The sequence below is a fragment of the Streptomyces sp. HB132 genome (assembly GCF_016909575.1).
In the GTDB taxonomy this organism is placed as follows: domain Bacteria; phylum Actinomycetota; class Actinomycetes; order Streptomycetales; family Streptomycetaceae; genus Streptomyces.
In genome coordinates this window covers 114531-169262 of sequence record NZ_JAFBGA010000016.1, presented here as the reverse complement: position 1 = coordinate 169262, position 54732 = coordinate 114531, and the positions used below count along the sequence as shown (strand labels likewise).

At 71.5% G+C, this 54732-nt stretch carries 55 protein-coding genes and 1 tRNA gene (2 of these 56 running past the window's edge); 25 read left to right on the top strand and 31 right to left on the bottom strand.

Translation table 11 applies throughout. The features are described 5' to 3' along the window. Positions 1-265 carry the start of a methionine synthase gene (gene metH, locus JOC24_RS27805; protein ID WP_205023152.1) on the bottom strand. It extends 3248 nt beyond the left edge of the window, so the window shows 265 of its 3513 coding nt (coding positions 1-265); the start codon lies at positions 263-265; the stop codon falls past the left edge of the window. Between the two features lie 251 nt (positions 266-516). Here metH and JOC24_RS27800 point away from each other — a divergent pair, with 251 nt between their 5' ends. The 4 genes from JOC24_RS27800 (at position 517) to JOC24_RS27785 (ending at position 5530) form a co-directional block, all read left to right on the top strand. Next, the gene (locus JOC24_RS27800) at positions 517-1281 is read left to right on the top strand and encodes an IclR family transcriptional regulator (protein WP_205023151.1); all 765 of its coding nucleotides are present in this window, start codon (positions 517-519) and stop codon (positions 1279-1281) included. A 264-nt stretch (positions 1282-1545) separates the two neighbouring features. Next, positions 1546-2337 (top strand): MIP/aquaporin family protein, encoded by a 792-nt coding sequence (locus JOC24_RS27795; protein WP_205023150.1) that lies wholly within the window; start codon positions 1546-1548, stop codon positions 2335-2337. 40 nt (positions 2338-2377) lie between these two features. Next, positions 2378-3907 carry a glycerol kinase GlpK gene (gene glpK, locus JOC24_RS27790; RefSeq protein ID WP_205023149.1) on the top strand — a complete coding sequence of 510 codons (1530 nt, stop codon included), beginning with the start codon at positions 2378-2380 and terminating at the stop codon, positions 3905-3907. A gap of 12 nt (positions 3908-3919) precedes the next feature. Beyond that, positions 3920-5530, top strand: a complete 1611-nt coding sequence (locus JOC24_RS27785) for a glycerol-3-phosphate dehydrogenase/oxidase (RefSeq protein ID WP_205023148.1) — start codon at positions 3920-3922, stop codon at positions 5528-5530. Positions 5531-5653: 123 nt separating this feature from the next. Here JOC24_RS27785 and JOC24_RS34065 read toward each other — a convergent pair whose 3' ends face one another. Continuing rightward, on the bottom strand, positions 5654-5857 hold the full coding sequence (locus JOC24_RS34065; protein WP_205023147.1) for a hypothetical protein: 204 nt from the start codon (positions 5855-5857) through the stop codon (positions 5654-5656). A 50-nt stretch (positions 5858-5907) separates the two neighbouring features. Here JOC24_RS34065 and JOC24_RS27775 point away from each other — a divergent pair, with 50 nt between their 5' ends. Then, on the top strand, positions 5908-6579 hold the full coding sequence (locus JOC24_RS27775; protein ID WP_205023146.1) for a FadR/GntR family transcriptional regulator: 672 nt from the start codon (positions 5908-5910) through the stop codon (positions 6577-6579). Here the strand turns inward: JOC24_RS27775 and JOC24_RS27770 are convergent. Beyond that, entirely contained in the window at positions 6568-7356 is a 789-nt protein-coding gene (locus tag JOC24_RS27770) for an SDR family NAD(P)-dependent oxidoreductase (protein ID WP_205023145.1), read from the bottom strand. The two genes, JOC24_RS27775 and JOC24_RS27770, sit on opposite strands and share 12 nt — an antisense overlap. Further along, positions 7356-8702, bottom strand: coding sequence for an enolase C-terminal domain-like protein (locus tag JOC24_RS27765; RefSeq protein ID WP_205023144.1), 1347 nt, complete (start codon positions 8700-8702; stop codon positions 7356-7358). The genes JOC24_RS27770 and JOC24_RS27765 overlap by 1 nt, the downstream gene beginning before the upstream one ends. 229 nt (positions 8703-8931) lie before the next feature. Between JOC24_RS27765 and JOC24_RS27760 the strand changes: the two genes are divergently transcribed. Beyond that, entirely contained in the window at positions 8932-9966 is a 1035-nt protein-coding gene (locus JOC24_RS27760) for a PAC2 family protein (RefSeq protein ID WP_205023143.1), read from the top strand. 88 nt (positions 9967-10054) lie between these two features. On the opposite strand, the gene mshC is transcribed toward JOC24_RS27760, so the two are convergent. The 4 genes from mshC to JOC24_RS27740 form a co-directional block, all read right to left on the bottom strand. Beyond that, entirely contained in the window at positions 10055-11284 is a 1230-nt protein-coding gene (gene mshC, locus JOC24_RS27755) for a cysteine--1-D-myo-inosityl 2-amino-2-deoxy-alpha-D-glucopyranoside ligase (protein WP_205023142.1), read from the bottom strand. A 372-nt stretch (positions 11285-11656) separates the two neighbouring features. Beyond that, positions 11657-12517, bottom strand: coding sequence for an SCO1664 family protein (locus tag JOC24_RS27750; RefSeq protein ID WP_205023141.1), 861 nt, complete (start codon positions 12515-12517; stop codon positions 11657-11659). Continuing rightward, positions 12481-13071 (bottom strand): DUF3090 domain-containing protein, encoded by a 591-nt coding sequence (locus tag JOC24_RS27745; protein WP_205023140.1) that lies wholly within the window; start codon positions 13069-13071, stop codon positions 12481-12483. The genes JOC24_RS27750 and JOC24_RS27745 overlap by 37 nt, the downstream gene beginning before the upstream one ends. A 106-nt stretch (positions 13072-13177) precedes the next feature. Then, positions 13178-13888: a histidine phosphatase family protein gene (locus JOC24_RS27740; RefSeq protein WP_205023139.1), complete on the bottom strand. Its 711-nt coding sequence runs from the start codon at positions 13886-13888 to the stop codon at positions 13178-13180. 54 nt (positions 13889-13942) lie between these two features. Here JOC24_RS27740 and corA point away from each other — a divergent pair, with 54 nt between their 5' ends. After that, positions 13943-14929, top strand: a complete 987-nt coding sequence (corA, locus tag JOC24_RS27735; RefSeq protein WP_205023163.1) for a magnesium/cobalt transporter CorA — start codon at positions 13943-13945, stop codon at positions 14927-14929. A gap of 15 nt (positions 14930-14944) precedes the next feature. Here the strand turns inward: corA and JOC24_RS27730 are convergent, their stop codons facing one another. Both JOC24_RS27730 and JOC24_RS27725 read right to left on the bottom strand, forming a co-directional pair. Further along, positions 14945-15733, bottom strand: a complete 789-nt coding sequence (locus tag JOC24_RS27730) for a ferritin-like domain-containing protein (protein WP_205023138.1) — start codon at positions 15731-15733, stop codon at positions 14945-14947. 211 nt (positions 15734-15944) lie between these two features. Then, positions 15945-16997 (bottom strand): LLM class F420-dependent oxidoreductase, encoded by a 1053-nt coding sequence (locus JOC24_RS27725; RefSeq protein ID WP_205023137.1) that lies wholly within the window; start codon positions 16995-16997, stop codon positions 15945-15947. A gap of 142 nt (positions 16998-17139) precedes the next feature. Between JOC24_RS27725 and JOC24_RS27720 the strand changes: the two genes are divergently transcribed. Both JOC24_RS27720 and JOC24_RS27715 read left to right on the top strand, forming a co-directional pair. Next, on the top strand, positions 17140-18123 hold the full coding sequence (locus JOC24_RS27720) for an aldo/keto reductase (RefSeq protein WP_205023136.1): 984 nt from the start codon (positions 17140-17142) through the stop codon (positions 18121-18123). Then, positions 18120-20348, top strand: a complete 2229-nt coding sequence (locus JOC24_RS27715) for a helix-hairpin-helix domain-containing protein (protein ID WP_205023135.1) — start codon at positions 18120-18122, stop codon at positions 20346-20348. Before JOC24_RS27720 ends, JOC24_RS27715 begins: the two co-directional genes overlap by 4 nt. Positions 20349-20424: 76 nt before the next feature. Here the strand turns inward: JOC24_RS27715 and JOC24_RS27710 are convergent, their stop codons facing one another. Next, on the bottom strand, positions 20425-21072 hold the full coding sequence (locus JOC24_RS27710; RefSeq protein WP_205023134.1) for a hypothetical protein: 648 nt from the start codon (positions 21070-21072) through the stop codon (positions 20425-20427). Between the two features lie 47 nt (positions 21073-21119). Here JOC24_RS27710 and JOC24_RS27705 point away from each other — a divergent pair, with 47 nt between their 5' ends. Further along, positions 21120-21308, top strand: a complete 189-nt coding sequence (locus tag JOC24_RS27705; RefSeq protein WP_053930948.1) for a DUF5703 family protein — start codon at positions 21120-21122, stop codon at positions 21306-21308. A gap of 58 nt (positions 21309-21366) precedes the next feature. Here JOC24_RS27705 and JOC24_RS27700 read toward each other — a convergent pair whose 3' ends face one another. From JOC24_RS27700 to JOC24_RS27690, 3 genes are all read right to left on the bottom strand, one after another. After that, a complete protein-coding gene (locus JOC24_RS27700; RefSeq protein ID WP_205023133.1) occupies positions 21367-22155 on the bottom strand; it encodes a chaplin in 789 nt (262 codons plus the stop codon). A gap of 138 nt (positions 22156-22293) precedes the next feature. Continuing rightward, positions 22294-22527 carry a chaplin ChpH gene (chpH, locus tag JOC24_RS27695; protein WP_031099530.1) on the bottom strand — a complete coding sequence of 78 codons (234 nt, stop codon included), beginning with the start codon at positions 22525-22527 and terminating at the stop codon, positions 22294-22296. A 144-nt stretch (positions 22528-22671) separates the two neighbouring features. Next, positions 22672-24006 (bottom strand): M20/M25/M40 family metallo-hydrolase, encoded by a 1335-nt coding sequence (locus tag JOC24_RS27690; protein WP_205023132.1) that lies wholly within the window; start codon positions 24004-24006, stop codon positions 22672-22674. A 181-nt stretch (positions 24007-24187) separates the two neighbouring features. On the opposite strand from JOC24_RS27690, the gene JOC24_RS27685 reads away from it, so the two are divergent. Together JOC24_RS27685 and JOC24_RS27680 are read left to right on the top strand one after the other, a co-directional pair. Continuing rightward, positions 24188-24275: transfer RNA gene (locus tag JOC24_RS27685), tRNA-Leu, on the top strand. Between the two features lie 709 nt (positions 24276-24984). Beyond that, positions 24985-25923 (top strand): pseudouridine synthase, encoded by a 939-nt coding sequence (locus JOC24_RS27680; RefSeq protein WP_205023162.1) that lies wholly within the window; start codon positions 24985-24987, stop codon positions 25921-25923. Positions 25924-25935: 12 nt separating this feature from the next. On the opposite strand, the gene JOC24_RS27675 is transcribed toward JOC24_RS27680, so the two are convergent. The 3 genes from JOC24_RS27675 to JOC24_RS27665 form a co-directional block, all read right to left on the bottom strand. Then, the gene (locus JOC24_RS27675; protein ID WP_205023131.1) at positions 25936-26565 is read right to left on the bottom strand and encodes an MBL fold metallo-hydrolase; all 630 of its coding nucleotides are present in this window, start codon (positions 26563-26565) and stop codon (positions 25936-25938) included. After that, the gene (locus JOC24_RS27670) at positions 26565-27650 is read right to left on the bottom strand and encodes an S-(hydroxymethyl)mycothiol dehydrogenase (RefSeq protein ID WP_205023130.1); all 1086 of its coding nucleotides are present in this window, start codon (positions 27648-27650) and stop codon (positions 26565-26567) included. Before JOC24_RS27670 ends, JOC24_RS27675 begins: the two co-directional genes overlap by 1 nt. A 75-nt stretch (positions 27651-27725) precedes the next feature. Next, positions 27726-28427, bottom strand: coding sequence for a FadR/GntR family transcriptional regulator (locus JOC24_RS27665; protein WP_205023129.1), 702 nt, complete (start codon positions 28425-28427; stop codon positions 27726-27728). Between the two features lie 145 nt (positions 28428-28572). On the opposite strand from JOC24_RS27665, the gene JOC24_RS27660 reads away from it, so the two are divergent. Both JOC24_RS27660 and JOC24_RS27655 read left to right on the top strand, forming a co-directional pair. Then, positions 28573-29082: a gluconokinase gene (locus tag JOC24_RS27660; protein WP_205023128.1), complete on the top strand. Its 510-nt coding sequence runs from the start codon at positions 28573-28575 to the stop codon at positions 29080-29082. An 11-nt stretch (positions 29083-29093) separates the two neighbouring features. Then, on the top strand, positions 29094-30491 hold the full coding sequence (locus JOC24_RS27655) for a GntP family permease (protein WP_205023127.1): 1398 nt from the start codon (positions 29094-29096) through the stop codon (positions 30489-30491). Between the two features lie 6 nt (positions 30492-30497). Here the strand turns inward: JOC24_RS27655 and JOC24_RS27650 are convergent, their stop codons facing one another. Together JOC24_RS27650 and JOC24_RS27645 are read right to left on the bottom strand one after the other, a co-directional pair. Further along, positions 30498-31163 carry a cytochrome b/b6 domain-containing protein gene (locus tag JOC24_RS27650; RefSeq protein WP_205023126.1) on the bottom strand — a complete coding sequence of 222 codons (666 nt, stop codon included), beginning with the start codon at positions 31161-31163 and terminating at the stop codon, positions 30498-30500. Next, the gene (locus JOC24_RS27645; RefSeq protein WP_374104531.1) at positions 31105-31770 is read right to left on the bottom strand and encodes a molybdopterin-dependent oxidoreductase; all 666 of its coding nucleotides are present in this window, start codon (positions 31768-31770) and stop codon (positions 31105-31107) included. The genes JOC24_RS27650 and JOC24_RS27645 overlap by 59 nt, the downstream gene beginning before the upstream one ends. A gap of 329 nt (positions 31771-32099) precedes the next feature. Here JOC24_RS27645 and JOC24_RS27640 point away from each other — a divergent pair, with 329 nt between their 5' ends. After that, entirely contained in the window at positions 32100-32525 is a 426-nt protein-coding gene (locus JOC24_RS27640) for an ASCH domain-containing protein (protein ID WP_205023124.1), read from the top strand. A 7-nt stretch (positions 32526-32532) separates the two neighbouring features. Here JOC24_RS27640 and JOC24_RS27635 read toward each other — a convergent pair whose 3' ends face one another. Together JOC24_RS27635 and JOC24_RS27630 are read right to left on the bottom strand one after the other, a co-directional pair. Next, positions 32533-32970 (bottom strand): glutaredoxin domain-containing protein, encoded by a 438-nt coding sequence (locus JOC24_RS27635; RefSeq protein ID WP_205023123.1) that lies wholly within the window; start codon positions 32968-32970, stop codon positions 32533-32535. Positions 32971-33028: 58 nt separating this feature from the next. After that, positions 33029-34684 (bottom strand): FAD-binding dehydrogenase, encoded by a 1656-nt coding sequence (locus JOC24_RS27630; RefSeq protein ID WP_205023122.1) that lies wholly within the window; start codon positions 34682-34684, stop codon positions 33029-33031. Between the two features lie 145 nt (positions 34685-34829). Here JOC24_RS27630 and JOC24_RS27625 point away from each other — a divergent pair, with 145 nt between their 5' ends. The 4 genes from JOC24_RS27625 to JOC24_RS27610 are packed head-to-tail and all read left to right on the top strand — an operon-like array spanning position 34830 to position 36964. Continuing rightward, positions 34830-35747, top strand: a complete 918-nt coding sequence (locus JOC24_RS27625; protein ID WP_205023161.1) for a DMT family transporter — start codon at positions 34830-34832, stop codon at positions 35745-35747. Continuing rightward, the gene (locus JOC24_RS27620) at positions 35734-36264 is read left to right on the top strand and encodes an NUDIX hydrolase (protein WP_205023121.1); all 531 of its coding nucleotides are present in this window, start codon (positions 35734-35736) and stop codon (positions 36262-36264) included. The genes JOC24_RS27625 and JOC24_RS27620 overlap by 14 nt, the downstream gene beginning before the upstream one ends. Next, positions 36261-36656 carry a YidH family protein gene (locus JOC24_RS27615; RefSeq protein ID WP_205023120.1) on the top strand — a complete coding sequence of 132 codons (396 nt, stop codon included), beginning with the start codon at positions 36261-36263 and terminating at the stop codon, positions 36654-36656. Before JOC24_RS27620 ends, JOC24_RS27615 begins: the two co-directional genes overlap by 4 nt. Beyond that, positions 36653-36964 carry a DUF202 domain-containing protein gene (locus JOC24_RS27610; RefSeq protein ID WP_205023119.1) on the top strand — a complete coding sequence of 104 codons (312 nt, stop codon included), beginning with the start codon at positions 36653-36655 and terminating at the stop codon, positions 36962-36964. Before JOC24_RS27615 ends, JOC24_RS27610 begins: the two co-directional genes overlap by 4 nt. Before the next feature lie 14 nt (positions 36965-36978). On the opposite strand, the gene JOC24_RS27605 is transcribed toward JOC24_RS27610, so the two are convergent. Next, positions 36979-37914 (bottom strand): NADP-dependent oxidoreductase, encoded by a 936-nt coding sequence (locus JOC24_RS27605; RefSeq protein WP_205023118.1) that lies wholly within the window; start codon positions 37912-37914, stop codon positions 36979-36981. 166 nt (positions 37915-38080) lie between these two features. On the opposite strand from JOC24_RS27605, the gene JOC24_RS27600 reads away from it, so the two are divergent. Both JOC24_RS27600 and JOC24_RS27595 read left to right on the top strand, forming a co-directional pair. Next, positions 38081-39103 (top strand): phosphotransferase family protein, encoded by a 1023-nt coding sequence (locus JOC24_RS27600; RefSeq protein WP_205023117.1) that lies wholly within the window; start codon positions 38081-38083, stop codon positions 39101-39103. 7 nt (positions 39104-39110) lie between these two features. Continuing rightward, positions 39111-40325: an acyl-CoA dehydrogenase family protein gene (locus tag JOC24_RS27595; protein WP_205023116.1), complete on the top strand. Its 1215-nt coding sequence runs from the start codon at positions 39111-39113 to the stop codon at positions 40323-40325. 55 nt (positions 40326-40380) lie between these two features. On the opposite strand, the gene JOC24_RS27590 is transcribed toward JOC24_RS27595, so the two are convergent. Next, on the bottom strand, positions 40381-41688 hold the full coding sequence (locus tag JOC24_RS27590; protein ID WP_205023115.1) for a M28 family metallopeptidase: 1308 nt from the start codon (positions 41686-41688) through the stop codon (positions 40381-40383). A gap of 417 nt (positions 41689-42105) precedes the next feature. Between JOC24_RS27590 and JOC24_RS27585 the strand changes: the two genes are divergently transcribed. Continuing rightward, the gene (locus JOC24_RS27585) at positions 42106-43044 is read left to right on the top strand and encodes a LysR family transcriptional regulator (RefSeq protein WP_205023114.1); all 939 of its coding nucleotides are present in this window, start codon (positions 42106-42108) and stop codon (positions 43042-43044) included. Here the strand turns inward: JOC24_RS27585 and JOC24_RS27580 are convergent. Genes JOC24_RS27580 through JOC24_RS27570 form a run of 3 tightly spaced genes read right to left on the bottom strand, consistent with a single transcriptional unit; the run spans position 42983 to position 46044 of the window. Next, positions 42983-43576 (bottom strand): TetR/AcrR family transcriptional regulator, encoded by a 594-nt coding sequence (locus JOC24_RS27580; RefSeq protein WP_205023113.1) that lies wholly within the window; start codon positions 43574-43576, stop codon positions 42983-42985. The genes JOC24_RS27585 and JOC24_RS27580 overlap by 62 nt on opposite strands. Before the next feature lie 39 nt (positions 43577-43615). Further along, positions 43616-45283: an AMP-binding protein gene (locus JOC24_RS27575; protein ID WP_205023112.1), complete on the bottom strand. Its 1668-nt coding sequence runs from the start codon at positions 45281-45283 to the stop codon at positions 43616-43618. Continuing rightward, a complete protein-coding gene (locus JOC24_RS27570) occupies positions 45280-46044 on the bottom strand; it encodes an SDR family oxidoreductase (protein WP_205023111.1) in 765 nt (254 codons plus the stop codon). The genes JOC24_RS27575 and JOC24_RS27570 overlap by 4 nt, the downstream gene beginning before the upstream one ends. Positions 46045-46217: 173 nt before the next feature. Between JOC24_RS27570 and JOC24_RS27565 the strand changes: the two genes are divergently transcribed. Beyond that, positions 46218-47486, top strand: coding sequence for an exo-beta-N-acetylmuramidase NamZ family protein (locus tag JOC24_RS27565; protein WP_205023110.1), 1269 nt, complete (start codon positions 46218-46220; stop codon positions 47484-47486). Between the two features lie 78 nt (positions 47487-47564). Here JOC24_RS27565 and JOC24_RS27560 read toward each other — a convergent pair whose 3' ends face one another. Then, positions 47565-50393, bottom strand: coding sequence for a penicillin acylase family protein (locus JOC24_RS27560; RefSeq protein WP_205023109.1), 2829 nt, complete (start codon positions 50391-50393; stop codon positions 47565-47567). 221 nt (positions 50394-50614) lie between these two features. Between JOC24_RS27560 and JOC24_RS27555 the strand changes: the two genes are divergently transcribed. Further along, positions 50615-51229, top strand: a complete 615-nt coding sequence (locus tag JOC24_RS27555; protein WP_205023108.1) for a hypothetical protein — start codon at positions 50615-50617, stop codon at positions 51227-51229. A gap of 42 nt (positions 51230-51271) precedes the next feature. Here the strand turns inward: JOC24_RS27555 and soxR are convergent, their stop codons facing one another. After that, positions 51272-51745 (bottom strand): redox-sensitive transcriptional activator SoxR, encoded by a 474-nt coding sequence (gene soxR / locus JOC24_RS27550; RefSeq protein ID WP_205023107.1) that lies wholly within the window; start codon positions 51743-51745, stop codon positions 51272-51274. Between the two features lie 158 nt (positions 51746-51903). Here soxR and JOC24_RS27545 point away from each other — a divergent pair, with 158 nt between their 5' ends. Further along, positions 51904-52365, top strand: coding sequence for a MaoC family dehydratase (locus JOC24_RS27545; RefSeq protein ID WP_205023106.1), 462 nt, complete (start codon positions 51904-51906; stop codon positions 52363-52365). A gap of 58 nt (positions 52366-52423) precedes the next feature. On the opposite strand, the gene JOC24_RS27540 is transcribed toward JOC24_RS27545, so the two are convergent. The 3 genes from JOC24_RS27540 to JOC24_RS27530 form a co-directional block, all read right to left on the bottom strand. Further along, on the bottom strand, positions 52424-53047 hold the full coding sequence (locus tag JOC24_RS27540; RefSeq protein WP_205023105.1) for a TetR/AcrR family transcriptional regulator: 624 nt from the start codon (positions 53045-53047) through the stop codon (positions 52424-52426). Between the two features lie 84 nt (positions 53048-53131). Continuing rightward, on the bottom strand, positions 53132-53422 hold the full coding sequence (locus JOC24_RS27535; RefSeq protein ID WP_031099588.1) for a YiaA/YiaB family inner membrane protein: 291 nt from the start codon (positions 53420-53422) through the stop codon (positions 53132-53134). Between the two features lie 451 nt (positions 53423-53873). After that, a protein-coding gene (locus JOC24_RS27530; protein ID WP_205023104.1) for an acyl-CoA dehydrogenase family protein crosses the window boundary here: on the bottom strand, positions 53874-54732 show its 3' portion. 329 nt of this gene lie beyond the right edge of the window; 859 of the gene's 1188 nt are visible here — the last part of the coding sequence; its start codon lies beyond the right edge, outside the window; it ends in the stop codon at positions 53874-53876.

The window sequence follows — 54732 nt, the reverse complement described above, 5'->3', positions numbered from 1 at the left end:
GATTCGCGCCGAAGGTGTTCGTCTCGACGCAGTCCACGCCGACCGCGAAGTACTCCTCGTGCACCGAACGGACGATGTCGGGCCGGGTCACGTTCAGGATCTCGTTGCAGCCTTCGAGGTTCTCGAAGTCCTCGAGGGTGGGGTCCTGGGCCTGGAGCATGGTGCCCATGGCACCGTCGGCCACCACGACCCGGGTGGCGAGCGCCTCTCGGAGCGCTGCGGCTCGGGTCCGGCTGTCAGCTGAGGGGGTCGGCGACGAGGCCATGGATGTTCTCCCTGGGATGCGACGGCTGTCGGCTTTGCGCCCTTCTGCGGAGGAGGGCACGCGGCCAGCGTAGCCGGGAGGCGCCCGGGGCGGTCATCGCGTCCCACGGGGCGGACTGCATGCTGTGCGGGGAACGGGCCTTCTGACGGGTGACGCACGGGGTGACGCATAATTTTCGCGCCGCCGGACACAGGTCGGCATGGACCGATAGTGTTCAGCATTGTCGAACCGAGGTGGAGGAGTACGGCGCGATGGCGAAGAACATCCAGTCGCTCGAGCGGGCAGCGGCGATGCTGCGTCTGCTGGCGGGCGGCGAGCGCCGGCTGGGCCTGTCCGACATCTCGTCGTCACTGGGGCTGGCCAAGGGGACGGCGCACGGCATCCTGCGCACCCTCCAGCACGAGGGCTTCGTCGAGCAGGACGCCGCGTCCGGCCGCTACCAGCTCGGCGCCGAGCTGCTGCGTCTGGGCAACAGCTATCTCGACGTGCACGAGCTGCGCGCCCGCGCCCTGGTGTGGACCGACGACCTGGCCCGCTCCAGCGGCGAGAGCGTCCACCTGGGCGTGCTGCACCAGCACGGGGTGCTGATCGTCCACCACGTCTTCCGGCCCGACGACAGCCGCCAGGTGCTCGAGGTCGGCGCCATGCAGCCGCTGCACTCCACCGCCCTGGGCAAGGTGATCGCCGCCTACGACCCGGTCGCGCACAGCGAGGCCACGGAGGTGGAGCGGCGGCCCTTCACGCCGCGCACCGTCACGGGCGACGCGGAGTTCGAGTCACTGCTCGACCTGATCCGGGCGCAGGGCTGGGCCTCCGACGTCGAGGAGACCTGGGAGGGCGTGGCGGCGGCCGCCGCCCCCATCCACGACCGGCGCAGGATGCCGGTGGGCGCCGTGGCCGTGACCGGCGCCGTGGAACGCGTCTGCGCGGGCGGCGAACTGCGGCCCGAGCTCGTCGCGGCCGTGCGGGACTGCGCCCGCGCCGTCTCCCGGGACCTGGGCGCCGGACGCTTCTGAAACACCCCTCGGGGTCGGTAACGATCGAGTCGCGCACGTCACACACCTCTTGACGCACCCACCATCGGGGAGAAACATTGCCGTTCACCGGTCGGCATTGTCGAACACTTGACGGCAATACGCGTTAGAGTGTGACAGTGCCGAGGGCCGGTCAAGCCCTGAAGGTGACGTATCCGTTCTCGATCGGGTACCCACTTTGGGCGCGATCCACCGGAGGGACCCGGTGTTTCGCCTTCCCCTGGACGAAGGACAAAGGAGTCACGGGTGTCCAGCTCCGACATCTTCATCGGCGAGACCATCGGTACCGCCGTACTCATCCTGCTCGGCGGCGGTGTCTGTGCCGCCGTCACTCTCAAGCGCTCCAAGGCGCACAACGCCGGCTGGCTGGCCATCACCTTCGGGTGGGGCTTCGCCGTACTGACCGGCGCCTACATAGCCTCCGGCGTGTCCGGCGCCCATCTCAATCCGGCGGTCACGATCGGACTGGCGATCCAGGGCGGCACCGCGTGGAGCGACGTGCCTCTTTACCTCGTGTCCGAACTGTTCGGCGCGATGATCGGCGCCGTGCTCGTCTGGGCCGTCTACTACGGGCAGTTCCACGCGCACCTCACCGACCCCGAGATCGTGAAGGACCAGCCGGCCGAAGAGGGCATGGTCGACCAGTCGGCGGCGCCGAAGGCGGGCCCCGTGCTCGGCGTCTTCACCACGGGTCCGGAGATCCGGAACGGGGTGCAGAACGTCCTCACGGAGATCATCGCGACGTTCGTGCTCGTCCTGGCGATCCTCACGCAGGGCCTCAACGACGAGGGCAACGGCCTCGGCGTGCTCGGTGCCCTGATCACCGCGCTGGTGGTCGTCGGTATCGGTCTGTCCCTCGGCGGCCCGACCGGCTACGCGATCAACCCGGTGCGTGACCTCGGCCCGCGGATCGTGCACGCGCTGCTGCCACTGCCGAACAAGGGCGGGTCGGACTGGGGCTACGCCTGGGTTCCGGTGGTAGGACCGCTCATCGGGGGCGCACTCGCCGCCGGGCTCTACAACCTCGCCTTCGCCTGAGCCGCACTCTCCACACCACACAGACTTCCGGGAGCCAACCGTGACCGACGCACACACCACCGGCCCGTTCATCGCGGCCATCGACCAGGGCACCACGTCCAGCCGCTGCATCGTCTTCGACAAGGACGGCCGGATCGTCTCGGTCGACCAGAAGGAGCACGAGCAGATCTTCCCCAAGCCGGGCTGGGTCGAGCACGACGCGAAAGAGATCTGGGAGAACGTCCAGGAGGTCGTGGCCGGGGCGATCGTCAAGGCAGGCATCACCGCCGCCGACGTCAAGGCGATCGGCATCACCAACCAGCGGGAAACCACCCTGCTCTGGGACAGGAACACCGGTGAGCCGGTGTACAACGCCCTCGTCTGGCAGGACACCCGCACGGACGCGCTCTGCCGGGAACTCGGCCGCAACGTGGGCCAGGACCGTTTCCGCCGCGAGACGGGGCTGCCCCTCGCGTCGTACTTCGCCGGCCCCAAGGTCCGCTGGCTGCTCGACAACGTCGAGGGGCTCCGCGAGCGCGCCGAGCGCGGCGACATCCTCTTCGGCACCATGGACTCCTGGGTCATCTGGAACCTGACCGGCGGCACCGACGGCGGCGTCCACGTCACCGACGTCACCAACGCCTCGCGCACCCTCCTGATGAACCTGCACAAGATGCAGTGGGACGACAAGATCGTCCGTTCGATGGAGATCCCGCCCGCGGTCCTGCCGGAGATCCGGTCCTCCGCCGAGGTGTACGGCACCGCCAAGGGCGGCGTCCTCGACGGCGTCCCGGTGGCCTCCGCGCTCGGCGACCAGCAGGCCGCGCTGTTCGGCCAGACGTGTTTCGCCGAGGGCGAGGCCAAGTCCACCTACGGCACCGGCACCTTCATGCTGATGAACACCGGCCACACCCCGGTGAACTCGTACAACGGGCTGCTGACGACCGTGGGCTACCAGATCGGCGACCAGAAGCCGGTGTACGCCCTCGAGGGGTCCATCGCCGTCACCGGTTCGCTGGTCCAGTGGATGCGCGACCAGATGGGCCTGATCAAGTCCGCGGCCGAGATCGAGACGCTCGCCTCCTCCGTCGAGGACAACGGCGGCGCCTACTTCGTGCCCGCGTTCTCCGGCCTGTTCGCCCCGTACTGGCGCCCCGACGCCCGCGGCGTCATCGCGGGTCTCACGCGCTACGTCACCAAGGCGCACATCGCCCGGGCCGTACTCGAGGCCACCGCCTGGCAGACCCGCGAGATCAGTGACGCCATGACCAAGGACTCCGGCGTCGAGCTGACCGCGCTCAAGGTCGACGGCGGCATGACCTCCAACAACCTGCTGATGCAGACCCTCTCCGACTTCCTGGACGCACCCGTGGTGCGCCCCATGGTCGCCGAGACCACCTGCCTCGGCGCCGCCTACGCCGCCGGCCTCGCCGTCGGCTTCTGGCCGGACACCGACGCACTGCGCGCCAACTGGCGCCGTGCCGCCGAGTGGACACCCCGCATGGACGCGGACGCACGTGACCGCGAGTACAAGAGCTGGCTCAAGGCCGTCGAACGGACCATGGGCTGGATCGAGGACGAAGAGAGCTGAGGAGCAAAAGACATGACCACCCTGCAGAGCGTCCCCGCCCTCGGGACGCATCCGGCCTCCGGCTCCCTCCCGAGCCGCGCCGAGACCCGGGAGCAGCTTTCCAAGGCGACGTACGACCTCCTGGTGATCGGCGGCGGCATCCTGGGCATCTCCACCGCCTGGCATGCGGCGCAGTCCGGACTGCGGGTGGCCCTGGTGGACGCCGGTGACTTCGCCGGCGCCACCTCCTCCGCCTCCTCCAAGCTGCTCCACGGCGGTCTGCGCTACCTGCAGACCGGCGCGGTGAAGCTGGTCGCGGAGAACCACTTCGAGCGGCGCGCGGTGTCCCGCCAGGTCGCCCCGCACCTGGCCAACCCGCTCACGTTCTACCTGCCGGTCTACAAGGGCGGGCCGCACGGCGCCGCCAAGCTGGGCGCGGGCGTCTTCGCCTACTCCGCGCTGTCCGCGTTCGGCGACGGCGTCGGTCACGTGATCAGCCCGGCCCGGGCGCAGCGCGACGTGCCCGAGCTGCGTACGGACAACCTCAAGGCCGTCGCGGTCTACGGTGACGACCAGATGAACGACGCCCGGATGGCCCTGATGACGGTCCGCGCGGCGGTCGACGCGGGTGCCGTCGTCCTCAACCACGCCGCGGTGACCGGCCTGCGGTTCACCCGGGGCCGGGTCACCGGCGCCGAGCTGGAGGACCGTCAGGACGGTACGGAGTTCGGCGTCGACGCCCGTCTCGTACTGAACGCCACCGGCCCGTGGGTCGACCACCTGCGGAAGCTGGAGGACCCGAACTCGGCGCCCTCCATACGCCTGTCCAAGGGCGCGCACCTCGTACTCAAGCGCACCCGCCCGTGGAAGGCCGCGCTGGCCACGCCGATCGACAAGTACCGCATCACGTTCGCCCTGCCGTGGGAGGACATGCTGCTGCTGGGTACGACCGACGAGGAGTACGAGGGCGACCCGGCCGATGTCGCGGTCACCGAGAAGGACACGGCGCAGATCCTCGACGAGGCGGCGTTCTCCGTCCGGGACCAGCAGCTGTCCCGCGATCTGATCACGTACTCCTTCGCGGGTCTGCGGGTGCTGCCGGGAGGCCCCGGGAGCACGTCGAAGGCCAAGCGCGAGACGGTCGTGACCGAGGGCCGCGGCGGGATGCTGTCGGTCGCGGGCGGCAAGTGGACGACCTTCCGCCACATCGGCCGTACGGTGATGAACAAACTGGCCGAACTGCCCGGGCACCCGCTCGCCGACGACATGGAGCCGATGGCGCGGCTGCCGAAGAAGGTGCCGCTGCCCGGTATCGCCAACCCGAACGCGGTCGCGCACCGGCTGCTGGTCGACGGCGGTACGCCGGGGCCGCGGATGTCCGCCGACACGGCACGGCACCTCGCGACCCACTACGGCTCGCTGTCCTTCGACATCGCGCGGATGGCGAACGAGAACCCGGCGCTGGCCGAGCGCATCCACCCGGACGCCCCGGAGATCTGGGCGCAGGTGGCGTACGCGCGCGACCGCGAGTGGGCCGAGACGGCGGACGACGTGCTGCGCCGCCGGACGACGCTGACGATCCGGGGCCTGGCGACGGACGACATCCGGTCCAAGGTCGAGGACCTGCTGGCCGACGGGCGCTGACGGCACGTACGAGACGAAGGGGCGGCTCCTCGGGGAGCCGCCCCTTCGCGTGCTGCCGTGCCGTGGCACACCGCTCGACAGGGTCCTCGGTCACCACGCGCTGCCCGACTTCGGCGTCGTCGGCTACCCCCTGGAAACCCCCTGGAGCGCGGCGGCACGATCGTGTTCCGGCCGCTCGACGACGCCGGCGCCGCCGTTCTCCTGGTGCTCCAGCGCCGCAGGACGGGGTCCGTCCCGCGTGCGGCGCGCGATCTCCACCGGCTCCTCGTGGAGCGTGCGCGGAGCCTGCGACCGGGCGGAGGGCGCCGAGGGTGCGGTACCGGCCACGGGCATAATGAGATCCATACATCGGATGTCTTGTGCGCGAGGAGGCCCACATGGCCGTCACCGACGAAGCGATCGAGAAGATCAAGGGAATGATCGTCTCAGGTGCCCTGGCCCCGGGCGACCGGCTTCCCAAGGAGAGCGAACTCGCCGCCGAACTGGGCCTGTCGCGCAACTCGCTGCGTGAGGCGGTGCGCGCGCTCTCGCTGATCCGGATCCTCGACGTCCGTCAGGGCGACGGCACCTATGTCACCAGCCTCGATCCGCAACTGCTCCTGGAGGCGCTCAGCTTCGTCGTGGACTTCCACCGCGACGACACGGTGCTGGAGTTCTTCGCGGTACGCCGGATCCTGGAGCCGGCCGCCACGGGGATGGCGGCGCTGCGCATCACGGAGGAGGAACTTGACACGCTCGGTGCCCAGTTGGACGCACTGGGCCCCGACCCCTCGGTGGAGGCACTGGTCAAGGGCGATCTGGAGTTCCACCGGGGCATCGTCCGGTCCTGCGGCAACTCCGTACTGTGCTCCCTGCTGGACGGACTGTCCGGCCCGACCACGCGGGCCAGGGTGTGGCGCGGGCTGACCCAGGAGGACGCGGTCAGCCGCACCCTGCACGAGCACCGGGCGATCCTCGCCGCCCTGCGGGACCGGGACGCCGAGGCCGCCAGGTCCTGGGCGACGGTGCACGTGGCGAGCGTGGAACAGTGGCTCCGCTCAACCCTGTGAGGGCGCGGCCGGCCTCAGGCGCAGGCCCTGCATCCCTCCGTCGACGGCGAGCGCGGTCCCGGTGACGGACGCGGCCGCCGGGCTCGCGAGGTAGACGACCGCGGCGGCGACCTCGTCGGCGGAGACCAGCCGCCCCATCGGCTGACGGGCGTCGAGCGCGGCGCGCTCCGCGTCCGGGTCCTCGGCCCGGCCGAGCAGTCGTCCGATCCAGGGGGTGTCCGCGGTGCCGGGATTGACGCAGTTCACCCTGATCCCCTCACGGACGTGGTCGGCGGCCATCGCGAGGGTGAGGGAGAGCACGGCCCCCTTGCTCGCGCTGTAGACCGCGCGCTGCGGCAGACCGGCGGTCGCGGCGATGGAGCAGGTCTGCGTGATCGACACGGCCCCGGGCCGCCCGGCGGCGGACCGGCGCAGGTGGGGCAGCGCGTGGCGGGCGGAGCGGACCATGCCGAGCACGTTGACGTCCAGCACCCGGGCCCACTCCTCGTCGGTGTTGTCCTCGACGGTGCCGATCGAGCCGATGCCCGCGTTGGACACCAGGGTGTGCAGGCCGCCGAGCTCCGCGGCGGCCCGGTCGACCGCGTCCCGTACGGCGTCGTCGTCCGTCACGTCGGCGGCGAGGGCGAGTGCCCCCTCGGGGGCACCGCCCGGATCGAGGTCGAGCACCGCGACGCGCGCGCCGCGGGCCAGCAACAGGGCCGCCACAGCGGCTCCGATGCCGGACGCCCCGCCCGTCACCAGGGCGGACAGTCCGTCGAAATCCTGCGTACCGGTCATCAGTCGGTCTCCTCGGGTGTGTGGCGGGCCCGCCAGACGGGGCCCTGCGGGTAGCGGTGCGCGGCGATCGAGGCGGGGAGCATCCGGGCCGAGAAGCCGGGGCGGCGAGGGGTGACGTAGCGGCCGCCCTCGACGACGGCCGGGTCGGCGAAGTGCTCGTGGAGGTGGTCGACGTACTCGATGACGCGGTCCTCCCGGCTGCCGGAGACCGCGACGTAGTCGAACATCGAGAGGTGCTGGACCAGTTCGCACAGACCGACGCCTCCCGCGTGGGGGCAGACCGGGACGCCGTACTTGGCCGCGAGCAGCAGGACCGCGAGGTTCTCGTTGACACCGGCGACCCGTGCGGCGTCGATCTGGACGAAGTCGACCGCGCCGGCCTGGAGGAGCTGCTTGAACACGACCCGGTTGGCGACGTGTTCACCGGTGGCGACCTTGACGGGCTGCCCCGCGCGCACGGCGGCGTGGCCGAGCACGTCGTCGGGGCTGGTCGGTTCCTCGATCCAGTACGGGTCGTACGGAGCGAGCGCCCTCATCCACTCCACAGCCCCGGCCACGTCCCAGCGCTGGTTGGCGTCCAGGGCGATCCGGACGCCGGGGCCGACGGCCCCGCGGGCGAGCGCGAGCCTGCGGACGTCGTCGTCCAGGTCGGCGCCGACCTTCAGCTTTATCTGGGTGAAGCCGTCGGCGACGGCCTCCTTCGCCAGGCGCACGAGCTTGTCGTCGTCGTACCCCAGCCAGCCGGGCGAGGTGGTGTACGCGGGATAGCCCTCGGCGAGCAGCCGCTCGGTGCGCTCGCCGCGGCCCGGCTCCGCGGCGCGCAGGATGCCGAGTGCCTCCTCGGGGGTGAGGGCGTCGGTGAGGTAGCGGAAGTCGACGAGGGATACGAGCTCCTCGGGGGTCATCTCCGCGAGGAACCGCCAGACGGGCTTCCCCGCCAGTCCCGCAGCGAGGTCCCAGGCGGCGTTGACGACGGCTCCGGCCGCCATGTGCATCACCCCCTTCTCGGGGCCGAGCCAGCGCAGCTGGGAGTCGTGGGTGAGCGTGCGGTACAGGGCGGCCAGGTCCGCGGCGGTTCGCGGGGCGGGGCGTCCCACCACGTGGGACCGGAGCGTCTCGATGGCCGCGGCCATGACATCGTTGCCACGGCCGATGGTGAAGCAGAAGCCGTGCCCCTCCCGGCCCGTGCCGTCCGACGTGTCCGACCCGTCCGCCCCGTCCGTGCGCAGGACGACGTACGCGGCGGAGTAGTCGGGGTCGGGGTTCATGGCGTCCGAGCCGTCCAGCTGTTCCGAGGTGGGAAACCGGATGTCGTCGACCTCGAAATCCACGACGGTCAGACTCATGTGCGCCCCCAGGGAATAACATCGGATCTCTGCGTGATCATCCGATGTATAGCGCTCCGCAGGCACCGCAGTCCAGGGCCTGGAGGAACTTTGATCGGTTTCGACCGGTACAGCTCGGATGAATCAAGCCGTTGCACGCTTCATCTCCGTGCGCAAACCGGCTACGGCGGAGCAGGGTGTAAGCCGTAAGGTTGGTCCGTACACAAGGGAACTTGGGAAGGAGGCCTGGGTGATCGAGCTCGAGGGGGTACCCGAGCTGGTCGACCCGGTCATGGTGGCCGCGTTCGAGGGCTGGAACGACGCCGGTGACGCCGCCTCCACAGCGGTGGCACATCTGGACCGGGAGTGGAAGGGCGAGGTCTTCGCGGCGCTCGACGCCGAGGACTACTACGACTTCCAGGTCAACCGGCCGACGGTGTGGCTGGACGGTGGTACACGCAAGATCACCTGGCCCACCACGCGGCTCTCCGTGGTCCGGGTCGGCGGCGAGAAACCCCGCGACCTGGTGCTGATCCGCGGCATCGAACCCTCCATGCGCTGGCGTTCGTACTGCAACGAGATCCTGGGCTTCGCCCATGAGCTGGGCGTCGAGATGGTCGTGATCCTGGGTGCGCTGCTCGGCGACACCCCGCACACCCGGCCGGTGCCCGTCAGCGGGGTCACCTCGGATCCGGACCTGGCGAGGACCATGGACCTGGAGGAGACCCGGTACGAGGGGCCGACCGGCATCGTGGGCATCCTGCAGGAGGCCTGTACGCATGCGGGGGTACCCGCGGTGAGCCTGTGGGCGGCGGTGCCGCACTACGTCTCGCAGCCGCCGAACCCCAAAGCGACGCTGGCGCTCCTGAACCGCCTCGAGGATCTGCTCGGGCTGCGGATCCCGCTGGGCGAGCTGCCCGAGGACGCGCGTGCCTGGCAGCTCGGGGTGGACCAGCTGGCCGCCGAGGACAGCGAGGTCGCGGAGTACGTGCAGACGCTGGAGGAGGCGCGGGACACCGCCGAGCTCCCCGAGGCGTCCGGCGAGGCCATCGCCCGGGAGTTCGAGCGGTACCTGCGCCGCAGGGACGTCGGCGGTCCCCAGGCACCGGGCGGTCATGCCACCGAGAGCGGTGACGTGCCCTACCTGCGGGACACCTCCGGCGGTCGTACGCGCCCGCCGAAGCCACAGCGTCCTGAGAAGGGCCGGCCGAAGGACGCCGACGGGGGCGCCGCCCCCGAGGACCCGCCGGCCTCCGGGCCGGACGACGACGCCTCGGACGACTGACTCCACGCCCACAGGTACGGAAAGGCCCCGGTCCTCGTCGATCTCTCGCGAGGTCCGGGGCCTTTCCGCCATGTCTCTGTGGGACGGGTTACAGCGCGACGCCCAGCAGGGCGTCGACGGTGCGCGAGACGAGACCGGGCGCGCCCTCGTCCGTACCGCCGCCGGAGGTCTGCCGCGCGGCCCAGCGGTCGACGGCCGCGAGTGCGGCCGGGGTGTCCAGGTCGTCGGCCAGGGCCTCCCGCACCTCCTCGACCAGGGCGTCGGCGGAGAGCCCGTCGGGCCGGGAGACGGCGGCACGCCACCGGGCGACACGCTCCACGGCGTCGGCGAGCACCTGGTCGGTCCACTCCCAGTCGGACCTGTAGTGGTGCGCGAGCAGGGAGAGCCTGATCGCGGCGGGGTCCACTCCCTCCCGGCGCAGCGCCGAGACGAAGACGAGGTTGCCCTTCGACTTGGACATCTTCTCGCCGTCCAGCGCGACCATGCCGGCGTGGACGTAGGCACGGGCGAACGGGTGCTCGCCGGTCAGCACCTGGGCGTGCGAGGCGCCCATCTCGTGGTGCGGGAAGGCGAGGTCGGAGCCGCCACCCTGGACGTCGAAGCCCATGCCGAGATGGTCCAGCGCGATGGCCACACACTCGATGTGCCAGCCGGGCCTGCCGCGTCCGAGGGTGCCGCCGTCCCAGCTCGGCTCGCCCTCGCGGGCGGCCATCCAGAGCATCGGGTCGAGCGGGTTCTTCTTGCCGGGGCGCTCGGGGTCACCGCCGCGCTCGGCGGAGAGCAGCCGCATGGCCTCGGCGTCGAGACCCGACACCTCGCCGAAGTGCGGGTCGCAGTCGACGGAGAAGTACGTGTCGCCGTCGAGTTCGTAGGCGGCGCCCGCGTCCCGGAGGCGTTCCACGAGCGGGACGATCCCGGGTATCGCCTCGACCGCCCCGATGTAGTGCTTCGGGGGAAGCATGCGCAGGGCGGTCATGTCCTCCCGGAAGAGGGTCGTCTCGCGCTCCGCGAGCTCGGTCCAGTCCTCGCCGTCGCGCACGGCCCGCTCCAGCAGCGGGTCGTCCACGTCGGTCACGTTCTGGACGTAGTGGACCTGCCGCTTGGTGTCGAGCCACACGCGCTGAACGAGGTCGAACGCGTTGTAGGTCGCCGCATGACCCATGTGGGTCGCGTCGTACGGCGTGATGCCGCAGACGTATATGCGGGCGACGGGACCGGGGTCAAGGGTGATCCGTCCGCCGGTCGCGGTGTCGTGGATCCGAAGGTCGCGGCCCTTGCCAGGCAGGGCGGGGACCTCAGAAGCGGGCCAGGCATGCATGTCATGAGCGTAACCGGACGATGCTTCCGGATACGAACCGGATGGCAGATCGTGGCCGAAGAGGCGGTCTTGCGCGCGGGGCGGTCCTGCCCCGGCGCCGGCCCGTGGCCCCTGGTGGATCGGCGCGCGGCGTCGGGTGCGGTGCATCGCGGGACGCGGGGCGGGCCCGCACACCGGACGTGTTCGGGCGCTCCGACAGCGCGGCGCGGTGCCGCAGCCGTGGTTCCGCGGCCCGGGACAGCCCTCGGCCGGCCCTTCCCTGCCCGGACGGCACCCGGGAATCCGGGTGGCGCGGGCTCCGGCCGGATGTGTACTCGATCGCCGGACGGGCTCGGACGTGTCCCGGGCCAGGCAGGCCCGAGGCAGGGGCCACTACACCGGCGGCCAGGGGATCGGGGGCCAGTCGCCGCTCGGCTGCGGATGCCGGCCGGTCGCGCGCAGGCTCTCCACCCGGCCGCGCAGGGCGTCGATCTCCGCCGCGGTGATCAGTTCCCCCAACCGGGTGGCGAGCGCCGATCCCGGTTCCAGGCCGGCGGACAGCCGGTCGAGCACCTCGGCGGCCTCGGGGGTCAGCGGGTCGCCCGCCCAGCCCCAGAGCAGCGTCCGCAGTTTGTCGTCGGCGTTGAAGGTGACACCGTGGTCGATGCCGTACAGCCGCCCGCCTGAGGCGGGAAGCAGGTGTCCGCCCTTGCGGTCACCGTTGTTGATCACCGCGTCCAGGACCGCCAGGCGGCGCAGTCGGGGATCGTCGGCGTGCACCAGCAGGGCCTGCTTCCCCTCACCCACCTCGGCGAAGCCGACCGCCTTCCAGCCGTCCCCCGGCTCCTCGTCCTCGACGAGCGCGAGCAGGGGCGGCGGCCCGTCGGCGTTCCCGTCCTCGTGTCCGGTTTCCGCCTCCGCCTCGATCCACAGCTGGCACATCCCCTCGCCGTAGGGGCCCTCGCGCAGCACGGTGGGCGGTACGAGTCCCCAGCCGGTGGCCTCGGAGATCTCGTACGCCGCGACCTCGCGCTGGGCGAGGGTGCCGTCGGGGAAGTCCCAGAGCGGCTGCTCGCCGGCGACCGGCTTGTAGACACAGGTGCGTTCCTCGCCCTCGTGGGCGACCGAGCAGTACAGCACCGCGTTCGACGCGCCCCGGACCCGCCCGAGGACCGTCAGCTCCCCCTCCGCGAGCAAGGTGCGCAGCCCGGCCTCCGTCAGGCCCCGCGACGGTATCCGTTCTGGCGCGGGCATACGTGTCCTTCCGGATCGAGGGGGAGGCTGCACAGCGGGCAGGGCGGGCGGCCGGCGTTCACGACGTCCAGCGCGCGTTTGGCGAACGCCCGCGCCTGAGCACCGCTCAGCCGTACGCGCAGCATCGGCGGGCCGTTCTCCTCGTCCTGCAGAAGCCTTTCCTCGGCCTCCGCGAGGTCGTCCTCGGAGTCGGCGTCCAGTTCGACGAGTGCCTGCGCCTCGACGATCATGCGCTGCTCCTCGCCGTCCCAGGCGAGCGCCATCGTGCCGACCCTGAACTCCTCCTCGACGGGGGCGTCGAGCGGCGCGGTGTCGGTGACGTCCATGGGTGCCACAGCGGGCACCGGTGAGTTGCCGCCGGTCCGCCGGACGACCTCGTCGAGGAGCTCGTCGATCCGTTCGGCCAGCGCGGAGACCTGGGTCTTCTCCAGGGCCACGCTCGTGACCCGTCCCCGCGAGGATGCCTGCAGGAAAAACGTACGGCGGCCAGGCAGCCCGACCGTACCGGCCACGAAGCGGTCCGGCGGGTCGTAGAGGAACACCTGACGGGACACGTCCTGTCTCCCTTGAGAATGTGATGGCGGATGGGGGCGGCCCCGGGGCCCCGCGGAACTGACCCGCAGGGCCTCTACGGCGCGTCCACCCTACTGCGCGGAGCGATCACGGTGCCCCAGCGCCGCCCCCGACGGCCGCATCCGCTCCCGTGTCCCCCGCCGCGTCTGCCCCGATGGCCTGTTCGCGCGGCGCGAGGGACGCGAAGTCGCCGGTGTCGCCGAGCCGGAGGAGGAAGGGGCGCAGCCGTGTGTAGCGGATCGCGGTGACGGAGCACGGGTCGGCCTGGATGCGCTGGAAGAGGTCGAGATGCATGCCGAGCGCGTCGGCGACGAGCGCCTTGATGATGTCGCCGTGCGAGCACATCACATACGCGGAGTCGTCGCCGTGCTCCGCCTCGATGCGGGTGTTCCAGTCCCGCACGGCTTCGACGGCCCGCGCCTGCATGGCGCGCATGGACTCACCGCCGGGGAAGGCCGCGGCCGAGGGGTGCTGCTGGACCACCTTCATGAGCGGTTCGTCGGCGAGTTCGGCGAGTTTGCGACCCGACCAGTCCCCGTAGTCGCACTCGCTGATCCGCTCCTCGGTGTGGAGCGCGAGGCCGGGTCGGGCGGCGAGCAGCGGCTGGAGCGTCTCGCGGCAGCGCTGCAGAGGGCTGCTGACAGCCGCGGCGAGGGTGAGGGCCGAGAGCCGGCCGGGCAGCGCGGCGGCCTGTGCGGTCCCGCGTTCGTCGAGGGAGACCCCGGGGGTACGGCCCGCGAGCACTCCGGAGGTGTTGGCGGTCGAGCGTCCGTGTCGTACAAGGATGAGCGTGGGCATACCCGCCAGCGTAGAGGGGTGCGTGAAGGCGTCGCGGCAGGGAAGAATGCGCGGGTGATCGTCGACTGCGGAATTTACCGGGACGGGCGCCGGACCGAAGGTCCCGCCGACTTCTCCGATGCCCTCGACGAGGCACGTGCCACCGGAGACGCCTTCGTCTGGATCGGGCTGCACGAGCCGACGGAGAAGGAGTTCGACCTGGTCAGCAGCGAGTTTGCGCTGCATCCGCTCGCGGTCGAGGACGCCCTGCGCGCCCATCAGCGGCCCAAGCTGGAGATCTACGACGACTCCCTGTTCGTCGTGATCAAGCCGGTGGTCTACGAGCCGCGGAGCGACACCGTGAGCGCCGGTGAGCTGATGCTGTTCATAGGGGACTCCTTCGTGGTGACGGTGCGGCACGGCGAGGGTGCGCCCCTCGCGGCGGTGCGGAGCCGTCTGGAGGCCGAGCCCGAGGTCCTCCGGCACGGGCCGACGTCGGTCCTGTACGCGGTCAGTGACGCGGTGGTGGACCACTACATCGAGGTCGCGGCCGAGCTCCAGGTGGACCTGGAGGAGCTGGAGGCCCAGGTCTTCGCCCCGGCAGGCTCCGGGGACTCCAAGAACACGGCGGCGGGCATCTACACCTTCAAGAGGCAGGTGCTCGAGTTCCGCCGGGCGACCAATCCGCTGAGCGCGCCGATGGCACGGCTCTCGAGCGCGGGGGTGCCCTTCGTCGACGTCGGGTCGCAGCCCTTCTTCAGGGACGTGAACGACCACCTGACGCGGGCCGTCGAGCATGTGGAAGGGCTCGACCGGCTGCTCTCGGACATCCTGTCGGCCCATCTGGCGCAGGTGGGTGTGCGGCAGAACGACGACATGCGGAAGATCTCGGCGTGGGCCGCCATGGCCGCCGTACCGACCATGGTGGCCGGGGTCTACGGCATGAACTTCCGCCACATGCCGGAGCTCGACTGGGCCTGGACCTACCCGGCGGTGATCGTGCTGATGGGCGTCGCGGTCGTCGGGCTGTACCGCCTGTTCAAGCGCCGCGGCTGGATGTAGGCCGGGGCACCGGCCTCAGGCGTATTCGCTCTCGGGTACGGCCGGGCCGCCCAGGGCGTTCCGACGGGCGGGCTGTTCGAGGCTGACCATGCGCCGCCAGCCCACCAGCCGCTCGCCGGCGTACACGGCGTGGATCCCCGCGGCCAGTACGGCGGCCTTGGCGCGCGGCCAGCGCAGCACCTCGCCCATGTGGCTCATCACGGCGAGGCTGACGTCCCGGTAGACCCGGATCTCCGCCTGGGCGCACTCCCGCAGGACGGACTGGATCGTCCTGCCGTGCCCCGCCCGGGCGAAGAGGAGGAGTTCCTCGTGGCAGTACGCGAGGTGGTTGTCCTCGTCCCGCGAGATCATCTTCACCGCGCGGCCGAGGACGGGGTGTCCCGCGAAATGCTTCAGCAGGAGTCTCATCTGTTCGGAGGCCCGCTGCTCGGTGACCCTGCTGTGGGCGAGGTAGACGATGACGTCCCGCTCGGTGAGCGGCTCGTCACGGCTGAGCCGGTCGTGCGCGAGGCCGATACCCCGGCGTTCCAGCAGGAGGGTGTAGTCGGTGTCGTACGGCACCGCCACCGGCTGCAGCCCGCGTTGCTTCAGGAGGGCGTTGAAGATCCGGCCGTGCTTGTCCTCGTCGGCACCGTGCCGGGCGACCTTGGGGGCCAGTTCGCGCAGTCCCGGGGGGACGAGTGCGGCGATGCGCCCGTTCTCCCAGCCGCCCTGCGACTCCCCGTCGGCAGCGATCGAGCAGAACAGCCGGAACGACTCGTCGTTGTCGAGGATCTCCTGGAACAGACTCTTTGCCGAGAGCATCACTGCCACCTTTCGCACCGGTGTCCGCAGGGGAACAGTCAAATTCGGTACGCGTCGGTAGGCAACACGAACGGGTCGGGGCACGGCCGAACGGGCGCCCCGAGAGGAGTGCGACGCGTGTCCCGGGGGCACCGCCCCGCGTTGTTCCGTTCGACGGCCGTGGCGGGGACGACCCCCGAGCCCCCACCACGGCCGCAGGGGCCTTCGGTGCCTACGCGGTGAGCCCCGAGCGCTCCAGGGCGTCCGTGCCGGCGCGCAGCGCCGCGAGCCGCTCGTCGAGCGTGAAGCCCGCCGGGGCGAGGGTCAGCGTCGTGACGCCCGCGGCGGCGTACGCCTGCATCCGGTCGGCGATCCGGTCCACGGAGCCGAGCAGCGTGGTCTGGTCGATGAGCTGGTGCGGTACGGCGGCTGCCGCGCCCGCCTTGTCGCCGGCCAGGTACTTGTCCTGGATCTCGGCGGCTTCCTTCTCGTAGCCCATGCGCTGGGCGAGCTGGTTGTAGAAGTTCTGCTTGCGGCTGCCCATGCCACCGACGTACAGCGCGGTGTAGGGGCGGAACATGTCGGCGAGGCCGTTGATGTCGTCGCCGACAGCCAGCGGGAGGGTCGGACAGACGTCGAAGCCGTCCATCGTCAGGCCGGCCTTCTCCCGTCCGGCCCGCAGGTGCCGCAGCGCGGTCTCCTCGATGTGCTCGGCCGACGGGAAGATCAGCAGGGCGCCGTCGGCGATCTCGCCGGTCTGCTCGAGGTTCTTCGGGCCGATCGCGGCGATGTAGAGCGGGATGTGCTCCCGCTGCGGGTGGACGGTCAGCTTGATGGGCTTGCCGGGGCCGTCGGGCAGCGGCAGCGTCCAGTGCTCGCCCTCGTAGGACAGCCGCTCCCGGGACATCGCCCGGCGCACGATCTCGACGTACTCGCGCGTGCGGGCCAGCGGCTTGTCGAACTTGACGCCGTACCAGCCCTCGGAGACCTGAGGTCCCGATACGCCGAGGCCGAGGCGGAAACGGCCCCCGGAGAGCGAGTCGAGGGTGGCCGCCGTCATGGCCGTCATGGCCGGCTGACGGGCCGGGATCTGCATGATCGCGGAGCCCACGTCGATGGACTCGGTCCGGGCCGCGACCCAGGCGAGCACCGTCGGCACGTCGGAGCCGTACGCCTCGGCCGCCCAGCAGACGTCGTAGCCGAGCCGGTCGGCCTCCTGGGCGACGGCGAGGTTGTCCCCGTCCATCCCCGCACCCCAGTAACCGAGATTGATGCCGAGCCGCATACCCACACTCCCTCTACTGATCAGTAACGTTCCTGTGCCGGGACTCTAGCGCGGGGCGCCGGGATCCGGCAGGCCCGCCGGGGGACGGCCGTTGTCCACAGGCTCCCACCCCGTCGGGCCCCTGCCAGTAATCTCAGCGCCCATGGAGCAGAGGCATCTCGGCCGTACCGGCCTTCGTGTGTCCCGGATCGGGCTGGGCACTCTCACCTGGGGCCGGGACACCGACGAACACGACGCGGCCGACCAGCTCAAGGCCTTCTGGGACGTGGGCGGCACCCTCGTCGACACCGCCGACGTGTACGGCGGTGGTGAGGCCGAACACCTGCTGGGGCGCTTCCTGGACACTCTGGTGCCCCGGCAGGACCTGGTCATCGCGACCAAGGCGGGCAGCGTGTCCGACCCGTACCGCCGATTCGACGGATCGCGCGGGCATCTGCTCGCCGCGCTCGACGCGTCCCTGCGTCGGCTCGGGACGGACTACGTGGACGTGTGGCAGATCCACGCCTTCGATCCCGTGACCCCGCTGGAGGAGACCCTGCAGGCACTGGACCTGGCCGTGTCATCGGGGCGGGTCCGGTACGCCGGGGTGTCCGACTTCAGCGGCTGGCAGCTCGCCAAGGCGGCCACCTGGCAGCTCGCCGCGCCCGGGCTGCGCACCCGGCTGGCCTGCACACAGATGGAGTACTCGCTGCTGCAGCGGGGCGTGGAGCGGGAGGTGCTGCCGGCGGCGCTGGACCTCGGGGTGGGGCTGCTGCCGTCCTCCCCGCTGGGCCGGGGGGTACTGACCGGCAAGTACCGCACCGGTACCCCGTCCGGCTCGCGTGGCGCCTCCGATCAGCTGGCACCCTTCGTCGAGCCGTATCTCGACGAGGCGGCGAGCAGGATCGTGGACGCGGTGGCGACCGCCGCCGACGGTCTCGCGGCGACCCCCCTCGAGGTCGCTCTCGCCTGGGTGCGGGACAGGCCGGGGGTGGTGGCCCCGGTCGTCGGGGCGCGCAACGCGCGGCAGCTGCGCGAGGCGTTGTCGGTGGAGGCGCTTAGTCTTCCTGACGAGATCTGCCAGGCGCTCGACGATGTGTCGGCGCCCGTGCACCGCTATCCCGACCAGGACTGGAGCACGCTGTGACTGCGCATCCCCGGGGAGAAACCCCGGACCCCGCGGCCGAGGACCCCGCGACCGGTGAGGAAGCCGGTGTCCAGGCGGCCGGCACCCCCGGCGCACCCGACGAGGGCGGCGCGCGGAGTGCGGAGGGGGCGGACGACGGCGCGGAGAGCGCGGAAGGCGTGCAGGAGCCGGAGCGGGCTCCCGGTGAGCCCGTGGCACCCGCGCTGTCGGAGGCCGAGGCGGAGCTGGCCGCGCAGCGCGAGCTCCACGAGCGCATCGAGCAGCGCAAGGCCGGCAAGGAAGGGCCCATCGCGGCCGGTGCGAAGCTGAGCGGCCCGGCCGCGGACCTCCTCGCGGCGGTCCGCGCGGTGGAGAGCGGCGAGAAGCCGGGCACCGCCTTCTTCGACTCCCCCGGGGCCGCGCCGGCGCCCCGCCGTGCGGCTCCCGCGGCACCGGCCGCGCGGTCCGCTCCCTCCCCCGCGCCGGAGCGGCCGCGCGTCGCCTCCCCCGAGGCGGCCGCCTCGGTCGCGGAGGTGCTCGCCGGGGGCGGGGCTCCCGAAGCGCTGGCGGGCCCGGCGGCGGCGACGCTCGGCGAAGGGGCCGCCACCGCCCTCCGGGAGGACCCGTGGCAACTGCTGGCCGTGCCGGGCGTACGGCCCGAGCAGGCGGACGGCTTCGCCCGGGCACTGCTGGGCGCGGAATGCGGCCCCGACGACGAGCGCCGCACGGCGGCCCTGGTGAGCTGGATGCTGGAGCGTGCCGCGCTGCGGGGCCACACCGCGCTGGACGCCGACGAGGTGCGGGCGGGGCTGGCCGGATTCTCGGTGGCCGACCCCGCCGAGGCCGTCCAGCAGGCCGTCGCGGAGGGCGTCGTGCTGGTCTTCCAGGACGACGACACCGCGGAGCCCCAGGAGACGGAAGGGGCGGAGGAGGAGACGTCCGAGGACGGGGCACAGGGCGACGAGGAGCCCGTGCGGGTCCTCCTCGGCCTCGACCGGTACGCCCTGGCCGAGGAGAGCCTCGCCGACGGCCTGGCACGGCTGGTCAACTCCTGCGAGAAGGGTGCCGACTGGACGGACGCCGCTGCCGGTGCCCCGTCACCTTCGGCGGGCGAGCTCATCCGGGCGGCGGCGGGCGCGGGTCTGGTCGTCCACAGCGGCGGTGAGAGCGCCCGTGCCGAACCCGCCGCCCTCATCGCCGCCGCGCGGGGCCTCGGCCTGCGGGCCCTGGGCACCACCCACAGCGCCGACGGCCTGCGACGGCTGACGGACGCGGTCGGTGATCCGGGTTCCGCGGTCACCCTCTCGGCGCTGCTCTCCGGCGGGAGCGGGCCGGGCCGGGACGCGGACGGCGCGTTCGCCGTCGACGTGCTGGTCGTGCTGGACGCCCCGCAGCTCGACGTGGAGACGGCCGCGATGCTGGTGGAGTCACTCGCCGACGGGACGCGGCTGATCCTGAGTGGTGACCCGGGGGTGCTCGGTTCGGCCGGTGCGGGCCGGGTGTTCGCCGATGTGATCGCGTCGCGCGCCTGCCCGCACGTGGTCTCGCGCACGCCCGACCCGGGGCCGATCGGTGAGCTGGTCTCGGGCATCGGCATCGGCGAGCTCGCCCAGGTCGAGGCGCCGGGCAAGGAGGTGGTGATCGTGCCCGTCCGCGACGCGGGTGAGGCAGTGCACCGCACCGTCCAGCTGGTGGCCGACTCGGTGCCGCGCGCCATCGGCGTCCCTTCCTCCGACACCCAGGTCATCACGGTCGGGCACGGCGGTACGGCGGGCACGACGGCGCTGAACGCGGCGCTCAAGCAGCGCCTGAATCCGGGGCCGGGCCGTTTCGGCGGCTTCGACCCCGGCGACCGGGTGGTCCACGTCCCGGCTCCGGGCAGGGTGGTGCCCGGCTCGGTCGTCTCGGCCGACGCCGACGGCCTGCACCTGGACTGCTCGGGCACGTCCGTCGTCGTACCCCAGGAACGGGTGGAGGCCTCGGTGCGCCACGGCTGGGCGCTCAGCGCCCATCAGGCGGCGGGGATGCGCTGGCCGGCCGCGGTCGTCGTGCTGCCCGGCGACGCGGCGCAGGGGCTCAGCAGGCCCTGGGTGTACACGGCGTTCAGCCGTGGCGAGCGGCACCTGTCGGTGGTGCACGGCGTGGACCAGGCCCTGCCGCGTGCGGTGGCCGAGGTCCCGGCGCAGGAGCGGACGACCCGGCTGCGGCCCCTGCTGGAGGCGCTGCCCACTCCGGACGCCTCGTAGCGGGTCGTCCGCGAAGGGCTCCCGGGCATACCGACGGCCCCGGTGCGCTGCGCGCCGGGGCCGTCGGACGGCGAGGTCAGGAGCGTTCCGCGACGAGGCCGTCGGGGTCCCCGTCCAGCTCGTCCTCCTCGTCGAAGACCGCGCTGACGTCGAAACGGCAGACCACCATCGCGGGATCGGCTTCGTCGAACGGCGCCGCGAGCCACTCCCCCGGCTCGGGAGGCTCCTCCACAGCGGAGACCCAGAGGGTGGAGTCCCCCTCCTCGAGCCCGAACTCCTGGTGCCGGGAGGCGATTTCGTCCGCCTCGTACTCGCCGAACACCGCTCCCAGCGCGGCGTGCACCCCGGCGGCCGGCAGCCCGTCCCCGTCCGGATCGACGTCGGCGAGCCGCTGTGCCTGGGCGAGCAACCGGCCGGGCTCCGCCACCGCGTAGTCGCGCCTGATCAGCACGCTGACGGCATGCGGCTCCTCCGGGCCCGCATACGGCGGGAGGGAGTCCTGTGCGGCCGGGATCTCGAAGGGGGTGACTTCGTCGTAACGGTCGTAGAGCAGTTCGTCGTAGACCTCGGCGGCGGCGGCCAGTGCGTTGAACGCGTCGGAGACAGCGGGGTCGTCGTCCCCGGTACGGCGTTCGACCGCCTGGAGGTGGCGGTCGAGCGCGGTTCTGACTGCATCGGCGGCGGCGCGTACCTCGGCAGCGGTGGGCTGCGCAGCATCAGACATAGGACAGACGCTATCCGTACCGGGGGTCTGCCCGCACAATAGATGCGATGCCGGAATACGAATTTATCGACGTGTACGTGCCGCGCGGGGTGTCCCGCAAGGAGGCGGCCCGCCTGCTGACCGACCATGCCGAGTACGGGCACTGGGAGTTGGACCGTCTGACGCTGCGCCGTGACGGCAGCCGCCGGGTGCGGCTGCGCCGCCGCATCATCCGCCAGCTCCGGCCCACCTGGTAGCACGGAGCGGGTCCCGCGTCCGCGGAACCCGCTCGTCGTACTCGATGTGGTGCAGGCGCTACGCGGCGCTGCGCGAACGTCGGTACAGAACGGTGCCCGCACCCGCGAGCAGCAGGCCCGCGCTCGCCGGAACGAGCAGGTCGAGCCCGCCCCCACCGGTGTGAGCGAGCTGCTCGCCCGCCACGAGCTGGGTCTCGGGAGCAGGGGGAGCGTCCGGCGTGACCGGCTTCTCCGGGGTGGGCGGAGTGTGCGGCACGACGGGAGGCGGGACCGCCTCCGAGTCGTTCTCGCAGTTGTTGCCGAAGACCGGGTTGAGTAGTCCGCCGACGGTGACGCTGTTGCCGCAGACGTTCAGGGGGATCTCGACCGGCGCCTGCACCTGGTTCCCGGAGAGGAATCCCGGGGATCCGGTCGTCTCGGCGTGGGCCGAGGTGCCGGGAGCACGGTGCCTGCCCGTCCCCGCCCCGCTGTCACGCGTGTCCTGGTGCCCTGACGCCCGGCTCCCGCCGTCGCGCGCGTCCCCGTGCCGGGACGACGTCCGGCCGTCGGAGCCGTGACCGGAGGAGGAGCCACCGTCCGAGGTGGACGCCTGTCCGGACTTCGAAGATCCGTCTCCGCAGTCGTTTCCGCTCGTGGGATTGAGCAGACCGCCGACGTTCACGGAGTTTCCGCACACGTTGACGGGTACATCGATCGGGACCTGGATCGAGTTCCCCGAGAGCACTCCCGGTGAACCCGACGCGGCGCCCGCGGCACCCGCGTCGGCGTGCGCGTATCCGCCACCGAGCGCGAGCACTCCACCCGCCGCTGCCATGGTGATCAGGCCTTTGCGTGTGACCTGTCGCATAGGTTGCTTTCCTGCCTTCTGCCTACCGAAATACCCCGGCGCAACCCGCGCCGGGACCAGATGCCCAGCGGCCCCGGAGTGCATGGCACGCACTCCGGGGCCGACCGGACTCAGACCCTCACGGGTTGGCGCGCATCGTCACGCGTTGACGCAGGTGTTGCCGAAGGCGGGGTTCAGCAGCCCGATCACGGAAACGGTGTTGCCGCACACGTTCACCGGAACGTGGACCGGCACCTGGACGACGTTGCCCGAGAGCACGCCGGGGCTGCCGATGGCGGCACCCTGGGCTCCGGCGTCGGCGGAAGCCATACCCGCACCAGCGAGCACGAGACCACCGGTAGCAGCCGCGATTGCGACGACCTTCTTGATCATGATTCCTCCTCGTTGACAAGCGCGGTCCCAGCCGCGGACCGCATCATGAGCAACGAGGAGGGAGTGGGCGGGCTACGAGTAGACGATCTCTTTCACCCTTTCCAGTGAGTACGCACAGGCTGTCGAATACGGCCGCTCACAGGGTCAGGAGTGGTCGATGAACCGGTCGAGCACCCGGGCTCCGAACTTCAGGCCGTCCACCGGGACCCGCTCGTCCACGCCGTGGAACATCCCGGCGAAGTCCAGCTCCGGCGGCAGCTTGAGGGGGGCGAATCCGAAGCAGCGAATACCGAGGTCGTCGAAGGACTTGGCGTCGGTGCCACCCGAGAGCATGTAGGGCACGGCGCGCGCGATGGGGTCCTCGGCCTTCAGGGCGATTTGCATCGCGTCCACGAGGGACCCGTCGAAGCCCGTTTCCAGGGCCTTGTCCCCGTGCACGTCCTCGCGCTTCACCCGGGGCCCGAGGATCCGGTCGAGGTCCGTCAGGAACTCCTCCTCGTAGCCGGGCAGGAAGCGGCCGTCCACATGAGCGGTGGCCTGCCCGGGAATCACGTTCACCTTGTAGCCGGCGCCGAGCATGGTGGGAGCTGCGGAGTTGCGCAGGGTCGCGCCGATCATCTTGGCGATCCCGCCGAGCTTGGCGAGCGTGGCCTCCATGTCCTCCGGGTCGAGCGGGGTGCCGAGAGCGTCGGACAGCTCGTCGAGGAAGGACCGTACGGTCTTGGTCACCCTGACCGGCCAGGTATGGCGGCCGAGCCGGCCGACGGCCTCGCAGAGCTCCGTGATGGCGTTGTCGTCGTTGGTCATCGAGCCGTGCCCGGCGGTGCCGTCCACGGTGAGCCGCATCCAGTGCATGCCCTTCTGCGCGGTCTCCACCAGATAGAGGCGCAGGTTCTCGTTGACGGTGAAGGAGAATCCGCCGACCTCTCCGATCGCCTCGGTGACGCCGTCGAAGAGGTCCCGGTGGTTGTCGACGAGGTGGCGCGCCCCGTACGTGCCGCCCGCCTCCTCGTCGGCGAGGAAGGCGAGGACGATGTCTCGCGGGGGTTTGCGGCCGCTGCGCACGCGGTCGCGTACGACCGCGAGGGTCATCGCGTCCATGTCCTTCATGTCGACGGCGCCCCGGCCCCACACGCACCCGTCGGCGATCTCGCCGGAGAACGGATCGTGCGTCCAGTCCGCCGCGTTGGCCGGCACGACGTCGGTGTGCCCGTGGATCAGCAGCGCCGGCTTGGAGGGGTCCTCGCCCTCGATCCGGGCCACGGTGGAGGCACGCCCCTTGTGCGACTCGATGATCTTCGGCTCGAGCCCGACCTCGGCGAGCTTCTCGGCGATGTACTCAGCGGCGGCACGCTCCCCGGGGCCCGAGTGGTCGCCGTAGTTACTGGTGTCGATCCGGATCAGGTCACGACAGAGGTCCACGACCTCGCTCTCGGCCCTCTCGCCGATGCCGGCCCGGTCCGTGTTGGTCTCGCTCACGCTGCTTCCTTCCACTGTCGCGGTGGTGCTCCCTCTCATCCTCGCGCGCCGGCGCCGCTCGCCCAAGGCCGCCCGGCGCTCGTCATGCGTCTTGTCGGCGCCGGGGGCGTGATCGAGCACCCTCGAATGTTTGCTATGGTTTTCCACGTCGGAACGGGCAGGGCCCAGGAAGACACACCCGGTCCGGGTGGCGGAATGGCAGACGCGCTAGCTTGAGGTGCTAGTGCCCTTTATCGGGCGTGGGGGTTCAAGTCCCCCCTCGGACACCAGTGAAAAACCCCAGTTCATCTGGGGTTTTTTCTGTTTCTCGGTCTGTTTTTCGGACTGTTTTTCGGACTGTGGCCGGCCTGCGGGGTCGGGCGAGACAGTGGCTCGGTCGCGGTCCGGCGACCAGCGGGGCGAGGAAGTCCGGCAGGGCGGCGTCGAAACGTTCGGGCTGCCCGACGCGGGGCGGATGCCCCGCCTTCTCCGCGACGGCCCGCGTGGCGTGCGGGAAGCCGTCCCGGTCACCGGCGGAACGCCCCCGGGGTCGCTCTGCGGGTGTTCACCTCTCCCCGCTCCGGTCCTTTCCATGCCGTGACGCGGAGGAAGGTCACGGAGTGCGCCCGGAACGTGTGGGGGAGGGAGCACCGGTCCGTCGACGCGCAGTGCCGATGTCCGTGATGCCACCTGACGGTCCCGGCCGTGTTCTCCGCGTCAGGGGCCGCCTGGAGCGTGGTCGGCCGGGCGGTCCGTGAGGCGGGCTTCGCCTCGAGGTCGATCCGGGTCCTGGCATCCGCGGCCCGCGCGTTGACCACCTTGCCCACGAGTTCGCCGGTGGCGTCGTCCCGGGTGACCACCTGCCGGAACGGCTCGGCGGGTTCGTCGTCCGTGGAGGTGCCCCACCGCTCGAGTACGAGCGGCCGGCCTACCCGATGGGATGATGGGGGATCCTGCCCGTCCGTATCGGGCCCCCTCCGGCGACAAGGACCGATGGCGATGAGAGGCCGGGCCAAGCCCCCCGCCGCCCCGCTCCCCCAGCGGGACGGGATCGATCCGGTGCGGGTGAGGCTGCCGGAGGATCCCGACGGTGCCTGGGACTGTGTCCGGGACCACCTGCAGGACCGGTTCGCGGGGGCGGTCGGGGCGCGACGAGTGGACACGATGCTCGCCGAAGGGCTGTTCGTCGGGGCCGACGGCGGTGCCGTGGGGGGCGACGAGCCGTACACGGCAGGCCGGTTCCTCTGGTTCCACCGGGATTTCGCCTCGGAGGAGCCGGTGCCCTTCCCGGTCGGTGTGCTCCACCGCGACGAGCACCTCCTCATCGCCGACAAGCCGCACTTCCTCAGCACCACCCCGCGCGGCCGGCACATCACCGAGACCCTGACCGCCCGGCTGCGCCGGGAGCTGGGGCTGCCGCACCTGCAGCCCGCGCACCGGCTGGACCGGCTGACGGCGGGCCTGGTGCTCTGTGTCGTTCGGGCCGAGGACCGGGGCGCGTACCAGACGCTGTTCCGGGACCGGCTGGTGCGCAAGGAGTACGAGGCGGTGGCTCCGTACGACCCGGAGCTCACGCTCCCCCGCACGGTGCGGAGCAGAATCGTGAAGGAGCGCGGGGTCGTCGCGGCGCGCGAGGAGCCGGGGGCACCGAACAGCGAGAGCCGGGTCGAACTGCTGGAGCACCGGGGCGCCTTCGGCCGCTATCGGCTGCTGCCCGCGACCGGCCGCACGCATCAGCTGCGGGTGCACATGAACGCGCTGGGGCTGCCGCTCGTGAACGATCCGGTCTACCCGGTGGTGGAGCCGGACCCGGAGCACGAGGACTTCGGGCGTCCGTTGCAACTGCTGGCGAGGGTGCTGGAGTTCACCGATCCGGTCACGGGCGTGCCGCACCGCTTCGAGAGCGGCCTGCGGCTCTCCGCGTGGCCGGACCGGTGAACCCGGCCGCGGTCAGTGGCCGCGGGCGATCCAGTCCTGAAGCTGCGGCGCCTCCGCGCCGATGGTGGTGGAGTCCCCGTGTCCGGTGCGGACGCCGGTCTCCGGCGGAAGGGCGAGCAGCCGGTCCCTGATCGAGTCGATGATCGTCGGGAAGTGCGAGAAGGAACGCCCGGTGGCGCCCGGTCCGCCCTGGAAGAGCGTGTCCCCGGTGAAGACCGTGCTCAGCTCGGGGGCGTGGAGGCAGACAGCGCCGGGGGCGTGGCCCGGGGTGTGCAGCACCGTCAGGCGCGTCCCCGCCACCTCCAGCTCCTGCCCGTCGGCGAGTTCGCCGTCGGGGGCGCGGTGCGGGTGGGTCTGCTCCCAGAGGGGCAGGTCGTCCGGGTGCAGCAGGATCGGCGCACCGGTCGCGTCGGCGAGGGCCGGCGCCGCGTCGATGTGGTCGTTGTGCGCGTGGGTACAGATGATGGCGCGCAGCGTACGCCCGCCGAGTGCGGCCTCGATCGCGGCGGCGTCGTGGGCGGCGTCGATGACGACGGCCTCCGTGTCGTCGCCGACGATCCAGACGTTGTTGTCGACGTCCCATTCGCCGCCGTCGAGGGCGAAGGTGCCGGACGTGACCAGGTGGTCGATGCGGGCGGCCATCAGAGGACCACCACCGAGCGCAGGACGTCGCCGTCGTGCATCCGCGCGAAGGCCTGCTCGATCTCGCCGAGCTGGATGGTCTCGGTGACGAAGGCGCCCAGGTCGAGGCGTCCCTGCTGGTGCAGGTCGATCAGCATGGGGAAGTCACGCGAGGGCAGGCAGTCGCCGTACCAGGACGACTTGAGCGAGCCCCCACGCCCGAACACGTCGAGGAGCGGGAGCTCGAGCTGCATCTCGGGGGTGGGCACGCCCACGAGGACGACGGTGCCGGCGAGGTCGCGGGCGTAGAAGGCCTGCTTGTACGTCTCGGGGCGCCCGACCGCCTCGATCACGACATCGGCGCCGTTGCCGTCGGTGAGGGCGCGAATCGCCTCGACGGGGTCACCGGAGCGGGAGTTGACGGTGTGGGTGGCGCCCATCTTCTTCGCCGTCTCCAGCTTGCGGTCGTCGATGTCGACCGCGATGATCTTCGCCGCCCCCGCGAGCCGGGCACCGGCGATCGCCGCGTCGCCGACGCCGCCGCAGCCGATGACGGCGACGGAGTCGCCGCGGCCGACCTGGCCGGTGTTGATGGCGGCGCCGATGCCCGCCATGACTCCGCAGCCGAGCAGCCCGGCGACGGCCGGGGAGACCTCGGGGTCGACCTTGGTGCACTGGCCCGCGGCGACGAGGGTCTTCTCGGCGAACGCGCCGATGCCGAGCGCCGGGGAGAGCTCGGTGCCGTCCAGGAGGGTCATCTTCTGCTTCGCGTTGTGGGTGTCGAAGCAGTACCAGGGGCGGCCGCGCAGACAGGCACGGCACTGGCCGCACACCGCACGCCAGTTGAGGACCACGAAGTCGCCGGGCTCGACGTCGGTGACGCCTTCGCCGACGGACTCCACGACACCCGCGGCCTCATGGCCGAGCAGGAACGGGAAGTCGTCGTTGATGCCGCCCTGCTTGTAGTGCAGGTCCGTGTGGCAGACGCCGCACGCCTGGATCTTGACCACGGCCTCACCGGGGCCCGGGTCCGGCACCAGGATCGTCTCCACCCGCACGGGCTCGTTCTTTCCCGGTGCGATGACCCCTTGTACCTGCTGCGCCATGCCGTGGTCTCCCATTCCGACTGCCCCGTTGTCCTGAAGATCGATCCCGTCCACCGTACCCGGACGGGCAGGAGCTCACGGGGCGAGCACGTCCAGTTCGTGCAGCGCGCCGACCGCGATCTCCTTGGTGAGCCGCTCCGCCCCCTCGGCGTCCCCCTCGCGGACGGCTTCGGCGAGCCGGACGTGGAGCGTGACGGCCGCGGGGTCCGGGTCCTCGAACATCACCTGGTGGTGGGTGCGCCCGGCGAGGACCTCCGCGACGACGTCCCCGAGCCGCGCGAACATCTCGTTGCCGGAGGCGTTGAGCACGATGCGGTGGAACGCGATGTCGTGCCGGAGGTAGCCCTCCAGCTGCTGGCCGCGCGAGGTCGCGACCATCCCGAGGGCGCACTCCGTGAGCGCGGCGCACTGCTCGGCGGTGGCGTGCCGGGCCGCGAGGCCCGCGGCGACGGGTTCCACGGCGGACCGCAGCACGGTCAACGAGCGCAGCTGCCGGGGCCGGTCGGAGCCCGCGAGCCGCCAGCGGATGACCTGGGGGTCGTAGACGTTCCACTCCTCGGTGGGCCGCACGGTGACCCCGACCCGGCGCCGGGACTCGACCAGGTGCATGGACTCCAGGACGCGGACCACTTCGCGTACGACGGTGCGCGACACGTCGAAGCGCTGGGCGAGCTCGTCGGTCCGCAGGACCAGGCCGGGCGGTGAGTCACCCGCCGCGATCTCCAGGCCCAGGGTGTCCAGCACATGTGTATGGAGCCCCTGAGCAGGTGTGGTCATGCCCGCAAGCCTACGGGGCGCCCCGGAGGGGGAAAAAGTACGACGTTTATGTCACAGCCTCTTGAATAAGTCGTATGTAATGGGTTTCAGTAGCGCGACGGACCGATGTCGACGGACCGATGTCGATGAAGACAGCGAGGCACCAATGAGCACCCCCCACGTCATCGTGGTGATGGGCGTAGCAGGGACCGGCAAGACAACGATCGGCCCCCTGCTCGCAGACGCCCTCGGCGTCCCCTACGCCGAGGGCGACGACTTCCACCCGCCGGCCAACATCGCCAAGATGTCCGCCGGCACGCCGCTGGACGACGACGACCGCTGGCCGTGGCTCGACGCCATCGGGCAGTGGGCACACGGCCGGGCGGAGCTCGGCGGCGTCGTCAGCAGTTCGGCGCTCAAGCGTGCCTACCGCGACCGGCTGCGCGCCGAGGCCCCCGGTGCCGTCTTCCTGCATCTGACCGGCGACCGGGCTCTCATCGAGCGGCGCATGGCGGACCGCAAGGGCCACTTCATGCCGACCGCACTGCTGGACTCCCAGTTCGCGACCCTGCAGCCGCTGCAGGAGGACGAGGCGGGCGTCTCCGTCGACGTGTCCGGCACCCCCGAGGAAATCACCGACCGAGCCGTCGCCGCGCTGCGCCGGCTCGCGAACTAAGGATCACCACCGTGACCAGTCTCAGCGTCGAGATGTTGGCAGCGGACGCCGTCGAACCCATCACTTCGGCCGGCAACGCACAGCTGGGCATAGCCGTCCTGGCGGGCATCGCAGTCATCGTCCTGCTCATCACCAAGCTCAAGATGCACGCGTTCCTCGCGCTGACCATCGGCTCGCTCGCGCTCGGTTCGTTCGCCGGGGCCAACCCGGCGAAGACGATCACCAGCTTCACCGCGGGTCTCGGTTCGACCGTCGCGGGTGTCGGTGTCCTCATCGCCCTGGGCGCCATCCTGGGCAAGCTGCTCGCCGACTCCGGCGGCGCCGACCAGATCGTCGACACGATCCTCGCGAAGGCGAGCGGGCGCGCCATGCCGTGGGCGATGGTCCTGATCGCCTCGATCATCGGGCTTCCGCTGTTCTTCGAGGTCGGAATCGTGCTGATGATTCCGGTGGTGCTGCTCGTCGCCAAGCGCGGCAACTACTCCCTGATGCGGATCGGCATCCCCGCGCTCGCCGGTCTCTCCGTGATGCACGGGCTGATCCCCCCGCACCCCGGGCCGCTGGTGGCGATCGACGCCCTCGGTGCCAACCTGGGCGTCACCCTGGCACTCGGTGTGCTGGTGGCCATCCCGACCGTGATCATCGCGGGCCCGGTCTTCTCCCGCTACGCCGCCCGCTGGGTGGACATCGAGGCGCCGGAGAAGATGATCCCGCAGCGCCCGTCCGAGGACCTGGACCGCCGTCCCAGCTTCGGGGCGACCCTGGCGACGATCCTGCTGCCCGTCGTGCTGATGCTCGTCAAGGCGCTCGTCGACATCGTGGTGGACGACCCCGAGAACCAGGTCCAGCGGGTCACCGACGTCATCGGCTCGCCGCTGATCGCGCTGCTCGCCGCCGTCCTCGTCGGCATGTTCACCCTGGGCCGCGCGGCCGGCTTCACCAAGGGCCGCCTCGCCGGCACCGTCGAGAAGTCGCTCGCCCCGATCGCGGGCATCCTGCTGATCGTGGGTGCGGGCGGCGGGTTCAAGCAGACCCTCATCGACGCCGGTGTGGGTCAGATGATCCTGGAGTTCTCCGAGAACTGGTCGATCCCCGCCCTGCTGCTCGGCTGGCTGATCGCCGTGGCGATACGGCTGGCGACCGGCTCCGCGACCGTGGCCACCATCTCAGCGGCAGGCCTGGTCGCACCGCTGGCCGCCGACATGTCCACGTCCCACGCGGCGCTGCTCGTCCTCGCCGTCGGTGCGGGTTCGCTCTTCTTCAGCCACGTCAACGACGCGGGGTTCTGGCTGGTGAAGGAGTACTTCGGCATGGACGTCCCGCAGACGATCAAGACCTGGTCGGTGATGGAGACCATCATCTCCATCGTCTCGCTGGGCTTCATCCTGCTGCTGTCGCTGGTGTTGTAGCCGGCGTCACTCCTCCGGTTCCCGCCACAGCGGGTGCTCGGAACGGGCCCACAGGCGCTCGACCGATCCGGTGCGCATGCCACGGCGTGCCTCCGGGTCGGCGAGCGCCTTCGCCATGTGGCCGGCGAGGACGATGCCGATCGCGAGCGCCAGCCAGTCGTGCACGAAGGTCGCGCCCGTGCGCCACACCAACGGGGCGAACCCGGTGAACCACATCAGCAGTCCCGTTCCGAGCATCACGAGCACGGCGCCCGCGATCCACGCTGCGAAGACCTTCTGGCCGGCGTTGAACTTCCCGGCCGGGCGGGAGCCCGGTGAACGGTCGCGGCGCAGGGCCGCCCGCAGCCACAGCCGGTCGTGCGGCCCGAACCGGTTGAGACGGGAGAGGTCGGCGCGCAGCGCGCGGGAGACCAGTCCGGCCAGCAGCGGCACGGGGATCAGCAGCCCGGACCACTCGTGGACGGTGACCACGAGACGCCGGCGGCCGACGAGTTCGGCGAGCTGGGGGACGTACAGGCAGGCGGCCGTGCCGACGCAGGTCAGCACCAGCCAGGCGGTGGCGCGGTGCACCCGGCGTTCGGCCGTGGTGAAGCGCCGGACCCTCGTGGAGGGTTCAGACGGTGGGGGCGTCGTCGCGGCCGTTGGACCGCCCGACCCAGGCGTCGACGTCATAGCCGAGCTCCTCCCAGTAACCGGGGCGCACGGAGTCGGTGACGGTGATCCCGGAGAGCCATTTCGCGGACTTGTAGAAGTACATGGGAGCGACGTAGAGGCGCACCGGGCCGCCATGGGCGTGGGCCAGCGGTTCGTCCCGCATGCGCAGCGCGACCAGCACGTCGTCGCGGCGGGCCTGTTCCAGGGTGAGGCTCTCGCTGTAGGCACCGTCGAAGCAGGTGAAGCGGACCGCCTTCGCTCCGGGCCCGACGCCGGCCGCGTCGAGCAGCGTGGAGAGCCGGACTCCCTCGAACGGGGTCTGCGGCACGCGCCAGCCCGTCACGCACTGGACGTCACGCACGATACGGGTCTGCGGCAGCGCCTTCAGCGAGTCGAGCGTGTGGGTGGCCGGGTGGTCGACCAGGCCGTCCACCGTGAGGCGGTAGTCGGCGGCGGTCCTCTTCGGGACGGACGTGGTGACGGAGTAGTAGCGGAAGCCGCCGCCGTTGGGGAGCAGACCGGTGAGTCCGGTGGGGTCCTTGTCTGCGACGGCACCCAGTCCGCTCTCCAGTGCGCGCTGCAGAACGGGGGCGGCCGCCACCCCGGCGGCTCCGAGGCCGAGCATGGCCAGGACCAGGCGGCGGCCGACGGGCGCGCCGGCGTCCTTTGGGGAGGGCCCGTCGCTGCGGGAAGGGTTCACCCGCTCATTCGAACATCCGCGACCGTCCTTCACCAGGGGCCGCGGGTGTACGTCACTCCTCCGCAAGGAGCGCGTGGGGTCAGCGCGGTGTGCTGTCCGCCCTCCGTCGCCGCCGCCTCCTGACGGAACGCCTCGTTCCCGAGGCCGGTCCGCGCATGCCGTCCTCACGGCAGGGAGTGCGCAGGGGCGGCGGAGGCGGGGACGTCCGCGGCGGCGACGGGCGGGGAGGGCGTGACGCGTGCCACACTGCCGCCATGGAGAACCGTGAACCGCTCAAGCCCTTCCTGCTCGCGTTTCCCGGGCCCCTGCGCGACAAGCTCGTGGAGGCCGTTCTCTCGGGCGAGAAGGTCTGCACCTCCGGACTGCTCCTGGAGTACGAGGTGGAGCGGGAGGAACTCCCGCCGGTGGGCGAGCGGTCCGCCCTCATCGACTCCGGCGGCCGTGAGGTCGCCGTGATCGAACTGACGGATGTCCAGGTCCTGCCCCTGGGGTCGGTCGGACTGCGGCACGCTCAGGACGAGGGCGAGGGCTATACCTCGGTGGCCCAGTGGCGGGCGGGACACGAGAGGTTCTGGCACAGCGGGGAGATGCGGGAGGCGCTGGGGGACCCGCAGTTCACCGTGGACGACGACACGATGATCGTCGCGGAGCGCTTCCGGGTGGTGGAGCGGCTCGCCTGACGTGAGGTCAGGTGGACGGCGGAAGCTGTCCGCGCAGCCACGCGGGGTCGGGATTGACGTACGGCCGGCCGGCCACCACGACGGTCGGCACGGTCTCGTCGCCGTCGTTGGCCGCCCTCACCGCCGCCGCCCCTGCCGGGTCGTGCCAGATGTCGACCCAGTGCAGCCGCCGGGCACCGCGGCCCAGCCGGAACCGCAGACGCAGGCAGTACCGGCAGCCCGCGCGCCAGTAGACGACCGGCCTTCCGTCGGCCGCGCTCCGTCGCAGCGCCTCGGCCGCGTCGATCGAACGCGGGAACACGAGTGGCGAGTTGAGGGCCGCGAGCAGGGCGAACAGGAGAAGGGAGACGACGGCGGTCCCGACGGACCCCCTGAGGGCCGACGGCGTCGCGACGAGTGAGCCGCAGGCGAGCAGCAGCATCGGCAGGATCCAGGCGCGCATCATGAGGACGCAGGTTACCGGCGGCGCGGGTCCGGCGGATCGCCGGTCCCGCGCCGCCGGTTCAGCCGACCGCCTCGGCCGCCGCCCGGCCCGCCGTCCGGCCCGAGAAGATGCAGCCGCCGAGGAACGTGCCCTCCAGCGAGCGGTAGCCGTGGACGCCGCCGCCTCCGAAGCCCGACGCCTCGCCCGCCGCGTAGACCCCGGGGAGCGGGGTGCCGTCCTCGGTCAGGACGCGGGAGGACAGGTCCGTCTCCAGGCCCCCGAGTGACTTGCGGGTCAGGATGTTGAGCCGTACGGCGATGAGCGGGCCCGCGGCCGGGTCGAGGATGCGGTGCGGCTTCGCCGTGCGGATCAGTTTGTCGCCCAGGTAGGTGCGCGCTCCGTTGATCGCCGTGATCTGGAGGTCCTTGGTGAAGGGGTTGGCGATCTCACGGTCGCGGGCCGTGATCTCGCGGCGCAGGGCGTCCTCATCGATGAGACCTTCGCCGGTGAGCGCGTTCATTCCCCGTACGAGCGCTCCGAGGTCCTTCTCGACGACGAAGTCCACGCCCTTGTCCATGAACGCCTTCACGGGCCCGGGGACGTCGGCGCGGGCCCTGCCGATCACGTCGCGCACCGACTTGCCCGTCAGATCCGGGTTCTGCTCGGAGCCGGAGAGCGCGAACTCCTTCCCGATGATCCTCTGGTCGAGGACGAACCAGGTGTAGCCGTGGCCGGACTTCATGATGTGTTCGAGGGTTCCCAGGGTGTCGAAGCCGGGGAAGAGCGGGACCGGCAGCCGCTTGCCGACGGCGTCCAGCCAGAGGGAGGACGGGCCGGGCAGGATGCGGATGCCGTGCTTGTCCCAGATCGGGTTCCAGTTCTCGATGCCCTCGGTGTAGTGCCACATCCGGTCGCGGTTGATGTGGTGGGCGCCCGCCTTCTCGGCGATGCCCAGCATCAGCCCGTCGACATGGGCGGGGACCCCGGAGAGCATCTTCGCGGGCGGCGTGCCCAGCCGCTCGGGCCACTGGGCGCGCACGAGGTCGTGGTTCCCTCCGATCCCCCCGGAGGTGACGATCACGGCCTGGGCCCTGAGCTCGAAGGAGCCCGTGACCTCGCGGCTGCTCGCGGTGCCCCGCTCGGCACCGCTGTCCTGGAGGATCTCGCCGGTGACCGTGTCGACCGCGCCGGCCGAGCGGCCGAGGCCGGTCACCCGGTGGCGGAAGCGTGCCTGGACGAGGCCCTTCGCCATGCCTTCGCGGACGCGCCGCTCGAAGGGGGCGACGACACCGGGGCCGGTCCCCCAGGTGATGTGGAAGCGGGGGACGGAGTTGCCGTGCCCGTTCGCGTCGTAGCCGCCGCGTTCGGCCCAGCCGACGACGGGGAAGAACCGAACCCCCTGTGCGTGCAGCCAGGACCGCTTCTCCCCCGCCGCGAAGTCGACGTACGCCTCGGCCCACTTCCGTGGCCAGTGGTCCTCGTCGCGGTCGAAGCCGGCCGTGCCGTACCAGTCCTGGAGGGCCAGGTCGTGGTTGTCCTTGATCCGCATGCGCCGCTGCTCGGGCGAGTCGACGAGGAAGAGCCCGCCGAAGGACCAGTGCGCCTGGCCGCCGACGGACTGCTCGGGCTCCTGGTCGAGCAGGATCACCGTGCGTCCCGCGTCGACGAGCTCGGCGGTGGCCACCAGCCCCGCGAGTCCCGCCCCGATCACGATCACATCAGCGTCGTACGCCATGGCTTCCATCCTTCGGGGCGTTGCGGGGCAGCGGCGGGTGAAGTTACTTGTGGGTCAGATCTTCGGTACGGGCCGCGCCCACGTCAACCGTCCGGTCGGTGGCGCCCTCACCGGTCCCGTACGGCTGCCGGGCTATCGTCGGAACGTGTCGGTGCTGGTACTCCTGCTGTCCGTGGGCGCCGCCTGCTGCCTGGGCTTCGGTTTCGTCCTCCAGCAGGACGCCGCCCGCCGCGCGCCTCTGAGCGACTTCCTCTCCCCCCGGCTGCTGCTCGACCTGATGCGGGTCCCGAGCTGGCTCGCGGGGATCGGCCTGATGGTCTGCGGCATGGTGCTCGGAGCGCTTGCTCTCGGCCAGGGCGAGGTGTCGGTCGTGGAGCCGCTCCTGGCGACCAATCTGCTCTTCGCCATGGGGTTGTCGCGTTACCGCACGGGCCAGTCACTGGGCCGGCAGGGATGGGGAGGGCTCTGCCTCCTGGCGGGCGGCGTCACCGCGTTCCTGCTGGCGGGCGAGCCGCACGGCGGGGATTCGGTGACCTCTCCGGTGCGGCACTGGCTGGTGATCGGGATCGTGGCGGGGCTCGCGCTGTTCCTGACCGCCTGCGCCAGGCACCCGCGTACCCGCGGGACCCCCGTCCTGCTCGGTCTGGCGGCGGGGTTGCTCTACGGGTTGCAGGACGCCCTGACCAGGCTCAGCGGGGAGCGGCTGACCGACGGCGGCTGGACGGCGCTGCTGACGTCCTGGCAGCCGTACGCCGTCCTGGTCCTCGGGGTGAGCGGACTGATCCTGGTGCAGAGCGCGTTCGAGGCGGGGCCGCTGCGCATGTCCCTGCCGGCGCTGACCGCCGCGCAGCCGCTGGCGGGGATCGCATGCGGGATCGGCTTCCTCGGTGACCGGGTGCGTACGGACGCCGGCGCCCTCGCCTGGCAGGCCGTGGGGCTGGCGGCGATCGTGGCCGGGATCGTGCTGCTGGGGCTGCACCCGGCGATGCCGGAGGGGAAGGAGCGACACGGCTCCACGGCCGCCGACCGGTTGATGTTGGATGGGTCCCATGAATCCGGCTGACGAGATCCTGGACATTGTCGACGAGGACGACGTGGTCGTCGGGCAGGCGCCCCGGGGCGAGGCGACCGCGCGGGGCCTGCGCCACCGCTGCGTCTTCATCGAGGCCAGGGACGCGGCGGGCCGGCTGTTCGTGCACCGCAGGACTGCCACGAAGCTGGTCTTCCCCTCGCACTACGACATGTTCGTCGGCGGGGTCGTGGGCGCCGGCGAACCGTACGACGTGGCGGCGCTGCGGGAGGCCGAGGAGGAGCTGGGGGTGTCCGGCCTCCCCCGCCCCACTCCGCTCTTCAAGTACCTCTACGAGGGCCCCGCGCACAGCTGGTGGTCGTACGTGTACGAGGTGCGCTGCCCGCTGCCCGTGCGGCCCCAGGCGGAGGAGGTCGAATGGCACACCTTCCTCACCGACGCCGAGCTGGAGGGGCGCCTGGGTGACTGGACGTGGGTGCCGGACGGGCTGGAGGCGTACGGGCGGCTGCGGGACTTCCGGGCCGGCGGCGGGGCACGGGCCACCGCATGAGCGATTTCGTCCGCGGACTGCGGCTGTGGTTCGCGCCGGAGCGGATCCGCGAGGAGGGCGACACCCCGGACTACCGCTTCTCCCTCGCCAACGAACGCACCTTCCTGGCCTGGATCCGGACGGCTCTCGCTCTCATCGGCGGCGGATTCGCCGTCGCCCAGTTCCTGCCCGGACTGGCCTGGGGCATCCGCGCGGGCCTGGCCCTCGGACTGCTGGCGGCCGGGGTGCTCTGCGCGCTGCGCGCCGTCAACCACTGGATGCGGTGCGAGCGTGCGATGCGGCGCGGGGAGGACCTTCCCGTGTCACGCTTCCCCGCCCTGCTCAGCCTCGTGGTCGCCGTGGTGGCGGTCGCGATGGTGGTGGTGGTCGTGTTCGGCTGGGAGGGCCGGTGAGCGCCGCGGGGCGCGATCCCGGTCTCCAGCCCGAGCGGACCCGGCTGGCCTGGCGCCGCACCACGCTGGCGTGCACGGTGGTCGCCCTGCTCGCGGTCCGGCAGGCACTGCACGGCGGGGCCACCCCGGCGGGTGTGCTCGCGCTGGCCCTGAGCCTGCTCGCCTGGCTGGGCTTCCTCGTGGTGGCGCACCGCCGGGTGTCGGCCATGGGGACCGCGGAGCCCGCACCGCTGTCGTCGCGCCGTGCCCTGACGGCGGCGGGGTGCACGGTCGCACTCGCGGTGTTCGCCGTGGCCACCCTGCTCTGACCGGCCGCGCGGCGTCAGCCCTCCCGGTCCACCGCGACGACGATCTTGCCCCGGGTGCGGCCCTCCTGGTTGAGCCGGTGGGCGTCCGCGGCCTGCTCCAGGGGGAAGACCCGGTCCACGTGGACGGAGACGATGCCCTGCTCGGCGAGTCCGGCGAGGTGGGTGAGGTCGGCGGCGTCGGGTCGTACGAAGGCGTAGCGCCCACCGTGGGAGAAGACCTCGGCGTCGGCGATGGACGCGAGCCGGCCGTCGGGGGCGAGGGTCTCGGCGGAGACCCGGAGTGCTTCCCCGCCGACGGTGTCGAACGCGGCGTCGAAGCCGCCGGGCACCAGGTCCCTGAGGCGGGAGGCCAGCCCGTCGCCGTACTCCACGGGTTCGCCGCCCAGTTGACGTACGAAGTCGTGGTTGTGGGGTCCTGCCGTGCCGACGACACGGCAGCCCGAGTGCCGGGCGAGCTGGACGGCGAGCGAACCGACCCCACCCGCGGCCGCGTGGATCAGGACGGTCTCGCCCTCCTGGACCTTCAGGGTGCGGAACAGCACCTGGTGCGCGGTGAGGCCGCACAGCGGGAGGCCGGCCGCCTCCTCGAAACTGAGGCTCAGAGGCTTGCGGGCGAGGGTGCGCACGGGCGCGGCGACGTACTCGGCGAAGGTGCCGCGTGAGAGGAAGTCCTCGCGGACGTAGCCGATGACCTCGTCACCCACCGCGAACTCGTCCACCGCGGCGCCGGGCTGGACCACGACACCGGAGACGTCCCAGCCGGGGATGACGGGGAACACGGCTTCCAGGCCCGCCTGGAGATAGCCCTCACGGGCCTTCCAGTCGACGGGGTTCACGGCGGCGGCCCGCACCTTCACCAGGACCGAGTCGGGCCCCACCTTCGGGTCGGGCCGCTCGCCGTACTCCAGTACGTCGGCCGAGCCGTACCTGCTGTAGCTGATCGCCTTCATCCTCCGACCATCGGTGCGGGCCGGTGTCCCCGCAACTCAGGCCCGGGCCGCGGGGCCGGGGCGGGGAGCCGGAGATCACTCCTCGGATCACGGTCGGACACTGGACGACATACCGACTGGTCGGCATCATGGTGCCGACCGTTCAACCGCCCCGGAGGTGCGCCCCATGAGCCAAGTCCACCCGCCAGGTCTCGATCTCGACCTGCTGCGCGGCCATCTCGACCGTGAGCGGCCGGGTCTGGTGAACGGACCGCTCGACGCCAGGGTGATCGAGGGCGGACGCTCGAACCTCACCTACATCGTCACCGACGGCTCGGGGAAGTGGGTCGTGCGCAGACCCCCGCTGGGTCATGTGCTCGCCACCGCGCACGACATGACGCGCGAGCACCGGGTGATCAGCGCGCTCCACCCTACGGCGGTCCCGGTACCGGAGACCCTCCTGCTCTGCGAGGACGACGCGGTCATCGGCGCGCCCTTCTACGTCATGGAGTACGTCGAGGGCACGCCGTACCGCACCGCCGAACAGCTCGCCCCGCTCGGCGCCGCGCGCACGAGGGCCGCCGTGCTGGGCCTCGTCGACACCCTGGTGGACCTGCACGCGGTGGACCCGGCGGCCGTCGGTCTGGCCGACTTCGGGCGACCGGACGGCTTCCTGGACCGGCAGCTGCGGCGCTGGGGCAAGCAGCTGGACGCCTCCCGCAACCGTGAGCTCGCCGGTATCGACGAGCTGCACGCCGCCCTCGGCCGGGAGCTCCCCGCCTCCCCCGCGCCCACCGTCGTGCACGGCGACTACCGCCTGGACAACGTGCTGATCGGCCAGGACGACCGGATCAAGGCGGTCCTGGACTGGGAGATGTCCACCCTCGGCGACCCGCTCACCGACCTCGGCCTGCTGGTGATGTACAGCTCCGACCTGGACCTGCCCGAGTCGCCCGTCTCCACCACCAGCGGTGCCGCCGGCCACCCGAGCCCGGCCGAGCTGATCGAGCGCTACGCAGCCCGTTCCGGCCGCGACACCTCCGCCATCTCCTGGTACACGGCCTTCGCGTGGTTCAAGCTCGCCGTGATCCTCGAGGGCATCCACTACCGCTACACCCTGGGCCAGACCGTCGGCGCCGGCTTCGACCGCATCGGCGACCTGGTCCCCGTCTTCATCGCGCACGGCCTCACCACCCTCCAGGAAGGCTGATCACCCCGTGGACTTCGCATTCGACGCCCGTACCGAAGAGCTGCGCACGAAGCTGCTCACGTTCATGGACGAGCACGTCCACCCCGCCGAGGAGGTCGCCGAGCAGCAGCGCGCCCTCCTGGCGTCCCCCTGGGACACCCCGCGGATCGTGGAGGACCTTAAGGCGGAGGCACGCGGGCAGGGCCTGTGGAACCTCTTCCTCCCGGACGCGGAGTACGGGGCGGGGCTGACGAACCTGCAGTACGCCCCGCTCGCCGAGATCACCGGCCGCAGCCCGCACCTGGCCCCGACGGCGCTGAACTGCGCGGCCCCGGACACCGGGAACATGGAGGTGCTCTCCCAGTTCGGCTCCGAGGAGCAGCGGAAGCGGTGGCTGGAGCCGCTGCTCGCCGGGGAGATCCGCTCGGCGTTCGCGATGACGGAGCCCGAGGTGGCCTCGTCGGACGCGACGAACATCGAGACCCGCATCACCCGCGACGGCGACTCCTATGTGATCAACGGGCGCAAGTGGTACATCTCCGGGGCGATGAACCCGGACTGCGCGGTCTTCATCGTGATGGGCAAGACCGACCCGGACAACGACGACATCCGGCGCCAGCAGTCCATGATCCTCGTCCCGCGTGACACCCCGGGCCTCGAGGTCCGGCGCGCGATGCAGGTCTACGGCTACGAGGACCACTCGCACGGCGGCCACGCAGAGGTCGTCTTCGACGACGTACGGGTGCCCGCCGCGAACCTGATCGGTGAGGAGGGCGGCGGCTTCGCCATCGCCCAGGCGCGGCTGGGTCCGGGCCGGATCCACCACTGCATGCGGCTGATCGGGATGGCCGAGCGCGCGATCGAGCTGATGTGCAGGCGGGCCGTGGCCCGTACGGCCTTCGGCAAGCCGCTCGCCCAGCAGGGCGTCGTCCAGAACTGGATCGCGGACGCCCGGGTCACGGTGGAGCAGTTGCGGCTGCTGGTGCTGAAGACGGCCTGGCTGATGGACACGGTCGGCAACCGCGGGGCGCACACCGAGATCCAGGCGATCAAGATCGCCACGCCGCGCGCGGTCTGCGACATCCTCGACCGGGCGGTGCAGTTGTACGGCGCCGGCGGGGTCAGCCAGGACTTCCCGCTGGCCGAACTCTGGTCCTCGGCCCGGACCCTGCGGCTGGCGGACGGACCGGACGAGGTGCACCAGCGGTCGCTCGCGCGGCGCGAGATCAAGAAGTACCTCTGAGCCCGGTTCGGGGAGGCGCCCGTGCGGCGCCTCCCCGGCGGGACTCCCCAGCAGGTCAGAAGGTGAGCTGCCAGCTGTCGACGTAGCCGGTGTCCTGCGCGGCTACATCCCTGACCTGGAGCTTCCAGGTCCCGTTGGCCGCCTCGCTCGACGCGTTGACCGTGTACGTCGCGATCACGTTGTCGGCCGAGTCACTGCTGCTCGAGTTCTTCAGGCGGTACGCGGTCCCGTCGGGTGCGAGCAGGTCGACGACCAGGTCGCCGCGGTAGGTGTGCTTGATGTCGACCCCGACCTTGAGCGCGGACGGGGCGTTACCCGTGCGGCCGGTGACCGCGACCGAGGAGGTCACCGCGGCGCCGTTGTCGGGCACGGAGACGTTGGCGGAGTTACTGAAGACGGTCCCCGTGGGCGGGGTGACCGTCCCGGCGGACAGGGTCCACACCGCGTGGGCCACCGCGTCGCTGTTGCGGTCCAGGGCCGTGTCGTTGATGTTCGTCGCCGTGTCGCACGACGAGTGGTAGCAGCGGTCGAAGGCCTGGCCGGCGGTGCCGCCCCACTTCTGGGCCTGGGCGCTGGTCTTCGTGTAGTCCGCGCCGGAGAACAGTCCGCCCACCGGCACACCCACGTTCTTGAACGGGGCGTGGTCGGAACGGCCGTCGCCCTCGGTCTCGATCTCCGTGGGTATCGAGAGTCCGGCGTAGTAGTCCTTGAAGGTCTGCTCGATGACCGGGTCGTCGTCGTAGACGAAGTATCCGGGGTTGGGCGAGCCGATCATGTCGAAGTTGAGGTAGCCGGCGAGCTTGGAACGCTCCGTGGTGGCCAGGTTGTTGACGTAGTACTTCGATCCGACGAGCCCCAGCTCCTCGGCGCCCCACCAGGCGAAGCGCAGGTGCTTGTCCGGTGCGAGCTGCGCCCGGGAGACGGCGAGCGCGGTCTCCAGCACGGCTGCCGATCCGGAGCCGTTGTCGTTGATGCCGGGGCCGGAGGTCACCGAGTCGAGGTGGGAGCCGGCCATGAGGACCTGGTTCGGGTCCCCGCCGGGCCAGTCGGCGATCAGGTTGTACCCGGTGGCACCGCCGGAGGTGAACTGCTGGAGCGCCGTGGTGTATCCGGCGGCGTCCAGCTTGGCCTTCACGTAGTCGATGGACGCCTTGTAACCGGCCCGGCCGTGGGCCCGGTTGCCGCCGTTGGCGGTGGCGATCGACTGGAGCTGGGTGAGGTGCGCCTTGACGTTGGCGAGCGGGATGTCGGGGGCCGCGGCGGCGGCCGCGGGAGCGGCCTGGACAGCGGGGGCGGCGGTCGCCAGCAGGGCGGCGACGGCGAGCGCGGCCACGGGAAGGGATCTGAGACGGGAGAGGCTCATCGAGGGCTCCGGATTCCGTTCGGGGACTGACGGAACGTGCAGGGGGTTCCCGGCCGTGCACGGCCGGGACCTGGAGCGGTGGTGCGAAGTGCGCCCCCGATGCTCAATGAATGTCCGCGTACCGTCAAGAGTGGAATTCGGACAGCACTGTCCGCCTATCGGACACACGGGAGGACGGTTCACCTCCGCCGGAGCCCAGCCGGCGACAGGTCCGCCTGCGGCGTTCCGCGCCGGGCCTCAGTAACCCCCCGAGGGCTGATGGTCCGCCAGGGCGAGGGTGCGGAGGAACGCTGCTGCCCTCCGGAGCGGCTGAACGAGGAATCCGCGCAACAGAGTTGTCATGTTCCGAGGTTCCATCGGAGCACACCGTTCGGTCCAACAGATGGATTCGATCGCAGCCATCGCTATATTAGATGCGTGGAAATCCGCCAGCTCCGGCACTTCATGGCCGTACTCACGCACGGCAGTTTCACCGCTGCCGCCCGCGCCGAACTGATCGTGCAGTCGGCTCTCAGCACGTCCGTGAAGAACCTGGAACGCGAACTGGGCGCGGAGCTGTTCGACCGGACGGGCAGGCGCGTGGTGCCGACCGAGGCGGGCCTGGCGCTCGTCCCCGCGGCCCGTGCGGTGCTCGCGGGCACGGAGGCGGCCCGGGACGCGGTGTCATCGGTCGCCGGGCTGCACACCGGGCGGGTGCGCGTCGGCACGATCCAGACGCTGACCTGCGTGGATCTGGCCGCCGAACTCGCCTCCTTCCACCGGCTGCGTCCCGGGGTGCAGATCTCGCTGCGGGAGGCGACGACCCCCGACCTGATCGAGGGCGTCCGTGCCGGCGAGCTGGATCTCGCCTATCTCGCCCCCGACGCGGCCGGACTTCCCGACGGCATCACCGCGTTCGCCACCTGGCACGAGGAACTCGTGCTGGTCACCGCGCCGGGCCACCCGTTGGCGAGCGCCGGGCGCACGCTGATCAAGGACCTCGCCGACGAGCCGTTCGTGGACTTCCGGGCGGGCACCGGCCTGGAGACCGCGGTGCGCAGGCTCGCGGACCACTGCGGTCTGGAGCGCAGGATCACCTGCGACGTCACCCAGATCCGGCTGCTCATCGACCTCGTCAGGGCCGGCATCGGCGTGGCGATCGTGCCACGCCGTATCGGGGAGGACGCCGGGCTGCCGTGCCTCAGCATCCGTCAGCCCGAACCGGGCCGGACCGTGGTCCTGGCGGGCCGGGCCCCCGCACCGCGTAATCCGGCGGCGAGGGCGCTGCTGGAACGGCTGGCCTTCGTCAGGGACGTCAGGGACGAAGAGCCCGCAGCAGCAGGTCGGCCAGGTGGTCCGCGACCTCCTGCTGGCTGAGCGGGCCGTCGGGGCTGTACCAGGTGGACAGGTGGTGGACCGAGCCGAAGTGGTAGTCGACGACCAGGTCGGCCGGGGTCGCCGTGGAGAACACCCCGGCCCGCTGCCCCTCCTCGACCAGGGCCCGGAAGCGCTCGTGGTAGCGGCGGCGCTCGATCCGCACCTGCTTGTTCTTCTCGGGGCTCAGGTGGTGCATGGAGCGGAAGAAGATCGAGGCGTCGTCGAGGTTCTCGATGGTCGTGACGACCACGTCCGCCGCCGCGTCGCGCAGTCGCTGCTCGATCGGCGCCTCGGCGTTCGCGTAGGCGTCGAGCCGCTCCTGCTGGAGTCGCAGCACCCGGGCGTAGACCTCCTGCAGGAGGTCCTCCTTGGAGCCGAAGTAGTGGTAGAGCGCCCCTTTGGTGACGCCCGCCGCCTCGACGATCTCCTGGACGGAGGTGCGGTCGTAGCCCTGCTCCGCGAAGAGCCGGGTGGCGGCGGCCAGCAGCCTCTGGGGGACGGGCGTACCGTTCCCGTCCGTCGCCTTGGCCATTTGCCGCCACCTGCCCTCTCGTACCGCGCGTGAACTGTTCTAACGGGGGGAACGCAGTTCCCGCCTGAGGATCTTCCCACTCGCCGTCTTGGGGAGTTCGGCCAGGATCTCCACCTCGCGGGGATACTTGTAGGCGGCGAGCCGGTCCTTGCAGTACGCGCTCAGCTCGCCGGGTTCCGTCTCCGCCCCGGGCCGCAGGCTGACGTAGGCCCGGACCGTCTCCCCGCGGTAGGCGTCGGGAACGCCCACGACCGCCGCCTCGCGGACCGCCGGGTGGGTGTGGAGGACGTCCTCCACCTCCCGCGGCCACACCTTGAAGCCGGAGGCGTTGATCATGTCCTTCTTGCGGTCCACGACGTAGAGCCAGCCCGCCGTGTCCATGAATCCGATGTCCCCGGTGCGCAGCTCCCCGTCCGGGAACGCGGCCTCGGTGGCCTCGGGCAGGTTCCAGTAGCCGGAGACGACCTGCGGTCCCCGTACGGCGATCTCCCCCTGCTCGCCGAAGGGGACGTCGTCGCCCTTCTCGTCGATGATCCGGACCAGGGTGTCGGGGCCGGGGACACCGACCGAGAGCGTCCCGGAGAGGGGGTCGACGGGTGCCTCGCGCTCCGGCGGTACGGAGGCGCACGGCGCGGTGCACTCGGTGAGTCCGTAGCCGTTGCGGATGTACGGGCCGAGGTCCTCGCGGAACTTCTCCACGAGTGCGGGCGGCAGGGGTGCGCCGCCGGAGGAGAGCACCTGGAAGGAGGCGAAGTGCTCCCTGGTGACACCGGGGTGCGCGGCGAGCGCCATGAAGGCGGTCGACGGGCCCACCGTGTAGGCCGGTCGGTGCTCCGCGAAGGCCTCCAGGACGACGCTCGCCTCGAAACGGTAGGCCAGGACCAGGGTGCCCGCGTTGGCGACGCACGCGGCGAGCTGGCACACCATGCCGGTGATGTGGAAGAGCGGGGCCAGCGCGAAGTAGGCCGAGCCCTCACCGATGGGGTGTCCGGCCCGCTGCCGTTCGGCGTTGACCATGATGTTGCCCTGGGAGTTGATGGCCCCCTTGGGCGTGCCGCTCGTCCCGGAGGTGTAACTGATCAGGGCGGTGTCCGCGGCGGTGAGCTCCCGGCCCTCCGGGGCGGCGAGCCCGCGGCGGGCCACGGCCACCAGGTCGGCCGCCCGGTCGTCCGGGCCGGGCGCGGGCAGCCGCTCGAAGCCGAGCACCCGCGGGTCGTCGACCGATTGGAGGTCGAGCTCGCAGGCCGTGACGGCGATCCTCACGCTCCCGGTTGCCTCCGCGGTGGCCCGCAGCCAGGACTCCCAGGCCCGGTCGGAACAGATCAGGGCGGTCACCTCGGCGTCCTTCAGCACGTGCCCGACCTCGCCTGACTTGTACATCGGGTTGAGGGGGACGACGGTCGCGCCCGCCTTCCAGGCACCGAGCACGGCGAGCACGAAGTGCGGGGTGTTCTGGAGCATGACCGCGACGCGGTCGCCGCGCCGCAGCCCCTCGGCCGCGAGGTGCCCGGCCACGGAGTCGGACAGCTCGTCGGTCTCGCGGTAGCTGAGGCGCCCGTCGAAGTAGGCGAGCGCGGTGTGCTCAGGGGCCCGCCGGACGGCCTCACGGAACGCGTGCACCATCGTCTCCGCCGGACGGAGAGGGGCGAGCTGGGCCTCGCTGAGCAGGGCGGTCCAGGGCTTCGCCGCGTAGATCGACTCGGTCACGCGCCGGTCTCCTCCCACTTCCGCTGCAGGTGGTTCATGTTGCCGATCCACTGGTCGGGGTCCTTGGCGCGGGCGCGGTAGTAGCCCGCCACCTCGGGGTGCGGCAGGACGAGGAAGCGGTCCTGCTCCATGGCGTCGAACAGGGCCTCGGCGACGGCCTCCGGCTCGATCGCGGTGGGCGCGAGCACGAGCTCGCCCGCGGAGCCGGCCGCCGTGAGCATGTCCGTACGCACGCCCTGGGGGCAGATCGTGTGGACCTTGACGCCACGGTGCCGGTAGGTCAGCGAGAGCCACTCGGCGAAGGCGACCGCCCCGTGCTTGGTGACGCTGTACGGGGCGGCGCCGATCATCGTCAGCAGCCCGGCGGCCGACGCGGTGGACACGAAGCGGCCGCTGCCGCGCTCCAGCCAGTCCGGCAGCAGCGCCTTGGCCGCACGGACGTGGGACATGACGTTGACGTCCCAGGCCGCCGCCCAGACGTCCTCCTCGGCGAAGGCGTCGCCGCCCGAGGCGAGGCCGGCGTTGGCGCAGTAGACGTCCACCGTGCCGTCGAGCGCGTCACGCGCGGCGCCCACGATCTGCGAGGCGTCACCGGCGACCACGGTGCCGCCGATCTCCTCGGCGAGAGGCCTGATCCGGTCGGCGTCGAGGTCGTTGACCACGACCCGCGCGCCCTCGGCGGCGAATCTGCGGGCGAGGGCGGCCCCGATGCCGCCTCCGGCTCCCGTCACCACTACGCCAGCGCCCTGCACCGTACTCATCGGTCCCGCCTCTCTCAGCCGTCGTCTCCCGGCAGACTAACCAGTCGGTATGTGATCGGGGAAGGGGTACGGGGCAGGACTGGGAATCTGCCCGGTCGCGCCCGTTCCGTGCGCCCCGCGCCCGCGCTAGCGTGCGTGACCATGACAGTCGTCACGATCATGGAGGTAGCCGAATGACCCTTTCCAGGCGTGGATTGCTGGCTGTCGGGGGTGCGATGGGAGCCCTCGCGACGACCGCCGCCGGTCCGGGAACGGCCGTGGCCGCCGGGCAGGGACAGGGCACCGGCCGACCCCGGGTCCGTACCGGCTTCGACCGGCTGGCCGCCGACGGGTACCGGCTGCTGGCCGGGCAGAAGGTGGGTGTCGTCACCAACCCGACCGGGATCACCGGCGACGTACGGCACATCGTCGACGTGATGCACCCCGACGAGCGCGTGAACCTGACGGCCGTCTTCGGCCCCGAGCACGGCTTCCGGGGGACCGCGCAGGCGGGCGGCTCGGAGGGGCGCTACGACGACCCGGCGACCGGGCTGCCGGTCTACGACACCTATCTGAAGAGCGGGCAGCCGCTGGCCGACGTCTTCACCGCCTCGGGCGTCGACACGGTGGTCTTCGACATCCAGGACGCCGGCTCCCGGTTCTACACGTACATCTGGACCCTGTACGACTGCATGGAGGCGGCGGCGCTCGCGGGCAAGCGGCTCGTCGTCCTGGACCGGCCGAACCCGGTGACCGGGCGGGCGGCGCTGGGTCCGGTGCTCGATCCGGCGTTCGCGACGTTCGTGGGGCGCAGGGAGATCTCGCAGGCGCACGGCATGACGGTGGCGGAGCTGGCGCTGCTGTTCAACGAGGAGTTCCTGGCGGACGGGCCCGTGGAGCTGGACGTCGTGAAGATGTCCGGGTGGCGGCGCGGGGACTTCTTCGACGCGACGGGCCTGCCGTGGGTGCCGCCGAGCCCCAACATGCCGACCCCGGAGACGGCGCTGGTCTACTCCGGGACGTGCCTGTTCGAGGGGACGAACCTCTCCGAGGGCCGGGGCACGACACGACCGTTCGAACTGCTCGGCGCGGAGGGCGTCGACCACCGCTGGGCGGAGGCCGCCAACGGCCTGGAGCTGCCCGGGGTCGCCTTCCGTGAGGCGTACTTCGCCCCGACCTTCTCCAAGTTCCAGGGGAAGACGGTGGGCGGGGTGCAGGTGCACGTCCAGGACCGGGAGGCCTTCGACCCCGTACGCACCGGAATCGCGCTGCTGATCACGGCAAAGCGGACGTGGAGCGGGTTCGCCTGGCGTTCGGACAACTGGATCGACAAGCTCACGGGCAACACCCGGGTCCGCACGATGATCGACGCGGGGGCGGACACGGACGAGGTGGCGGGAGCCTGGGCGGCCGACCTCGCGGCGTTCCGGAAGGTGCGGAGGAACCACCTGCTGTATCGCTGAGGAGCATGGCGTACGGAGCGCCGGACGGGCCGGGGAGCCCGGCCCGTCCGGCGGTCGAGAACACCTCGCGGTCAGGACTCAGCGGTGCGAGGGGAACTCCACGACCTGCTGGTAGGTCGGCCGGTTCTGCCAGTGGATCGCCTTCTGCGAGATCCCGCCCAGCGGACGGTGCACGATCGCGTCGGTGCACCACTGCTCACCGGCCTTGCAGCTGTCGTCACCCGGGTAGACCGTGGTCGCGGGCGCGGCGGCCGCCTCCTTCAGCGTGCCGAGCAGCGCGGAACGGCAGGCGCTCAGGTCGCCGTTGCCGCAGTACGTATTCGCCAGCGGCCCCTTGACGGGCTGTCCGAGGACCTGGCGCAGGTCCTTGTCCGCGAAGCCCCACCAGCCGTACTGGAACGCGGAGCCGCTGTGCGCCCCGCTCGGCCCGTGACTGGCTGCCGGGGACTCGTCCGTGGCCAGGTTCGCGGTCAGTGCCGCGTAGAGGCCGTCGCCCAGGCCGGGACGGAACTCGGCCTCGACAAGCTTCGGCCACCAGGCGTCCATGATCCGTACCGCGTCCGCGTGCGTGTACGTGTGCGATCCGGAGCTGGTCTCCTTGCGCTGCGCACCCGCCGCCCGCCACGAGTCCAGCTGCTGCACCACGGTGTCGAGCGCCGGGTCGGTGACCGGCTGGGACCGCAGCACCTTCAGGAGTTCGGGCAGCAACTGCTCGCCCCGGAGGTCGGTGAGAGCCGCCTCCGCCATGGCGCGGGTGAGGGAGGCGCGGGTCACGCCGCCCTCCTCGACGAGTGCGGACACCCGGTCGTCGAGCAGGTCACCCCGGTGTACCGCGCCGAAGCCGAACGCGGCGGTGGCGTAGTCCTTGGCCTGACGGTTGTTCCAGGAGATGTAGTAGTCCTGGCCGCTGGAGTGCGGGTGCTCGGCGAAGGGTGTGTACGTGGCGGTGTTGGCGGCGGGGTCGTAGCCCTTCCACTCGTACGCCTTCTCGGCCTTGACCGGCAGCGCCGGGTCGACTCCGGCGGCGCGCACCGGATTCATGCCGCTGTTGTAGAAGGCCGCGGTGCGCGAGTCGGCGTAGAACCAGTTGAAGGCGTAGTCGATGTGGCCGGCCGCCCGCTGGAAGGAGGCCGCGTCCGTGACGAGGGCCGGGTCGTTGAGCATCTGGAAGCCGATGATCGAGTCGGCCTCGTGGCGGTAGGTGGTACGCAGCGAGGTGTACGCGACGGGCTTGCCGCCCACCGTGGCGCGGTGGGTGACGATGCCGTAGTCCGTGCGCCACACCTGCATCCGGTAGGAGCCCTTGGCGGTGGAGTCGGCGACGGTGGGCTTCCAGGAGTTGGTGCGTTCCATCTTCTCCATGGGCGTGCAGACACCGTCGTCGCGGTAGTGCGTGGAGCTCTTGGAGGGTGCGGAACCGTCGGCTTCACAGAGCTCGACGGCGTACGTGTCGGTGATGTCCTGGCCCGCCGAGGTGGCGCTCCAGGCGTAGTCCTGGCCGCGGCCCATCTGGATGTACATGCCGACGCCCGCGAAGGAGACGCCACGGGCGCTGATGCCGGGCCCCTGGAGCTCCTGGAGCATCATCAGCTGCGGGGCGAAGTAGCCGGTCTGGGGACCCATGACGGCGATGGGGTTACCGCTCGCGGTGTGCTTGCCCGACACCAGGAGCGCGTTGGACATGCCCCGCTTCTGGGCACCGTCGCCGGATCCGGGCAGGGCTCCCTCCGGGATGACTCCGTCGTCGTACATGCCCTGCAGCGGCTCGAGCGCGGCCGGCGCCTTCACGGGGGCCTTCGCGTCGGTGCCCGCCGAGCCGGTGCGGTCGTATATCAGCGGTTCGGGAGTGACCGAGTCCGCGTCGGGGAGGGCGGTGCCGCGGGCCTGGTCGGGCTTGCCCGCGTAGGGGAACGAGGTGCCGTCGTGGACGGTGAGGACGGCCTCGGGGTCGTTGCGCTGGCGGAAGGACTCCCAGACGCGGGTGCCCTCCTCGACACCGTATTTCTGCTGGGCGGCGAGCAGGGAGAGCGCGGCCTGCACCTCGCCGCCGCCTCCCCCGCCGAACTGTCCGCCGACGACGGAGGCGATCGAGATCAGGTCGGTCAGCTCGAACGGCTGGATCTCACCCACGTTGGTGATGGAGTCGATCTTCCCGGTGAGGACGTACTCCCCCGGGAAGTAGCGGCCGTTCTTGGACTTCTCCCGGTAGGAGTTGATGCCGTCGACGTAGGCCTGCGCATCGGCCATCGCCTGCTCACCGCGCGGGCCCTCGGACGTCCGGATGAATTCGACCTGGGCTTCCAGGTCCGCCTCCGTGTAGGGCGCCTGCGGCCAGAACTGCTGCTCCAGCCCCTGGTTGGCCAGGGCTCCCCCGGCGAAGGAGGTCAGCTGGCCGCGCCCGATGTGCCGGAAGAGGTCCATGAGCCACAGCCGGTCCTGCCCGGCGGCGAACCCCGCGCCGAACTCGGTGCCGTAGCGGGTGGTGCCCTTGATGTGGGGGACGCCGCTCTTCTTGTCGCGGGTGATCGTGACGTCGTCGCGCGGCTTCGTCACGGACTCGACCTGGTCGGCGGCGACCCCGAAGGAGGCGTCGTTGAAGAAGTCGGTCAGCTTCTGGTCCGTGAGGCTCGTGTGACCCGCGACCAGGCCGTTGTAGCGGTCGAGCTGGTCGTCGCTGTGCGCGGGGTGCGTGCCGAACGCCTTGTTGCCGAGGATCTCGACGAGCGTGGCGTTGCCGTTCTCACCTGGCGGCAGGATGTCCGCGCACTGACTTCGGCAGTGGTCGGTGACGGCGAGGGGCTTCGGCTCCGCCGCGCCGGCGCTGGGCGCCGAGGCGAGCAGGGACGTACCGAGGGCGAGGACGGCCGCGACTGTGGCGGCTCTGAGCGTGCGGGTGCGTGGGGGCATGCGTGCTCCTCCGGGTGGCCGATGCGCCGGAGGTTACTGGCGGTAGGCCCCGCCGGTAAGATGAACATCAGTCACTTTTTCCGAATCACCACACGCCCGCACACGGTCCCACGTGGACCGTCTCAGCCTGTGGACGCATTTCACCCTTGAATGGAGCCAGACCGGGCAGTCGTACGTCCATCCCTTGACGCCGAAGAACGAGCGACGGAGGTGGCAGTGCCATGGCCGGTTTCCGGAGTCTTGCGAGACAGGTCCGCGATCCGCGGGGCGATCTGGCTTTGCGGCGGTACTCGCTGCGCAAATGCCTGGAGCGATTCGCCCCTTACGGACACCGGGCGACCTGGGATCACCTGTGCGCCCGGCACGGGATGGAGCCCGAGGACAGGGCCCCCGACCCGGTGCGCCTGATCCGCGCACTGGAGGAACTGGAGGAGGCGCGGGCCGTCTGGCTCGCGTACGAGACAGGCTTCGCCGAACGGCGGCGCCGCGAGAAGCACGACGGGTTGCGCAGGCCCGGCGCGTTCGACGACTGGCACCGCAGGACCTGGGGCGGCTACGGGATCGCGCACTGCGACGATCCGGGGGTCCATCCCACCGCGCCTCTGGCCGAGGTCCTGGGACGGCTCATCGCGGCCCTGGGGGCGAAGCCCCGGGCGGGGTGCCCGGTCTGCGCGGGAACCGGAATCGTCTGGCGGCAGGACCTGGACCGCGAACCATGGGCCGGCCCCGTCTGCACGGACTGCGGCATCGTGGTCCCCTGCCCGGTCCTGACCACGGGCGCACTGACCAGGGCCAGGGGGGCACGGGCACTCAAACTGACGGCGTCGGCGGCCTAGGGCAGCGGGACGCCACGACGGCCGGCCGTGGCCCGCGCGTACTCAGGAGGGGCCGGCCGCGCCCTGCTCGGGCATCAGGCGTGACCCGGTCAGCCGGCCACCGAAGACGTCGTCGGGGTTGGACAGCACGCAGGTCTCCAGCGACAGGCACCCACATCCGATGCAGTCGGTGAGGTGGTCGCGCAGGCGCCCCAACTGCTTGATGCGCTCGTCCAGCTCCGAGCGCCACGCCCGGGAGAGCCTGGCCCAGTCCTCGTGGTTCGGCGTGCGCTCCTCCGGCAGCTCCGCAAGCGCGCCCCGGATCGTGGCGAGCGGGATGCCGACGCGCTGCGCGGCGCGGACGAACGCCACCCGGCGCAGCGCGTCCCTCGTGTAGCGGCGCTGGTTGCCGCTGGTGCGGCTGCTGCTGATCAGGCCCTTGGACTCGTAGAAGTGCAGGGCGGACACCGCGGCCCCGCTACGGGCGGACAGCTGGCCGACCGTGAGTTCTCGGTACGTGTGTGGGATCTGTGGCACCCGCCGAACCCTAGTGGCCGTATCCGGCCTCCGCCGCACCTTCGACAACCCGGCCGGGGTCCGTCGTTGACACGGACGCGTCGCCCAACCATGCTGAGCAAGCGCTTAGACATCGTCCGGGAAGGGCGACCGACAGCCGGAAGGCAGGGACCAGGAACATGGCAGAGCCGAAGATCTTCACGTCCGCTCAGGAGCTGCGGGACGGGGTGGGCGAGGAGCTCGGTCACAGCGACTGGCTGGAGATCGAGCAGAAGCGGATCGACCAGTTCGCCGAGGCCACGGGCGACCACCAGTGGATCCACGTGGACCCCGAGCGCGCCGCGGGCGGCCCCTTCGGGACGACGATCGCCCACGGCTATCTCACCCTGTCGCTCCTGCCGGTGCTCGTACCGCAGATCCTGCGGGTCGAGGGCGCCAAGATGGGGATCAACTACGGCACCAACAAGGTCCGCTTCCCCTCGACCGTCCCGGTCGGCTCGCGGCTGCGCGCCACGGCCGTGCTGAAGAACGTCGAGGAGGCGGGCGGCGGCGTACAGGTGACCGCGCTCGTCACCATCGAGCGCGAGGGCGGCGACAAGCCCGCCTGCGTCGCGGAGTCGGTGTCGCGCTACTACTTCTGAGGCGCGCCGCCGACTCCGACCGGTGCGGAGTGCGCCGGGCCCGCGGGGGCGCCCGGCGTCACTTCTGGGCGCCCACCATGCGCAGGACGAGGTCCGCGTAGAGGGTGCCGACCTCCTCGGGCGTCCGGCTGCCCTGCGCGTTGAACCAGCGCGCGACGTCGATGCAGAGGGACAGCACGGCGAGCGTGGTGCCCGGGACGTCCGGGACGTCGAACTCGCCGGCCCGGACGCCATCGCTGATGATCCGGCGCACCGCGGCGTCGCTCTTCCTGCGCAGGGCCACGATCTCGGCACGGTGCTCTTCGCCGAGGGCTTCCAGTTCGTACTGCACCACGCGCGCCGTGGTGTGGCGCTCGGCGTGCCAGCGGACGAAGGACCGGACGGCGTCGGCGAGCCGGTCGGACGCGGTGCCCCCGTTGTCGGCCGCCGTCTCCAGGAGGCGCAGCGCCCGGTCGTGACCGATCCTGCTGATCCGGTGGAGCAGCTCTTCCTTCGTCTTGTAATGGATGTAGAGCGCGGCGGGGCTCATCCCCGCCCGGCCGGCGATGTCACGGGTGGTCGTCGCGTGGTAGCCGCGCTCGGCGAACGCCTCGACGGCGGCGACGAGCAGTCGCCGGGCCGCCTCGGGCGTGACCTCGCTCCACGGCGCGTTCTCGCCGTCGCTCTCCTCCGCCGTGCTCATCGCCACGTGTCCCTTTCCGCTGGCAGGACGAACACCATACCGCGAACCTGAGCAAGCGCTTAGAGCGCTCCCCGGGTGCGGCCGTCAGAGCTTCTGGAAGGGGTCGTGCTCGGCAAGGATCTTCTCCAGCCTGGCCTGGTCCACCCGGCTGACGATCTGCCCCGCCTCCTGTCGGTCCCTGATGACCTTGGCCAGGGTGAAGCACGAAGTGACGAGATAGAGGACGCCGATGGCGAGGAAGGCCCGCACCCAGGCGTCGGCGTCGAGGAAGAAGATGCCGAGGGCCACCGCGCCCATCGCCACCCCGAAGGAGAGGACGGCCTGTCCGTAGAAGGCCGCGGTGCTCTGCTGCTTGACCGATGTCGTCTCACTCATGTCCCACAGCATCCGCCGCGGCGACGAACCGGCGGTATCCGTCGGCGTACTCAGCCGGTACTCATCGGCACGGGTGCCGCTCCCTGGCGCCGGGAGGGGCGGTCGCGCCCCACGGCGCCCGTGCCGGGCCCCGGACGCGGCGGCGAAGGCCGCCGGCGACCGCTGGGCGGTGCGCCGCGCCCCTCTGCCGTGGTGCGGTGCCGGCCGCGGGGGCGGCGGGCCCGTCACACCGGTGGGACGCGGCCGAGCGGTCGGCGGACGGGAGCGCGCGCGCCCGTCCGGCTCCCTGCTCATGGGCGCCGTCACCGTACTCGGCAGGCCGGAGAAGCGCGGATGCGTCGACGAGTAGTCCCGGTGACGGACGGGTGACGGTCGCCATCACGAGGCCGCTCGTGAGCAGCACCGGAACGACCGGTCCCGCCGCGTACCGCTCCACCGGGGCCGGAGTGGTTCAGAAGGCGGAGACCCCCGTCAGCGCTCGGCCGATGATCAGCTTCTGGATCTGGCTGGTGCCCTCGTACAGGGTCATCACGCGGGCGTCCCTGACCAGCTTGCCGACGGGGTACTCGTCGATGTAGCCGTAGCCGCCGAAGACCTGGAGGGCGTTGTTCGCCGCGCGGACCGCGGCCTCGGAGGCGAAGAGCTTGGCCGTGGACGCCGCGGTGGCGAAGTCCTGCCCCCGGTCGACGAGGTCGGCGACGCGCCAGGTCAGCATGCGGGCGGCGTCGACGTCCACGGAGATGTCGCTGATGAGTTCCTGGACGAGCTGGTAGCTCGCGATGGACTTGCCGAACTGTTCGCGCTCGCCCGCGTAGCGCACGGCGGCGTCCAGGGCGGCCTGTGCGATGCCGACGCAGCCCGCCGCGACCGACATCCGGCCCTTGGCCAGGGCGGACATGGCGACGGTGAAGCCCTTGCCCTCGGGCCCCAGGAGGGCGGAGGCGGGGACCCGGACGTCCTCCAGCACGAGTTCGGCCGTGGCCTGGCCACGCAGCCCGAGCTTGCCGTGGACGGTGCGCCGGGTCACGCCGGGTGCGTCGGCCGGCACCAGGAAGGCGGAGACGCCCCGGTGCCCCGGGGTGTCGTCGGTGCGCGCGAACAGGAGGATCACATCGGCCCAGGTGCCGTTGGTGATGAACATCTTGGAGCCGTTGATGACGTAGTCCCCACCGCTCCCGGCCCCGCCCGGGCGGGAGGTGTCCCCTGTGTCGCGCACGGCCCTGGTGCTCAGGTTCCCCGCGTCGGAGCCGGTCCCCGGCTCGGTGAGGCCGAAGCAGCCGATGGCCGCGCCCGCGGTGAGCTTCGGCAGC

What these genes read in the sequence shown, in the direction of transcription:
- JOC24_RS27800 (WP_205023151.1), top strand. Translation starts at nt 517, where the DNA reads ATGGCGAAGAACATCCAGTCGCTCGAGCGGGCAGCGGCGATGCTGCGT.
- JOC24_RS27785 (WP_205023148.1), top strand. Translation starts at nt 3,920, where the DNA reads ATGACCACCCTGCAGAGCGTCCCCGCCCTCGGGACGCATCCGGCCTCC.
- JOC24_RS27775 (WP_205023146.1), top strand. Translation starts at nt 5,908, where the DNA reads ATGGCCGTCACCGACGAAGCGATCGAGAAGATCAAGGGAATGATCGTC.
- JOC24_RS27770 (WP_205023145.1), bottom strand. Translation starts at nt 7,356, where the DNA reads ATGACCGGTACGCAGGATTTCGACGGACTGTCCGCCCTGGTGACGGGC.
- JOC24_RS27765 (WP_205023144.1), bottom strand. Translation starts at nt 8,702, where the DNA reads ATGAGTCTGACCGTCGTGGATTTCGAGGTCGACGACATCCGGTTTCCC.
- mshC (WP_205023142.1), bottom strand. Translation starts at nt 11,284, where the DNA reads ATGCATGCCTGGCCCGCTTCTGAGGTCCCCGCCCTGCCTGGCAAGGGC.
- JOC24_RS27750 (WP_205023141.1), bottom strand. Translation starts at nt 12,517, where the DNA reads ATGCCCGCGCCAGAACGGATACCGTCGCGGGGCCTGACGGAGGCCGGG.
- JOC24_RS27740 (WP_205023139.1), bottom strand. Translation starts at nt 13,888, where the DNA reads ATGCCCACGCTCATCCTTGTACGACACGGACGCTCGACCGCCAACACC.
- JOC24_RS27730 (WP_205023138.1), bottom strand. Translation starts at nt 15,733, where the DNA reads ATGCTCTCGGCAAAGAGTCTGTTCCAGGAGATCCTCGACAACGACGAG.
- JOC24_RS27725 (WP_205023137.1), bottom strand. Translation starts at nt 16,997, where the DNA reads ATGCGGCTCGGCATCAATCTCGGTTACTGGGGTGCGGGGATGGACGGG.
- JOC24_RS27720 (WP_205023136.1), top strand. Translation starts at nt 17,140, where the DNA reads ATGGAGCAGAGGCATCTCGGCCGTACCGGCCTTCGTGTGTCCCGGATC.
- JOC24_RS27710 (WP_205023134.1), bottom strand. Translation starts at nt 21,072, where the DNA reads ATGTCTGATGCTGCGCAGCCCACCGCTGCCGAGGTACGCGCCGCCGCC.
- JOC24_RS27705 (WP_053930948.1), top strand. Translation starts at nt 21,120, where the DNA reads ATGCCGGAATACGAATTTATCGACGTGTACGTGCCGCGCGGGGTGTCC.
- JOC24_RS27700 (WP_205023133.1), bottom strand. Translation starts at nt 22,155, where the DNA reads ATGCGACAGGTCACACGCAAAGGCCTGATCACCATGGCAGCGGCGGGT.
- chpH (WP_031099530.1), bottom strand. Translation starts at nt 22,527, where the DNA reads ATGATCAAGAAGGTCGTCGCAATCGCGGCTGCTACCGGTGGTCTCGTG.
- JOC24_RS27680 (WP_205023162.1), top strand. Translation starts at nt 24,985, where the DNA reads ATGAGAGGCCGGGCCAAGCCCCCCGCCGCCCCGCTCCCCCAGCGGGAC.
- JOC24_RS27675 (WP_205023131.1), bottom strand. Translation starts at nt 26,565, where the DNA reads ATGGCCGCCCGCATCGACCACCTGGTCACGTCCGGCACCTTCGCCCTC.
- JOC24_RS27670 (WP_205023130.1), bottom strand. Translation starts at nt 27,650, where the DNA reads ATGGCGCAGCAGGTACAAGGGGTCATCGCACCGGGAAAGAACGAGCCC.
- JOC24_RS27665 (WP_205023129.1), bottom strand. Translation starts at nt 28,427, where the DNA reads ATGACCACACCTGCTCAGGGGCTCCATACACATGTGCTGGACACCCTG.
- JOC24_RS27660 (WP_205023128.1), top strand. Translation starts at nt 28,573, where the DNA reads ATGAGCACCCCCCACGTCATCGTGGTGATGGGCGTAGCAGGGACCGGC.
- JOC24_RS27650 (WP_205023126.1), bottom strand. Translation starts at nt 31,163, where the DNA reads ATGACGTCGACGCCTGGGTCGGGCGGTCCAACGGCCGCGACGACGCCC.
- JOC24_RS27645 (WP_374104531.1), bottom strand. Translation starts at nt 31,770, where the DNA reads ATGCTCGGCCTCGGAGCCGCCGGGGTGGCGGCCGCCCCCGTTCTGCAG.
- JOC24_RS27640 (WP_205023124.1), top strand. Translation starts at nt 32,100, where the DNA reads ATGGAGAACCGTGAACCGCTCAAGCCCTTCCTGCTCGCGTTTCCCGGG.
- JOC24_RS27635 (WP_205023123.1), bottom strand. Translation starts at nt 32,970, where the DNA reads ATGATGCGCGCCTGGATCCTGCCGATGCTGCTGCTCGCCTGCGGCTCA.
- JOC24_RS27630 (WP_205023122.1), bottom strand. Translation starts at nt 34,684, where the DNA reads ATGGCGTACGACGCTGATGTGATCGTGATCGGGGCGGGACTCGCGGGG.
- JOC24_RS27620 (WP_205023121.1), top strand. Translation starts at nt 35,734, where the DNA reads ATGAATCCGGCTGACGAGATCCTGGACATTGTCGACGAGGACGACGTG.
- JOC24_RS27615 (WP_205023120.1), top strand. Translation starts at nt 36,261, where the DNA reads ATGAGCGATTTCGTCCGCGGACTGCGGCTGTGGTTCGCGCCGGAGCGG.
- JOC24_RS27605 (WP_205023118.1), bottom strand. Translation starts at nt 37,914, where the DNA reads ATGAAGGCGATCAGCTACAGCAGGTACGGCTCGGCCGACGTACTGGAG.
- JOC24_RS27600 (WP_205023117.1), top strand. Translation starts at nt 38,081, where the DNA reads ATGAGCCAAGTCCACCCGCCAGGTCTCGATCTCGACCTGCTGCGCGGC.
- JOC24_RS27590 (WP_205023115.1), bottom strand. Translation starts at nt 41,688, where the DNA reads ATGAGCCTCTCCCGTCTCAGATCCCTTCCCGTGGCCGCGCTCGCCGTC.
- JOC24_RS27580 (WP_205023113.1), bottom strand. Translation starts at nt 43,576, where the DNA reads ATGGCCAAGGCGACGGACGGGAACGGTACGCCCGTCCCCCAGAGGCTG.
- JOC24_RS27570 (WP_205023111.1), bottom strand. Translation starts at nt 46,044, where the DNA reads ATGAGTACGGTGCAGGGCGCTGGCGTAGTGGTGACGGGAGCCGGAGGC.
- JOC24_RS27565 (WP_205023110.1), top strand. Translation starts at nt 46,218, where the DNA reads ATGACCCTTTCCAGGCGTGGATTGCTGGCTGTCGGGGGTGCGATGGGA.
- JOC24_RS27560 (WP_205023109.1), bottom strand. Translation starts at nt 50,393, where the DNA reads ATGCCCCCACGCACCCGCACGCTCAGAGCCGCCACAGTCGCGGCCGTC.
- JOC24_RS27555 (WP_205023108.1), top strand. Translation starts at nt 50,615, where the DNA reads ATGGCCGGTTTCCGGAGTCTTGCGAGACAGGTCCGCGATCCGCGGGGC.
- JOC24_RS27545 (WP_205023106.1), top strand. Translation starts at nt 51,904, where the DNA reads ATGGCAGAGCCGAAGATCTTCACGTCCGCTCAGGAGCTGCGGGACGGG.
- JOC24_RS27540 (WP_205023105.1), bottom strand. Translation starts at nt 53,047, where the DNA reads ATGAGCACGGCGGAGGAGAGCGACGGCGAGAACGCGCCGTGGAGCGAG.
- JOC24_RS27535 (WP_031099588.1), bottom strand. Translation starts at nt 53,422, where the DNA reads ATGAGTGAGACGACATCGGTCAAGCAGCAGAGCACCGCGGCCTTCTAC.